General features: G+C 64.7%; 40 protein-coding genes and 1 riboswitch (2 of these 41 only partly in view). Of the genes, 12 read left to right on the forward strand and 28 right to left on the reverse strand.

The window, feature by feature from the left end:
* On the reverse strand, nucleotides 1-187 hold the 5' portion of the coding sequence (locus E4633_RS01515) for a lytic transglycosylase domain-containing protein (protein ID WP_135868510.1). 1,301 nt of this gene lie to the left of the window's left edge; 187 of the gene's 1,488 nt are visible here — the first part of the coding sequence; the start codon lies at nucleotides 185-187; its stop codon lies off the left edge, out of view.
* A gap of 418 nt (nucleotides 188-605) precedes the next feature.
* Nucleotides 606-1,742, reverse strand: a complete 1,137-nt coding sequence (locus E4633_RS01520) for a DUF362 domain-containing protein (RefSeq protein ID WP_135868511.1) — start codon at nucleotides 1,740-1,742, stop codon at nucleotides 606-608.
* A 59-nt stretch (nucleotides 1,743-1,801) separates the two neighbouring features.
* Here E4633_RS01520 and xerC point away from each other — a divergent pair, with 59 nt between their 5' ends.
* The gene (gene xerC, locus E4633_RS01525) at nucleotides 1,802-2,680 is read left to right on the forward strand and encodes a tyrosine recombinase XerC (protein WP_135868512.1); all 879 of its coding nucleotides are present in this window, start codon (nucleotides 1,802-1,804) and stop codon (nucleotides 2,678-2,680) included.
* Nucleotides 2,681-2,807: 127 nt separating this feature from the next.
* Here the strand turns inward: xerC and E4633_RS01530 are convergent, their stop codons facing one another.
* Together E4633_RS01530 and E4633_RS01535 are read right to left on the reverse strand one after the other, a co-directional pair.
* Entirely contained in the window at nucleotides 2,808-4,406 is a 1,599-nt protein-coding gene (locus tag E4633_RS01530) for an acetyl-CoA hydrolase/transferase C-terminal domain-containing protein (RefSeq protein ID WP_135868513.1), read from the reverse strand.
* Between the two features lie 642 nt (nucleotides 4,407-5,048).
* Nucleotides 5,049-7,130: a methyl-accepting chemotaxis protein gene (locus E4633_RS01535; RefSeq protein WP_135868514.1), complete on the reverse strand. Its 2,082-nt coding sequence runs from the start codon at nucleotides 7,128-7,130 to the stop codon at nucleotides 5,049-5,051.
* A 230-nt stretch (nucleotides 7,131-7,360) separates the two neighbouring features.
* Between E4633_RS01535 and E4633_RS01540 the strand changes: the two genes are divergently transcribed.
* Complete coding sequence (locus tag E4633_RS01540; RefSeq protein WP_135868515.1) at nucleotides 7,361-7,804, forward strand: PAS domain-containing protein; 444 nt, start codon at nucleotides 7,361-7,363, stop codon at nucleotides 7,802-7,804.
* Nucleotides 7,805-7,875: 71 nt separating this feature from the next.
* Here the strand turns inward: E4633_RS01540 and bfr are convergent, their stop codons facing one another.
* The 9 genes from bfr to E4633_RS01585 form a co-directional block, all read right to left on the reverse strand.
* A complete protein-coding gene (bfr, locus tag E4633_RS01545; protein ID WP_129127369.1) occupies nucleotides 7,876-8,343 on the reverse strand; it encodes a bacterioferritin in 468 nt (155 codons plus the stop codon).
* Between the two features lie 232 nt (nucleotides 8,344-8,575).
* Nucleotides 8,576-9,853, reverse strand: coding sequence for a uracil-xanthine permease family protein (locus E4633_RS01550; protein WP_135868516.1), 1,278 nt, complete (start codon nucleotides 9,851-9,853; stop codon nucleotides 8,576-8,578).
* Nucleotides 9,854-9,917: 64 nt separating this feature from the next.
* Nucleotides 9,918-10,547 (reverse strand): uracil phosphoribosyltransferase, encoded by a 630-nt coding sequence (upp, locus tag E4633_RS01555; RefSeq protein WP_135868517.1) that lies wholly within the window; start codon nucleotides 10,545-10,547, stop codon nucleotides 9,918-9,920.
* A 141-nt stretch (nucleotides 10,548-10,688) separates the two neighbouring features.
* Nucleotides 10,689-11,519, reverse strand: coding sequence for a rhomboid family intramembrane serine protease (locus E4633_RS01560; RefSeq protein ID WP_135868518.1), 831 nt, complete (start codon nucleotides 11,517-11,519; stop codon nucleotides 10,689-10,691).
* A gap of 75 nt (nucleotides 11,520-11,594) precedes the next feature.
* Nucleotides 11,595-12,815: a dihydrolipoamide acetyltransferase family protein gene (locus E4633_RS01565; RefSeq protein ID WP_135868519.1), complete on the reverse strand. Its 1,221-nt coding sequence runs from the start codon at nucleotides 12,813-12,815 to the stop codon at nucleotides 11,595-11,597.
* A gap of 141 nt (nucleotides 12,816-12,956) precedes the next feature.
* Nucleotides 12,957-13,919, reverse strand: coding sequence for an alpha-ketoacid dehydrogenase subunit beta (locus tag E4633_RS01570; RefSeq protein WP_135868520.1), 963 nt, complete (start codon nucleotides 13,917-13,919; stop codon nucleotides 12,957-12,959).
* Between the two features lies 1 nt (nucleotide 13,920).
* Nucleotides 13,921-14,976 (reverse strand): pyruvate dehydrogenase (acetyl-transferring) E1 component subunit alpha, encoded by a 1,056-nt coding sequence (gene pdhA / locus E4633_RS01575; protein WP_135868521.1) that lies wholly within the window; start codon nucleotides 14,974-14,976, stop codon nucleotides 13,921-13,923.
* Nucleotides 14,977-15,249: 273 nt separating this feature from the next.
* Complete coding sequence (locus E4633_RS01580; RefSeq protein ID WP_135868522.1) at nucleotides 15,250-15,933, reverse strand: TVP38/TMEM64 family protein; 684 nt, start codon at nucleotides 15,931-15,933, stop codon at nucleotides 15,250-15,252.
* Nucleotides 15,934-15,997: 64 nt separating this feature from the next.
* Nucleotides 15,998-17,524, reverse strand: a complete 1,527-nt coding sequence (locus E4633_RS01585; RefSeq protein WP_135868523.1) for a mercuric reductase — start codon at nucleotides 17,522-17,524, stop codon at nucleotides 15,998-16,000.
* 253 nt (nucleotides 17,525-17,777) lie between these two features.
* On the opposite strand from E4633_RS01585, the gene E4633_RS01590 reads away from it, so the two are divergent.
* Nucleotides 17,778-20,354: a sensor domain-containing protein gene (locus E4633_RS01590; RefSeq protein WP_135868524.1), complete on the forward strand. Its 2,577-nt coding sequence runs from the start codon at nucleotides 17,778-17,780 to the stop codon at nucleotides 20,352-20,354.
* A gap of 72 nt (nucleotides 20,355-20,426) precedes the next feature.
* Here the strand turns inward: E4633_RS01590 and E4633_RS01595 are convergent, their stop codons facing one another.
* The 14 genes from E4633_RS01595 to E4633_RS01660 all read right to left on the reverse strand — a co-directional run bounded on the left by E4633_RS01595 (nucleotide 20,427) and on the right by E4633_RS01660 (nucleotide 41,087).
* Nucleotides 20,427-21,251, reverse strand: coding sequence for a hypothetical protein (locus tag E4633_RS01595; protein WP_407925449.1), 825 nt, complete (start codon nucleotides 21,249-21,251; stop codon nucleotides 20,427-20,429).
* A gap of 81 nt (nucleotides 21,252-21,332) precedes the next feature.
* A complete protein-coding gene (locus E4633_RS01600) occupies nucleotides 21,333-21,482 on the reverse strand; it encodes a lmo0937 family membrane protein (protein WP_135868526.1) in 150 nt (49 codons plus the stop codon).
* Nucleotides 21,483-21,537: 55 nt separating this feature from the next.
* Nucleotides 21,538-21,729, reverse strand: a complete 192-nt coding sequence (locus E4633_RS01605; protein WP_135868527.1) for a Thivi_2564 family membrane protein — start codon at nucleotides 21,727-21,729, stop codon at nucleotides 21,538-21,540.
* 152 nt (nucleotides 21,730-21,881) lie between these two features.
* A complete protein-coding gene (locus tag E4633_RS01610) occupies nucleotides 21,882-22,061 on the reverse strand; it encodes a CsbD family protein (protein ID WP_129127382.1) in 180 nt (59 codons plus the stop codon).
* 237 nt (nucleotides 22,062-22,298) lie between these two features.
* On the reverse strand, nucleotides 22,299-22,526 hold the full coding sequence (locus tag E4633_RS01615; protein ID WP_135868528.1) for a hypothetical protein: 228 nt from the start codon (nucleotides 22,524-22,526) through the stop codon (nucleotides 22,299-22,301).
* A gap of 111 nt (nucleotides 22,527-22,637) precedes the next feature.
* A complete protein-coding gene (locus tag E4633_RS01620; protein ID WP_135868529.1) occupies nucleotides 22,638-23,288 on the reverse strand; it encodes a response regulator transcription factor in 651 nt (216 codons plus the stop codon).
* Nucleotides 23,289-23,300: 12 nt separating this feature from the next.
* The gene (locus tag E4633_RS01625; protein WP_135868530.1) at nucleotides 23,301-25,247 is read right to left on the reverse strand and encodes a sensor histidine kinase; all 1,947 of its coding nucleotides are present in this window, start codon (nucleotides 25,245-25,247) and stop codon (nucleotides 23,301-23,303) included.
* The gene (locus E4633_RS01630) at nucleotides 25,244-26,239 is read right to left on the reverse strand and encodes an ABC transporter substrate-binding protein (protein WP_135868531.1); all 996 of its coding nucleotides are present in this window, start codon (nucleotides 26,237-26,239) and stop codon (nucleotides 25,244-25,246) included. The genes E4633_RS01625 and E4633_RS01630 overlap by 4 nt, the downstream gene beginning before the upstream one ends.
* A 296-nt stretch (nucleotides 26,240-26,535) precedes the next feature.
* Entirely contained in the window at nucleotides 26,536-27,426 is an 891-nt protein-coding gene (locus tag E4633_RS01635) for a M48 family metalloprotease (protein WP_135868532.1), read from the reverse strand.
* Nucleotides 27,427-27,438: 12 nt separating this feature from the next.
* Entirely contained in the window at nucleotides 27,439-27,939 is a 501-nt protein-coding gene (locus E4633_RS01640) for an SH3 domain-containing protein (protein ID WP_135868533.1), read from the reverse strand.
* A 39-nt stretch (nucleotides 27,940-27,978) separates the two neighbouring features.
* Nucleotides 27,979-36,213, reverse strand: a complete 8,235-nt coding sequence (locus E4633_RS01645; RefSeq protein ID WP_135868534.1) for a CHAT domain-containing protein — start codon at nucleotides 36,211-36,213, stop codon at nucleotides 27,979-27,981.
* Nucleotides 36,210-36,812, reverse strand: a complete 603-nt coding sequence (locus E4633_RS01650; protein WP_246037864.1) for a DUF1318 domain-containing protein — start codon at nucleotides 36,810-36,812, stop codon at nucleotides 36,210-36,212. Before E4633_RS01650 ends, E4633_RS01645 begins: the two co-directional genes overlap by 4 nt.
* Nucleotides 36,813-36,984: 172 nt before the next feature.
* Nucleotides 36,985-40,587 (reverse strand): translocation/assembly module TamB domain-containing protein, encoded by a 3,603-nt coding sequence (locus E4633_RS01655; protein ID WP_135868535.1) that lies wholly within the window; start codon nucleotides 40,585-40,587, stop codon nucleotides 36,985-36,987.
* Between the two features lie 86 nt (nucleotides 40,588-40,673).
* Nucleotides 40,674-41,087 carry a hypothetical protein gene (locus E4633_RS01660; protein ID WP_135868536.1) on the reverse strand — a complete coding sequence of 138 codons (414 nt, stop codon included), beginning with the start codon at nucleotides 41,085-41,087 and terminating at the stop codon, nucleotides 40,674-40,676.
* A gap of 264 nt (nucleotides 41,088-41,351) precedes the next feature.
* Here E4633_RS01660 and E4633_RS01665 point away from each other — a divergent pair, with 264 nt between their 5' ends.
* The 8 genes from E4633_RS01665 to E4633_RS01700 all read left to right on the forward strand — a co-directional run bounded on the left by E4633_RS01665 (nucleotide 41,352) and on the right by E4633_RS01700 (nucleotide 54,503).
* Nucleotides 41,352-42,041, forward strand: a complete 690-nt coding sequence (locus tag E4633_RS01665; protein WP_135868537.1) for an ABC transporter ATP-binding protein — start codon at nucleotides 41,352-41,354, stop codon at nucleotides 42,039-42,041.
* Entirely contained in the window at nucleotides 42,038-44,590 is a 2,553-nt protein-coding gene (locus E4633_RS01670; RefSeq protein ID WP_135868538.1) for an ABC transporter permease, read from the forward strand. The genes E4633_RS01665 and E4633_RS01670 overlap by 4 nt, the downstream gene beginning before the upstream one ends.
* 180 nt (nucleotides 44,591-44,770) lie before the next feature.
* On the forward strand, nucleotides 44,771-45,574 hold the full coding sequence (locus E4633_RS01675; protein ID WP_135868539.1) for an outer membrane lipoprotein-sorting protein: 804 nt from the start codon (nucleotides 44,771-44,773) through the stop codon (nucleotides 45,572-45,574).
* Entirely contained in the window at nucleotides 45,571-46,806 is a 1,236-nt protein-coding gene (locus E4633_RS01680; protein ID WP_135868540.1) for a hypothetical protein, read from the forward strand. Before E4633_RS01675 ends, E4633_RS01680 begins: the two co-directional genes overlap by 4 nt.
* A gap of 368 nt (nucleotides 46,807-47,174) precedes the next feature.
* A complete protein-coding gene (locus E4633_RS01685) occupies nucleotides 47,175-49,757 on the forward strand; it encodes a sigma 54-interacting transcriptional regulator (RefSeq protein WP_135868541.1) in 2,583 nt (860 codons plus the stop codon).
* A gap of 103 nt (nucleotides 49,758-49,860) precedes the next feature.
* Nucleotides 49,861-50,030: riboswitch (M-box (ykoK) riboswitch) on the forward strand.
* 393 nt (nucleotides 50,031-50,423) lie between these two features.
* Nucleotides 50,424-53,105: a magnesium-translocating P-type ATPase gene (mgtA, locus tag E4633_RS01690; protein WP_135868542.1), complete on the forward strand. Its 2,682-nt coding sequence runs from the start codon at nucleotides 50,424-50,426 to the stop codon at nucleotides 53,103-53,105.
* 2 nt (nucleotides 53,106-53,107) lie between these two features.
* On the forward strand, nucleotides 53,108-53,899 hold the full coding sequence (locus tag E4633_RS01695) for a PTS sugar transporter subunit IIA (protein WP_135868543.1): 792 nt from the start codon (nucleotides 53,108-53,110) through the stop codon (nucleotides 53,897-53,899).
* Between the two features lie 13 nt (nucleotides 53,900-53,912).
* Nucleotides 53,913-54,503, forward strand: a complete 591-nt coding sequence (locus tag E4633_RS01700) for a DUF4337 domain-containing protein (RefSeq protein ID WP_135868544.1) — start codon at nucleotides 53,913-53,915, stop codon at nucleotides 54,501-54,503.
* Here E4633_RS01700 and E4633_RS01705 read toward each other — a convergent pair.
* Entirely contained in the window at nucleotides 54,475-55,974 is a 1,500-nt protein-coding gene (locus E4633_RS01705) for a hypothetical protein (RefSeq protein WP_135868545.1), read from the reverse strand. The genes E4633_RS01700 and E4633_RS01705 overlap by 29 nt on opposite strands.
* A gap of 201 nt (nucleotides 55,975-56,175) precedes the next feature.
* On the opposite strand from E4633_RS01705, the gene E4633_RS01710 reads away from it, so the two are divergent.
* Nucleotides 56,176-57,671, forward strand: the 5' portion of a protein-coding gene (locus E4633_RS01710) for a hybrid sensor histidine kinase/response regulator (protein ID WP_135868546.1). The gene runs 1,366 nt beyond the window's last position; the window shows 1,496 of its 2,862 coding nt (coding positions 1-1,496); the start codon lies at nucleotides 56,176-56,178; its stop codon lies beyond the right edge, outside the window.

Below are 57,671 nucleotides of genomic sequence, written 5' to 3' on the forward strand. Positions count from 1 at the left end.
TAAGATCGTCATCATCCTGAAAATCGGCGGCAGTGAGGCCGAGCCCTTTGGAAAGGGCAAGGTCGGCGGAGGCGAGTTGCTGCGTCTGAAGTTCCGCACGCCCGGAAGCCGGCGCCGGCAGCGCAGGTGCCGCAAGGGCGGTGCAAGGCAACAAAAGTGCGAGTATGAGCAGGGTGACTTTAATCATTCAATACCTTTAGCTGGGGTAGCGGGCGTACGCACAGGTGCGCAGAATAGCGGAATTCTCCACACTTGTCAATCCAAAGGGCTCCTTTGCGGCTTTGCAGAAAGGGGGCACCCCTCCCTGCCATTGCATAACGGGCCGGGAAGCACTCGTCTTGAGCGTGGCGGGATGAAGGCGCGGCAAACAAAAAGCCCCCCGTGTGAGTACCGGGGGGCTTTTCCGTGTGCGATCCGCCCGCCGCTTTTACCCGGCGGGCCAACTAGGGCAGCCTTCCTTGCAGTGGGTTACCGGACGGATCATGTAGAAATTGGTCCACATATGCGTGATCTCCTTTTCCCTGTTGGATTTGCATCCCTCGCTTTGTGCATCCCGGAGGATGGCAAAAATATAATGGCGCCCCCCTCCCCTGTCAACCCGCCCCCTAGAGGGAGCGCCCCGACTTCTTCATGAGCCGAAGGAGGAAGCCGTCTTTCAAGGTGAGCGCGGCATGGGGGCAGAGTTCTCGGCAGCAGAAACAGCGGATGCAGCGCTGGTAGTCAAAACGCAGCCGCCCCCCCTGCACCCGGATCGCGTCCGGGGGGCACGCCTTGACGCAGATGCCGCAGAGCTCGCACTTCTCCGGCGCCACCTCGGGCCGCGAGGTGAACTGGTGACGCAGCCGGTTTTTCAAAAACCGGGGCAGGCCGAACTGGACGTCGGAGAGATGGGGAAGGCGCAAGGGGCGTGCGAGCGCAGTCGCAGGGTCCGCTCCGGCGACGGCGATCTCCTCCCGCCTTGATCCAGGGAGCCCCATGTTGCGCGCAGCACTCTCCAGGTAGAGGAGCTTCTTCGGGATCCCCGCCACCTCGGCGGCGACCTGATCCACGGCCACCGCGTTGTCCCCCGCCATCAAAAGCCCCACCTGGCAGGGGTCGCCGCTACCCGGCCCGTCCCCCTCCATCGCCACCACCGCGTCGACGATGTTCAGGTCCGGCTCGCGCAGCATATATACCTCGATAAGCATGCGCGCGAAGAGCTCCTTGTCCGCCCCCGCCTTCAGGTGCCAGGCCGCCTTCCGGGTCCCGACCACGGCGCCGAAAAGGTTCTTCACGCAGCAGGTCATGGTCATCATCTCGTGCGTCTTCAGCTTCGGGAGGTTGATCAGGCGGTCTGCTTCGAGGTAGGGGCGGGCAAGTTCGAACTCGCGGAAGGTCCCCGTGCCGCCGACCGTGGCGCTTTCCTCGAAGGGGACGAACTCCGCCCCGGTCTCCTCGATGACGCGCATCATGCCGGAGCGCTCGGCGACGCGCCTGCCGCTTCCCACGCCGGGGGAATCACCGACGAGCGCGATGCCGCCTGCGTGCTGCACGGCGAGGATGACCGCGCGCAGCACCTCGGGGTGGGTGGTGACCGCCGCCTCAGGGGGCTTCGCCGAGAGGAGGTTCGGCTTGATCAGCACCCGCTCGCCCGGCTTGACGTAACGCTCCATCCCCCCTAAAGATTCGAGCAAGCGCGCGAGTCCTTCTTCCACCTCTTCCCGTTCATACCGCGCCACCCTTTGCAGCGACACCTGGAACATGCCCCCTCCCCGTCAAAAGCTGTTGTAAGTGCCACCGCACTGAGGTAGATTCCCATACCATGAAACGGGCCATCGAGCAATTCTGCAGCTACCTCGAAAACGAGCGCAACGTCTCGCAACACACCCTCGCCGCCTACCGAAGCGACCTCGACCAGTTCGCCCTTTTTCTAGATCCGCACTGCACCTTTCCCTTGGCGGAGGTGAATCACCTCGCCATCCGGCGCTACCTCGCCCATCTGCATAAGGGGCACGCGAAGAGTTCCATCGGCAGAAAGCTCTCCGCCATCAGGGCCCTCTTCCGTTACCTGATGCGCGAGGGGCAGGTTGAGAAAAATCCCGCCGAGTTGGTCAGTACGCCGAAGAAGGAAAAGCGCCTCCCCTTCCACCTGAACATCGACCAGGTCGAGGCTCTCGTCGAGGCGCCGCGCGGCGGGGACGTCCTCTCGCTCCGGGACCGTGCCATACTGGAGACGCTCTATTCCTGCGGGCTCAGGGTGAGCGAGCTCACCGGGATGAACGTCGGCGACCTGGACCTTCCCGGGGCGCTGGTACGGGTGCTGGGCAAGGGGGGAAAGGAGCGCATCGTGCCGGTCGGGTCCTGCGCCCGGGATGCGCTCGCCGCCTACCTCGAGGAGCGAGGCAACCCGCAATCTTCCGATCCGCTCATCCTGAACGCCCGCGGCGGCCGTCTCACCAGGAGGAGCGTCGCGCGCATCGTCGACGCCCACATGTTGCTGATCGCCGCCATGCGCAAGGTCTCCCCCCACACGCTGCGCCACACCTTCGCCACCCACCTCCTCGAAGGGGGCGCCGACCTGCGGGCGATCCAGGAGCTGTTAGGACACGCCTCGCTCTCCACCACCCAAAAGTACACCCACGTCAGCATTGACAAGCTGATGGAGGTCTACGACAAGGCCCACCCGAAGGCACGCTCCTAGTTTCTCGCACCCCTCCCCCCCCCCAGTCGGACCAGTCGGGCTTGGCGGCTTGGCGAACCAATAAAAAAACGCCCCGCCGGTTTCCCGGCGGGGCGCTCTTGCTGCGGTAACGATCTGCAGCGGACTCTTAGTCCTCGCAGAGGTCGATCTTTACATCCCAGTTCTTCAGCTTCATGGTGCCGTTCTTCTCGAGGTTGAGGTGCATCTTGAAGGCGCGATCCCACAGCTGCGGCTCGTGGCCGACCTTCCTCGCCAGGCAGTCCTTCTCAGCGATGTTGAGGTACTCGGTGAGCTGTGCCTTGTAATCCGGGTGGGCGCACTTCTCGATGATGCGACGTGCGCGCTCTTTCGGAGCAAGGCCGCGCAGGTCGGCGAGACCCTGCTCGGTGATGACGCAGTCGAGGTCGTGCTCGGTGTGGTCGATGTGCGAGCAGTGCGGCACGACGCAGGAGATACCGGTCGGGTCGGTCTTGCTCGGACGGGAGGACGGGGTGTGCATCATCTTCAGGAAGCCGTTCCTCAAGAAGTCGCCGGAGCCGCCCAGACCGTTGATCATGCGAGTACCGCCGACCAGGGTGGAGTTTGCGTGTGCGAAGATGTCGATCTCGACCGGGGTGTTCATGGCGATGCAACCCAGACGTCGGATCGGCTCAGGTGCGTTGGAGATCGAGAGCGGACGCAGGGTGATCTTGTCGAAGTACTTGTCCATGTTCTCGAAGAAGCGCGGGAAGCCCGGGCTGGCCGAGAGAGACAGCGAGCAGGAGGAGGCCGCGTCGAGCTTGCCGGAGTCGAACAGGTCAAGCATGGTGTCCTGGAGTACCTCGGTGTAGACGGTCAGGTTCTTGAAGGGGCCCTTGGCCAGGCCGCCGATGACGGCGTTGGCGATGGAGCCGACGCCCGACTGGATCGGGAGCAGGTTCTTCGGCAGACGGCCCGCCTTCACCTCGGTGGTGAAGAAGTCGATGATGTGGTTCGCGATCGCCTCGGAGGTGTCGTCCTGCTCGGCGAAGGCACGACCCTGGTCGCGCAGCTTGGACTCGACCACCGCGATGACCTTGCTCGGGTCGCAGGGGATCGAGGTGGAGCCGATCCTCTCGCCGGCATGGGTGATGCCAAAGATCTGGCGGTTCGGCGGGGTAAGCGGGGTCAGGAGGTCATGGATGCCTTCGAAGGAGGGCTGTCCGGTGTTCACCTCGAGGATGATCCTGTCGCAGATCATCAGGATCTCGGGGATGACGCCGCAGGAAGAGGTCGGTACGATGGAGCCGTCTTCTTTGATCGCGGAAACCTCGATGATGGCGAGGTCGAGCTTGCCGCTCTCGGAATCCTTGGTGTAGAAGCCGTAGCCCAGATCCTGTGCGAACAGGGAGAGGTGCTTGTCGCCCATGCGGATGCGGCCGGCGTTGATGCCCGCTGCGATGTTCTTGCCGGTCTGGTACGGCCAGCGGCGGTCGATCATGTCCAGAGTCGCCCAACGGTCTTCGGTTTCCGCACCGACGGAAGCGCCGATGAAGAGGTTGAACTTCAGCTTGCCCTGCAGGTTGTTCTTCTCTACGTGGTCAGCCAGGGCGATGGGCACCACTTTCGGGTAACCAGCCGGGGTGAAGCCGGACCAGCCAAGGTTCATCCCGTTCTTGAAGAACTCAATGGTCTGCTCGGGAGCCATGACCTTGTTCAAAAGTTGTTTGCATTGTACCCGGTCTTGAAGTGTGCCGTACTCGGACATATCTGCCTCCTGTTTTGTTTTGTTGTCTACAACTAAATCAGCTGAATGCTGACAGATAACAAGGTGTTGCGATCAAGCCCGCCGCGGCGCAAGCTCCTTATCCAGCGGCGCTTTTACTCTTTTTCCCCAAAAAGTAGAACCGGATTCTACTCAAGAGGGGCTGGTGAGTCAACTAAAAACCCGTATAACTCTATTTTAGATCTTCGAACGTTCGTTCGATCGATATGCGTCCACAAGACGCACTGTATACAGTATGCAATCTAATCTCAAGTTGCCGTCCACGTCAACAATAAAAAATCGTTTCGCCTCTGAAAGCACAACAAACACGGAGGATGACAGGCAGGTTGACCGCGCCACGGGGGATATTTGACAGCTGACGCGGCCTCCCCACTTGACGCTGATTTCTCTTTCTATTCTGCCCCCATAGCCGGAGTGGCCCGTTGCGGCGGCGGCTATGACGCGGGAAAAAGTAGGGGGGGGTCTCGCCGTGAAAACGGGTTGCGGGGCGGGCAAAGAGAAGAGAGGTAACGGGAGCGCGTCTTACGCCAAAATAAAACAAACGAAAGGAGGGGTGAAAAGCGGCAGGCCGCCCCGATGCATCGGTGACGGCCTGCGGATGGAATCAAGGTGTGAGATCGGATCTTATTCGGCGCGGTAACCGATACGCACGGCACCCCAATGGCGGTTGTTCAGGATGATGGGGGTCGAGATGTCGTTCATGATCTCGCCAGTGTCCCTCATGTAGGTCTGAAGCAGGAACGACTCGGTATTCTGTGCCGCCTTGAGGCCGGTCTTGTCGTCGAAGATGCGCTTGGTACGGTTGTTTACCTTGTCCACTTCCGGGTCACCGGTCAGCGGTTTGGAGTAGCGCAGGTTGTGGCTTGCCACGTAGCCGTGGTCGTCCACGCAGATGGCGAAGAAGATGGAATCCTTGCGACCTAGGATCGCCTCCTGCACCGGTGAAATGTAACGATCGAAGAAGCCGTCGAACGCGGTGGCGTACTTCTGCGGCGCGGTGTTCGGGATCGGCTTGTAGTTGCGGTCGAACAGGTCGGTCATGCTGATCCTCCCCGCGGCGACCCCCTCGCCGATGACCGCTACGAAGCCGTCCCTAAGCTCCGCTGCCATGCGCTTCATCTCATCGTGCCTGTTGCCGACGCTGAATTTCCCCACCGTCGAAAAGATCTGTTCGGCAACACGGGTGAGCTCCGTGAACGCCTTGTCGCTCTCCAGCATGTCCTCGTGCACCGCCAGCGCCGAGCCCGAAACGCCGTGGATCTTTTCGGCGATCTCGTTGGTTGTGGCGCTTTGTTCCTCGGTCGCCGAGGCGATCTGGTTAATGAGCTGCGCCGTCTCCCCGGCGAGCCCTAGGATCCGCTCCAGGCACTCCTTGGCTGCCATGGATTTCGACACCCCGTCCTCGACCCGCTCCTGTTCCTCGGCGATCGACCTTGCCGCCTCGCGGCTTTCGGACTGGATGTTGGTGATGATCTTGGCGATCTCCTTCGTCGAGGTGGCGGTCTTTTCGGAGAGCATCTTGACCTCGTCGGCGACCACCGCGAATCCCCTGCCATGTTCTCCGGCTCGCGCCGCCTCGATGGCGGCGTTCAGCGCAAGGAGCTTGGTCTGGTCCGCGATGTCCTCGATGAGGTTTATGATGTCGCCGATCTGCGCCGAGGAGGCCTCCAGCCTTCCTACGGTGCCGAGGGTCTGGGTCACGTTCTCCCTCACGAGGACGATAGAGTTGCACGCCCCGTCCACGACACCCATCCCCTGACTTGCCGCCTCGTCCACCTCGGAGGAGAAGCCCGCCGCCTGATGGGTGTTCCCGGCCACCACATTGAGGGTCGCCGCCATCTCCTCCGTGGCTACCGCCACCGACTCCGAGCGGTCCTTCTGCTCGGCCGATGACGCCACGGTGTTCCTAGCCCGGCTCGAGACGTGGCAAAGCGAGATGGAGATGTGCTCGGCCAGTTCGTAAAGGACCGTGATCGTTTCGCGCAGCTTGTTGACGAGGTGGTTTATGTGCCGGGCGAGGTCGCCGATCTCGTCGTCCGAACGGACCGGGATCTCCTTGGTGAGGTCCCCTTCCCCCTGGGCTATGTCTTTCAGCTTGTCGGAGAAGAAGAGCAGGTCGCGCATGACCGTTTTCTGGAAGAAGACGTACATGCAGAGCATCATGCAGACGAAGAAGAGGCAGCCTGCGGCAACCAGTATGGTGATCATCTTTATGGCGCTGCGGTAGCCGTCCTCAAGCGAGGAGGTGAGCTGTACCGCGCCCAGGTACTTGTCGCCTGCGTCGTGGCACTGCTTGCAGCGCTCTTCGTTGCGGAGGGGAACCGCCATCTTAAGGGTGTGGATTCCCCCGGTTGTCTCTCTGATTTCTACCGGCTTACCGTCGGCGAGGCTTCGTGCGACATCCTTGTTGACCGCCCCGGTTTCGGAATCCTTGCCATCCTTGTCGAAGATCTTGATGTCGAAGCCGAAGTTCTGTTCCTTGGCGACCTTGGCGAGGTTCCTCACCGATTTGGCGTCGTCCTTCATCATGAAGGCCGAAATCTCGTCCACAATAACGGCGGACATGGTCCGGCTGTTCTTCTCTTGCAACTTCATGCTGGAGCTGTACTGGAGCCAGATCGCCAGGCAGCCGACAATGGTGATCCCTACCAGCAGGTTGATCCCAATGATCGCCAGAATTTTGTGTATTAGTTTGTTAGTGAACATTGCTCCTCCCGGACAGAACAGCGTTCGCTGTCGGTGAGGATTGTATCGGACGATGCCCACGGTACTTTAGGGTGTCGATCCATTATTACCGATATTTAATATCCCAACAAAAGGTTCACCGATGGTTTCTTTTTATGCGGCAAAAGGTTCGTCTGTTTGATTCAAGTCAAAACGACGGTAGGCTTGGGTATGCTAGGATGGCAGAAAGTCTTACTACCACGGAGGTCGACATGACGCAGCTTGGTGATCAGGAACTGTACCGGCAGCTGGTTCAGAATTGCAACGATGCAATCATATTTTCAGACAGGGAAGGGGTGATCAGGCTCTGGAACAAGGGGGCGGAGGAGATGCTCGGCTTCAGCGCTGAGGAAGCCCTGGGACAGTCGCTCGACATCTTCATCCCTGAGAACCAGCGCGCGCGGCATTGGGAGGGATATTTCCGGGTCATGGAAACCGGTTCCACGCGCTATGCGAAGGAGCTCCTGGCCGCCCCCGCGCTGCGCAAGGACGGCACCCGCATCTCGACCGAATTCTCCATGACCATCATCAGGGACACCGAGGGGAATATCGCCGGAACCGTGGCGGTGATGCGCGACGTATCGGTGCGCTGGCAGAAGGAAAAGGCGCTCCGGGCGCGGCTCGCCGAGCTGGAAAAGGGGGCGCCCCCGGCCTGACGCTACTTCGGACGAAAAAGGGGCGCCTGGACTCTTCCAGGCGCCCCTTCCTGCTGCACCCCGCCTTGAAATCATCCCACCTGATCCACCAGGTAGTTCTGCACCCCCATCTGGGCGATCTGGTCCAGCTGCGCCTCGATGTCGTCGATATGGCTCTCCTCCTGGTCCAGGATCGACTGCAGCAGTTCCCGGGTCCCGTTGTCGCCAAGCTCCACGGCAAGCTTGATGCTCTCGTTGTACCCGCGGATCGCCGTTTCCTCCAGGGCGTGGTCGAACTGGTGCATCTTCGGAATCTCACCGCCGATGTGGATCGGATCGAGCCGGCTCACGATCGGGCGCCCCTCCAGGAAGAGGATCCTCTCGATCAGCTTCTCGGCGTGCTTCATCTCGGTGATGGCACGCTCACGGATCGCGGCGTGAAGCCGCTTATAGCCCCAGTTTTCGCACATCTCCGCATGCACCATGTACTGGTTGGTGGCGGTGAGCTCCTCGGCCAGGCGCACGTTCAACTGTTCGATCACCCTTTCGTTCCCCTTCATAGACGACCTCCTTTTTGATGAGGCCCGGCTGACGCCGGGTCCGCTTCCTTCCGGCGGAAAGGCGCGCCGGTCACCAAGTTAATGTGTCCTAATTCGGGCGACTGAGAGTATACCCGGCCTCGCAGCGTTGGCAATCTCCGGCGGATGCCCGGGAAAAGGGGAATGCGACGCAAAAAAAGCGCCGGCCCCTTATGCAGGGACCGGCGCTCGTAGTTACACATTTTCCGGAGGCCTAAACCGCGGTCTCCGGCTCCTCCTCGTCCGCGTCGCCCCCCATGGGGACGGCCTCACCTTTCGGCAGCAGCAGGTTCAGGAGGATGGCCGCGATACCGCAAAGGCTCACGCCGTGCAGGTGCTGTCCGGCCACGTTGACGGAAAGCCCGCCGATGCCGAAGACCAGCACGAGCGAGACGATGATCAGGTTGCGCGGGCGGTGCATGTCGACCTGGGCGTGGATGAGGGTGTTGAGGCCCACCGAGGCGATGGAGCCGAACAGCAGCATCATGATGCCCCCCATGACCGGCGCCGGGATCGACTGCAGGATGGCGTTGAACTTCCCGAAGAAGGCCATGACGACGGCGAAGCCTGCGGCCCAGGTCATGATGACCGGGTTGTAGCAGCGGGTGATCATGACGGCGCCGGTGACCTCGGCGTAGGTGGTGACCGGGGGGCCGCCCACGAGGGCCGCGGTGCAGACCGCGAGGCCGTCGCCCAGCATGGTGCGGTGCAGACCCGGCTTCACGGTGTAGTCCTTGCCGGTAACCGCGCCGATGGCGACGATGTCCCCCACGTGCTCGATGGCCGGTGCGAGGGCGACCGGCACCATGAAGAGGACGGCGGACCAGTTCCACTGCGGACTAACGAAGGTGGGGACCTGGATCCAGGGGGCCGCCGCGACCTTGGCGAAGTCGACGAGCCCCAGGAAGATGGAGAGGACGTACCCTACCGCTACGCCGGAGAGAACCGGCAGCAGCCGGAAGATCCCGCGGGCGCGCACGGCGACGAGGGCGGTGGTGAGAAGCGAGACGCCTGCGACCAGGAGGGCGGTGTCGTAGTCGACGAGAACGGCGCTGCCGTCGCCGGTTTTACCCATGGCCATGTTGACCGCCACGTTGGCAAGGCCGAGGCCGATTATCATGATGATCGGGCCCACCACCACGGGCGGCATGATGCGATGGATGAACTCCGCGCCGCGCAGGTAAATGGCGGCGGAGAAGGCGAGATAGAGAAAGCCGGCGGCGAAGAGCCCCCCCATGGTGGCGGGAAGCCCCCAGGTCTGCACGCTGTAGATGATCGGCGCGATGAAGGCGAAGGAAGAGCCGAGGAAGATGGGGACTTCGCGCCCGGTGCAGAGCTGGAAGATGATGGTGCCGACCCCGGCGCCCAGAAGCGCCATGCTCGGGTTCAGGCCGGTAAGGATCGGCACGAGCACCAGCGCGCCGAAGGCGACAAAAAGGATCTGCGCTCCGGAAAGCGCCTGGCGCCAGACCGGTTCTTTTACTTCGGACATGCAAAAACCTCACTTGGAATGGAAGATACGGAGGGGGCTCCCCCGCTCGATGACAGCAGAGGTGCTACTTGGTGCCGAAGATCTTGTCCCCGGCGTCGCCGAGCCCGGGGAGGATGTAGCCGTGCTCGTTCAGGCGCTCGTCGATGGCCGCCACGTAGATGTCAATCTCGGGGTACGCATCGGCGATCTTTTTCAGCCCCTCGGGTGCGGCGACGAGGCAGAGCACGCGGATCTGGAGGCAGCCGTTCTTCTTGAGCATCTCGATGGTCGCCGCCATGGAGCCGCCGGTGGCGAGCATCGGGTCGATGATGAGGGCGAGGCGCTCGTCGAGTTTAGTCACGAAGCGTTCGAAGTAGGTGTGCGCCTCCAGGGTTTCCTCGTTCCTGGCGAGTCCCACCACGCTCACCTTGGCGTTGGGGATCATGTCGAGCACGCCGTCCAGCATCCCGATGCCGGCGCGCAGGATGGGGACAACGGTGACCTTCTTCCCCTTGATCTGCTGGATCTCGAACTTGCTGCCGTCCCAGCCGGTGATGGTCCGCGTCTCCAGCTGGAAGTCTCTCGTGGCCTCGTAGGCGAGCAGGCAGGCGATCTCGGAGGTGAGTTCCCGGAACTTCTTCGTGCTGATGCCGCTCTCGCGCATCAGGCCAATCTTGTGCTTCACCAGGGGGTGGTTTACTTCGTGGACGCTCATAGCCTCTCCCGTCGAAAAATTTGGTCATACCATACCGGATTTTATCACTGCAAACAAGCAGTTACGCATTAGACCGATCCAATCGAGCCAACAGAACGGAGCGCAGATGAACGGCTGTCGCCGACGGGGTGGAAGGACGGGCTAGAGGAAGCGGTAGGCGAGGGAGAGGAAGGCGGCCCAGGCGAGAACGGCAAGGGTCGCGACAAGACAGACGATGGCGATGGCGTGGTGGGCGGCGCTTTCCCGGCTCCGCTCGCGGTACCCAAGGATCTTCGCGGCGATGATCCCCCCCATGATGCCGCCGCCGTGGCCCCAGTTGTTGATGCCCGGCATGATGAGGCCGAACACGACAAGGCTTATGAGCCAGCCGCTCACCTCGCGGGAGACCGCGGCGCCGTAGTTGCCGCCACGGCTCTTGCCGAAATAGAAGAGTGCTCCGATGAGACCGCAGACCGAGGCGGAGGCCCCGATGGTGAAGGGAATACCGGCAAAACAGGAGGCTACGTAGCCGGCGACGCCGCTTGCCGTGTAGATGACGAACATGCGGCTCGTGCCGAACTCGGCGCTCACCCAGGGGCCGATCTGTCTTAACGCCATCATGTTGAAGAGGATGTGCAAAAGACCGCCGTGGAGGTAGCTGGCGGAGATGAGGGTCCAGAAGCGCCCCATCTCGAAAACCGGAACGGTACCGGTCGCCCCCAAAAGGAACAGGCTGTTCTGGTCCGGGGAGAGAAAGCCGAAGAGCCCTCCCTCGAGGCCGGTTCTTTTACTCAGAAAAAGCGACAGGAGGTAGAAGACGACGTTCGCCGCGATGATGCCGTTGATGGCAGAACCGGGACCGGAGGCGCTCGATAGCACCCGGCGCACCGCGCCCGCCGGACGGGAGAGGGCGGCGCCGCACCAAAGGCATGAGCCGTAACGGGCGTCGGTGGGTTGCCCGCAGTTCGGGCAGGTTATGGAGGGGTGGGCCATCCGGGGGACCTCTGGATTCAGATTGCGCCGCACTGTAGCACCGATCAAGGAAAGGACAAAGTGTTTCCTTGACGGCTAGCCGCAGTCGAGAAACAAAAGAGCGGGGTCTTCCAGGTACCGGAGCACCTTGCCGAGAAAACGGGCGGCATCGGCCCCATCGGTGGCGCGGTGATCGAAGGTGAGGGACAAGGGAAGGATCTTCCTGATGGTGATCTCCCCGCGGTGCACCCAGGGGCGTTCCACGATGCGGCCGAACCCCATGATGGCGACGTCGGGCCAGTTGATGATGGGGGTCGCGAAGGTGCCGCCGAAATGCCCGTAGTTGGTGATGGTGAAGCTGCTCCCCTTCAGTTCCTCGAGCGTTATGCTCCGCTCGCGCGCCTTGCGCCCCAACTCCTGGACCGCCTGGGCGAGCTCAATGATGCTTTTTTTGTCCACGTCCCGGATCACCGGGACCATGAGTCCCTCGGGGGTATCCACCGCGAGACCGAAATGGTAGTGCCGTTTGAGGACCAGTTCCTGTGTCTCGTCGTCGATCGAGGCGTTCAGGAGGGGATGATCCTTAAGGGCGTGCTGCACCGCCTTGATGAAGAAGGGAAGGAAGGTGAGGTGCGTGCCGCGGGATTCCACCTCTCCCTGCTCCCGCGTACGCATCTCGAAGATCTCGGTGATGTCCACCTCCTCCATGCTGGTCACGAAAGCGGTGGTCCGCTGCGAGGCGGTCACGTTGCGGGCGATGGTCCGGCGCAGTCCGCGCAGCGGTACCCGCTCCTCCGCCCCCTCCCCCTTCGGCGCGGCAGCTATCGTCTCCAGGTCCTCGGGTCTTATGCAGCCGCGCGGCCCACTCCCCTTGATGGTACCGAGATCAATGCCGCGCTCCCGCGCCAGCCTGCGCACCATGGGGGTGGCCAGCACCTCGACGGAAGCCGGGGGGGCGAAAGGCGCAGCCTCTATGGCGGTCTCAACAGACTCTTCCTCGGCCTCTGGAAGCGACCCCACGATACCAACCGATGCCGGGCGCGGCGGGGACTGCGGGGGCTGCTGTTGCAGCTCGGGCTTGCCTTCAGCTATGGAGAGAAGCACCTCCCCAACCTGCACCGTCTCACCTTCCTTCCGGTGCAGGCGCTCGACGACACCTTCCCGGGGCGAAGGGACCTCGACCACCGCCTTGTCGGTCTCCACCTCCAACAGCGGCTGGTGTTCACGTACCGTGTCACCTGCCGCAATCAGCCATCGGCGCAGTTCCACCTCGGTGATCCCCTCGCCCAGATCCGGAAGTTTGAAATCGAAAGACATGCTCTCTCCTTGTCGTTGCCGTCAGTCCGGCGCCTGCATGGCTCCTCCCCCCGGAGGGGGGAGGTCGGGAGGGAGGAAATACGTTTGCAACAGCCGCCGCGCACCCCCTCCCCAGCCCTCCCCCTCCAGGGGAGGGAGCAATCAATACTGAAGCACTTCGTCTAACGCCCCCCTGATCTGCTGAGGACCGGGAAGGTAGTGATCAATCAGCTTCGCCAGAGGAACCGGGACGTCGGGCGCGGTGACCCGGAGGATGGGGCCCCGCAGGTGCAAGATCGCCTCCTCGGCCACGGTGGCCGCGATCTCGGCGCCGAAACCGCAGCTCTTCGCCGCCTCGTGCACGATAACGAGCCGCCCGGTCTTTCGCACCGAGGCGAGCACCGCCCCGATGTCGAAGGGGCTCAGGGTGAGGAGATCCAGCACCTCGGCGTCGTAGCCGTCCACCGCTTTCAGCACCCGCTCGAGCATGCTCCCCCACGCGACCACGGTGACCGCGCCACCCGCCCGCGCCACCCGCGCCTTCCCGAGCTCCACCACGTATTCCCCTTCCGGCACCTCCTCGCGGATCAGGCGGTAGAGCCTGGTCGGCTCCAGAAAGAGCACGGGATCGGGGTCGCGCAGTGCCGACAACAAGAGCCCCTTGGCCATGTAGGGGCCGGAGGGGACCACCACCTTCAGTCCCGGCACCTGGCAAAAGAGCGCCTCGGTGCTTTCCTCGTGCAGTTCGGGTGCCTTGATCCCGCCTCCGTAGGGGGTGCGCACGACGAGGGGACAGGTGAACCGGCCGCGGGAGCGGGAACGGACGCGCGCGGCGTGGGCGAAGAGCTGCTCGAAGGCGGAGTAGGTGAACCCCATGAACTGTATTTCCGTCACCGGGCGCAGACCGTAGGCTGCCATGCCGATGGCCGCCCCCATGATCCCCGACTCGCAAAGCGGCGTGTCGAGGACGCGCTCGGAGCCGAAACGCTCAATGAGCCCCTCGGTCACCCGGAAGACGCCACCGTCGCGCCCCACGTCCTCGCCTAAAAGGACCACCCGGTCGTCACGCTCCATCTCGTAGGCGAGCGCCTGGTTTATCGCCTGCACCATGTTCAGTTGCGCCATGTCAAAGTCCCTTCTTCTGCCCGGTCTGGCGCGGGGTGAGCGCGGCGAGCACGCCGTCGAAAAGCTCCGCCGGGGCCGGAGGAAGCACATTCTCCATCTCCCGGATCGCATCGTCGATGACACGCGCCGCTTTTTCCTTCGCCTCGACCCGCCGCTGCGGCGTCCACGCCCCGCGCGCCTCGAGGAACCGCTCGAGGCGCGTGATCGGGTCACGTTCGCGCCAGAGCGCCACCTCCTCGGGTGGACGGTACCGGCCAGCATCGTCCGCGGTGGTGTGGTCGGCCATGCGGTAGGTGAGGCATTCGATGAAGGTGGGGCCGCCCCCTCCCCTCGCCTTCTCGACCGCCTCCCGCGTTGCCCGGTACACGGCGAAGACGTCGTTGCCGTCCACCTGCACCCCTTCGAAACCGTAGGCGACCGCCTTCTGGGCAAGGGAGGTGGTGGCGGTCTGCGTCTTTAGCGGTACCGAGATAGCCCACTGGTTGTTCTGGCAGATGAAGACCATGGGGAGTTTGAAGACCCCTGCCATATTCATCCCTTCGTGGAAGTCACCCTTCGAGGTCGCGCCGTCGCCGAAGTAGGTCACTACCACCGCCGGGTCGCGGCGATAGCGGACGGCGAGGGCGGCGCCTACAGCATGGGGTATCTGGCTTGCCACCGCGACGCAGAAGGGAAAGATATTCAGCCCCTCGGGGGCCTTCTGGGCACGCTCGTCGCCGCCCCAGTACTGCAGGAGCTGGGCGATGGGAAAACCGAGGGTGAGGTGCACCCCCATCTCGCGGAAGGAGGGAAAGACCCAGTCGCCCGGAGAAAGGGCGAAGGCGCTTCCCACCTGGGCCGCCTCCTGCCCGAGTATGGGGGGATAGGTGCCGATGCGCCCCTCCCGCTGCAGTGCGACAGCACGCTCGTCGAAGACGCGGGCGAGCAGCATGAGCTCGTACATGCGCCGGATCTCCTCTTCCGACAATTGCGGCATGAGATCCGGGTCCGCTTCCCCGCGCTCGTTCAGCACACCAAGGCGCTTTGTCTCGAATTTTCCGATCGACTCTAACGGCATGATCCACTCTCTTATTAAAATTGGGGCCCGACGAGTATGAGAGTGTAAACGGACACTTGGGGGATGTCAAAAAGGGAGTGGGGAGAGGAAGTTCCAAAAGGGATGGGCTGCAAACGGGAAGTAGCCTTTATCAACGGCCTCACCGCCTCTCTCCCAGAATTCCCGCCCCCGGAGGGGGAGGGCAAGGGAGGGGGAAGCGCAGCAGCTAGGTCAGCCTTCCCCCCTCCCAGCCTCCCCCCTCCGGGGGGAGGTGCACTTCCTCTGTGAGGAGGGTCAGCTCTCGTGCTTTCCCCGCGTGATCCTGCCGTAAAGCACCGGCAGCAGCGCGAAGAGCCCCAAGAGGGCGAAAGAGCCGAGCACGCGGGGGGATGCAACGTCGGAGAGGGAGTTGATGGTGGCAAGGCTCGCCCCGGCGTTCACGAAGACGAAGCCGCCAGGGATGATGCCTATGAAGGTGCCGAGCACGAAGACCCGCAAGGGGAGTCTGGTGAGGCCGGCGGCCAAGTTGATCAGAAAGAAGGGAAAGAGCGGCACAAGACGCAGAAATAAAAGGTAGTTCCAGCCGCGCTCCTCAAGTTCCCGGTTTATCCCCTCCAGACGCGCCCCGAAACGTGAAAGGATCGCGTCGCGCAGCAGGTAGCGCGTGGCGATAAAAGCGAGCGTCGCCCCGATGGTGGCCGCCGCCACTGCGTACACCGTACCGGCGAGCGGGCCGAAGATGGCGCCCGCCGCAAGCGACAGCACCGCCGCGCCGGGAAGCGAGAACGCGGTCTGCAGGATGTAGATCGTCATGAAAAGTGCGACGGCGCCGACGGTATGGGAGGCGTAGTAGTCTACCAGCAACTGGCGGTTCGCCTTGAGGGCCGCGAGGGTCAGGAAGCGCTGCAGGTCGAAGTAAAAGAATAGGGCCACCGCCACGCAAGCGGTGAGAACGATGAGGATCTTTTTCGGGTTCATGAGGAATTAGGCTCCCAGTCGGCTTGGCAACATGCGATTTCTAGCATACAAACCGCGCCGGGCGTTACCATTTTCTTCGCCAGGAGAGCCAGGCACGCAGGAGCCGCTGTACCAGGGGGGTGAGCCAGCGGCGCTGGTGGAGGTCGGCGAGCTTTTTAAGCACTTCGGCCTGGGTGGGATAGGGGTGGATGGTGTTGCCGATGGCGGTAAGTCCGAGACCAGAGGAGATGGCCAGGGCGACCTCGCCGATCATCTCCCCGGCGTGCCGCGCCACGATGGTCGCGCCGAGGATGGTATCGCCCCCCTTTTTCAGGTGCACCCGTGCGAACCCTTCCTCTTCGCCGTCCAAAACCGCCCGGTCCACATCGGCAAGCGGGATAGTGAGGGTGTCCATCGCCACGCCGCGAAAAAGGGCGTCCGCCTCGGTTAACCCCACGTGCGCCACCTCCGGATCGGTATAGGTGCACCACGGGACGGTGAGGGCGGAGTTGCGGCGCCGTCCCATGAAGAGCGCGTTTGCGATGACGATGCGCGCCTGGGCGTCGGCCGTGTGGGTGAACCTGAGGCGGGAGCAGACGTCCCCGGCGGCGTAGATGCGCGGGTTGGAGGTGCGCAGCGTGTCGTCCACCTGCACCCCCTCCCGGTCGTAGCCGACCCCGGCGAGATCGAGCCCCATCCCCTCGACGTTGGGGGCGCGCCCCGCACCGACCAGGATCGCGTCCACCTCGAGCGCGAAGGGACGCCCCGCACGCTCCAGATGCAGGACCTTCCCGCTCGCCCGTGCCTCGACCGAGGTGACCCCGGTCTCAAGGTGCACCTCGATCTCCTCGCGCAGGAAAGCCCGGAGCATCAGTGAGGAGGCGTCGGCATCGTCTCTTGGGAGGAGCCGCCTGCCGTGCTCTATCAGATGCACCCGCGCGCCAAAGCGGGCAAAGCCCTGGGCGAGCTCGCAGCCTATCGGGCCGCCCCCGATTACCGCCAGCCGCCGCGGCATCTCGGTGAGCGAGAAGACGGTCTCGTTGGTGAGGTAGCCCGCCTCGGCGAGCCCCGGTATGGCCGGGGCCGCGGCCCTGGCACCGGTGCAGACGGCGGCTCTCGCGAAGAAAAGCGTCGCGCCGGCGACCTCGATGCGGTCCGCTCCGGTGAAGCGTCCTCCCCCGAAGAAGACGTCCACGCCCAGCTCGTCCCTAAAGCGCCTGGCGGCGTCATGCCCGCTGAGCCCCGCCCTTAAGGTGCGCATTCGCGCCATGGCCGCGCTGAAGTCCCCGACGGTCCCCTCTCCCCCGGTCACGCCGAAGCGCGCGCCGAAGCGGGCGTCGAAGGCGGCGCGCGCGCCTCTCAAGAACCCCTTGGAGGGGACGCAGCCGACGTTCAGGCAGTCCCCACCCATGAAACCGCGCTCGATGAGGGCGACCTTCCCCCCCAGGGCGGCCGCACCCGCGGCGCAGACAAGACCGGCGGTGCCGGCACCTATGACGACCAGGTTGTAGCGCCCGGCAGGCTCGGGGTTCACCCAGTCCGCTGGATGTACGTTGTCGGCGAGCAGACGATTTTCCTCTGTATCGGGTTTCGACCCGTGCCGCGTGCTCATACCTTTTCCCCTCGCTGGCTCAGCGCCCTCTTCTGCAGGAACTCCCGATAAAACCGAAACAATGTGCCGCTTCGCATGAAGCTTCGCTTCGATAATTCCCGGTGCAGTTTTCCCATAATTACCTTATCATTTTCCTCAGAATGACGAAGTTATACAAGGAGCCTTTTCCCACCCTGCTGCCAGCGAGTGTGCCGACGACACTGACCGGCAGCGTAAGCCAAAGCCCCCCCGGGCTGAGAGCACGGAGGAACCCATGAGCGGTGCAGTTTCAGACACCAAAAGCTCCGGGAACAGTTCCGATAGCAGAAATGAGGCAAAAAGGATGAGCTTCAAGGCGAACCACCTGCCGCGTAAGGCACTCGCCGCTGAATTGGAGCTTTACAACGACCTCTACGAGTCCACCCCCATCGCCCACTTCACCCTGGACCGCTTCGGCGTGGTCCGCGGCACGAACCAGACGGGCGCCGACCTCCTTTGCACAGAGAGGGAAACCCTTCTGGGTCGCAACTTCGAGGACTTGGTCGACGACTCCTCGCGCCCTACCATCGCTTCCCTTTTAAGCAGGCTATCCGGTGCAGACGCCCGGGCAAGCTGCGAGGTGAGCCTCCTCGTGGAGGGTGCCCAGGCGCCGCGGGTGCGCATCGAGGCTCGTTCCTGCCGCGAAGGGTGGGAGTACCGGCTGGCCCTTGTGGACATCACGGAGAGCAGGCGGGCCGCCGAGGCGCTCCAAGTTTCCGAGGCGCGCTACCGCGGGCTGTTCGAGGCCGCCAAGGACGGCATCATGATCGTTGATGCGGCCAGCGGCGAGATCACCGACGTGAACCCCTCCATGATCCGCATGCTCGTGTGCGGCAGGGAGCAGCTCGTCGGGCACAAGCTGTGGAACGTCCCCTCCCTGAGCGCCATCGCCGCCGACCAGGCCGAGTTCGCCATGCTGCACTACAACGATTTCATGCACAACATCGACCAGCGCCTGGAAACCCACGACGGGCGCAGCATCGCGGTCGAGGTGATCAGCAACAGCTACCGCGTCAACGAGACCACCGTGCTGCAGTTCAACATCCGCGACATCACCATCAGGAAGAACGCGGAGGACGCTCTGCTCAAGAGCGAAGAGCAGTGCCGCACCATCGTAAGCAACATAAATGAGTACGTCTACAGCGTCCGCTTCGAAAACGGCGACATCAAATCTGTCTACCACAGCCCCAAATGTCTGGACATCACAGGCTACACCCCCGAGGAGTACTACAAGGACCCGCTTTTGTGGTTCACCATGATCCACGAAGAGGACAGGAACCAGGTGGTGCAGTTCCTGAACAGCATCTTCGCCGGCGAGGACCAGGAACCGATCCGGCACCGCATCGTGCACAAGGACGGCTCGGTGCGCTGGATCCTTAACAACTGCGCCGTGCAGCGGGCCAGGAGAGGGGAAAAGGTCAGCATCTCCCGTCTGGACGGCTTCATCCTCGACATCACCGACATCAAAAGAGCCGAGGAGAACATCTTCTTCCTGGCGCACCACGACCCGCTCACAAAGCTACCCAACCGCAGCACTCTCTACGCCAAGATCGAGCAGGTCATCTCGGTCGCGCTGAGGAACAGGCGCAACGTAGCACTTTTGTTTCTCGACATCGACGGGTTCAAGCAGATCAACGACTCGATGGGGCACGACGTGGGGGACCGGCTGCTGCAGACCGTGGCGCGAAAACTAAGCGACTGCACCCGCTCCTGCGACGTGGTGGCGCGGCTTGGAGGGGACGAGTTCGTCGTTGTACTTTGGGACTGCGGCGTCACCGAAACCACGCTGGTCGCCGAGAAGATCATCAACGCAGGGTTCCCGCTGCAGGGGACCAACATCATGGTCACCCCGAGCATCGGCATCAGCATCTTCCCGGAGGACGGCAAGGACTACCTCGCCCTTTTGAAGCACGCCGACATCGCCATGTACCACGCCAAGAAGACGGGTGGGAACAATTTCCAGTTCTTCACCCCGCGCCTGAACCAAATGGCCCACGAGCGGTTCGCCGTGGAGGCGGAGCTGCGCCGGGCGCTCGAGCACGAGGAGTTCGTGCTGCACTACCAGCCGAAGGTAGACCTGGTCACCGGGCACTTCAGCGGCATGGAGGCGCTGATCCGCTGGCAGCACCCGGTGCGCGGCCTCATCATGCCCGAGGAGTTCATCACCATCGCCGAGGAGAGCGGCCTTTTACATCAGATCAGCAAGTGGATCATCCCGACGGTCTGCCGTCAGATCCAGCAGTGGCAGCAACAGGGGATCGGCAAGATCTCCGCGGCGGTCAACCTCTCGGCGAGCTTCTTCCAGCATCGCGATTTCGAGGAGACCGTCGAGGCGTCCCTTCTCGAGACCGGCATCCCGCCGGAATGCCTGGAACTCGAGCTCACCGAGGCGACCATCATGAGCGACCCGCAACGTGTCCTCGGGAGCATGGCGGCGATGAAGGCGCTCGGGCTGCAGCTCTCCATAGACGACTTCGGCATCGGCTACTCGAGCCTCAGCTATTTGAAGAAACTTCCTGTGGACAAGCTGAAGATCGACCAGTCCTTCATCAGGAACATCGCCCGGGACCAGGACAATGCCGCCGTCGTACGCGCGGTGATCTCGATCGGCCGCAGCATGCAGCTCAAGGTGATCGCGGAGGGGGTCGAAAACGCTTCCCAGCTAGCCTGGCTGCAGGCCGAGGGGAGCGAAGAGGCGCAGGGGTATTACTTCAGCCGCCCGCTGCCGGTACCCAAGATGACGGCGCTTCTGAAGCAGAACGCGAACTTCCTCCACAACCCGCGCGGCCGGGAACAGTTGAAGCAGCATTAAACGGCAAGAGGCCGGCAGGGTGATCCCCGCCGGCCTCTTTTTTCCCTTCCGGCACACCTGATCGGTACCGGCCTAATCCTCGTCCTCTTCGCCCCCGCTATCCTCTTCGTCATCGCTCCCCTGCATGGAAGGTGGGGCAGACGGAAGCATCCGCATCATCTCCTCGTGGTTACGCTCCATCTCCTCGGTCATCTCGGCACGTTGCTGCGCCATCCGCCTGACCGTCTCCACCACGAGGTCGAGCTTCTTGTCGGCCGGAGCCTGGTCGAGTTCCTGCAGGAGCTCCTCGAGGTCCTCGTCCTGCTCCTTCGCCCTATCCAGCATCCTTTCCATCATCATGCCGTGCATGCCGGGGGCACCGCCACGCGGCCCCATCCCCTGGGGGGAGCGGCCCGGCATCAGGCCGCAACCGGCCTGGCGATAACCGGCCATGAGCGGTTCGAGATGGCTCTTCACCTGGGCCGCATCGATACGGTCGGCGCGCACCAGATCCTCCAACGCCCTCAGGTGCATCTTTACCTCGATCAGGTGCTGTTCCATCATCTTCTGCCGCTGCGGCGGAAACTGCATGCCGGCGCGGTATTTTTCCATCTCTTCCACGCTGCGCCGCATCTCCGCGACGGCAACCCGCGCGAGCTGCGGTGCCACGGGCGCCCCCGCATCGGCGGTGGCATAGAGCATCTGGGCGAAGTTGGCCACGTTCCTGTGGTAGGCCATCATCAGCAGGTGCTCTGGAGTACGCGTCATCTCCCGCCGCATCGAGCCTTTCATGATGTAGCCCGGCGACCCGGGCACCGCATCTTTCATCTGGGGCATATCCGCGTAGGCCGGGGCGGGTTTGTCGGCGGCAAAGGCCGGCAGGGTTGCAAGGAGAAGAACTGCTACAGCTGCTGACATGCGTTTCACGGTTGGTCCTCCTTTCAAGAAAAAGCCGGGATGACCCGGCTCAATGGACATCGATGACGGTGGTTAAAACTGTCACAGTGGCCGTTTCTTCTGGATCAGGTTCAGTATAACAAGTATCCCGGCAATCCCAAGCAGCAGATGGAGGTATCCGCCGAAGGTATAGTGGGTCACCAGTCCGATCAGCCACACAACGAGCAATACCACGATGATTGCCTTGAGCATGTCCACCTCCGCCGGAAAGCTTCCGGCACGCCCTTTCAAGGGGCGCCAGCCGCTGTTACTTCCCTACCCTCAGCCTGGTGAGATTTTCCATCAGGCCGAAGACGTTCAAAAGCCAAAGGACGACGACGATGACGACGACGGCGTTGAGAATGGACTTGATCGACGCAGCCATGGGGATGTAGGTATTGACGAGCCAAAGCAGAACGCCGACCACGATGAGAACGAGCAGCACGTGCACCAAGGGCATGACGAACACCTCCTCTTTCGGTCCGGCTGACCTTCTCCCTTTGCAGGGCATCCCAGATCGCCAGCAGAGCGACCGCAGCCACCGCCGCCCCGGGGAGAGCGGCGGCCAGCGCCCCGGCACTGTTTCCACCCGGTGGCAGGCCAGGTGTGGCGCTATTTCTCCAGATCCTTCTCCGCCTTACCGACATCTTTCTGAATCTTGCCGGTTATCTTCTCCCCCCTGCCTTGATGCTCCATGGAGACATTACGGGTGGTCTTTCCGACCGTTTCCTTTGCTTGACCCTTCAGTTCCTGCAGTTTTCCTTTGCTCTGGTCTTTCGTGCTCGCTTTCATGGTGTACCTCCTGAGCGATACCTCTTGGCCGGAAGATGCTGGCTAGTCAGTGACTGCGGTCGCTCTGCTGGCGATCGACGCGCCGGCGGCTGTGGAATCGCGCCAAGGCAACATTAAACAACGCCAATCAAACCCGACAAAGTGTATAGTGCCGACTTTTGCTGTCAAGCGGGAGCAAGGGGTGAAAAGCGGAGCAGCCGGCAGTGCCGGCTCATTCCTGAAAGGAAGACGGGGAGGTTACTTCTTCTTTTTTTGGGAAACGGCAAATTTGGCGTGGTGCGGGTGACGGCACAGGAACTGATGTCCGAAGGCGAGCGCATGCTCACAGAAACGGTTCTTCACAAGGCAGATAGAGAAGCCGTCAACGAGCGCATTGGTGCGGCAAGTTGTGCGACACTCCTCCAAGGCTTCGTCATCGGCAGCCTGGCTTGTGTCCTTTTCCTTTTCCTGTTCCTGATCGGGCATGCTTCACTCCTGGCACAGTGACGGCTAAGCCATGACAAAACCAGTATTAAGTGAAGCGCCCGTACAAATAAATAGGTCAATAAGCAGTGAAGGATGCCAGTACTCACATCATCACTTCAACGAGGTCAACCCCTGCCTTACCGCGTACTTGGTGAGTTCCGCTATGCTGAAGAGGTCGAGCTTCTTCATGATGCTGTGCCGCTGGTTCTCCACCGTCTTTACGCTTACGCCGAAGGCGAAGGCGATCTCCTTCGCGTTGCTGCCGTTGGCGATCAGTTGCAGGATCTCCCTTTCGCGCGCGGAGAGGTTCTCATAGGTAGCGGGCACCTCGTCCGGAATGCGCTGCAGGTACTCCTTGATGAGGAGGGTGGTCACCCTCGGGGGGAGGTAGGTCTCCCCGGCAGCGACAGCCCTTATCGCGCTCGCCAGTTCGGCGAAAGCCGCATCCTTGAGGACATAGCCGTTTGCACCCGCCTTCAGAACCTCCACCACAAAACGGCGGTCGGACTCCATGGAGAGCGCCAGCACCTTCACCTCGGGGCACTCGGCCATGATGCTGCGCGTGGCGTCGATGCCGTTCACGTCGGGCATGGATATGTCCATCACGATAACGTCGGGGCGCTCCTTGCGCGTCAGGCTGATAGCCTCGGCGCCGGTCCCGGCTTCCGCGCTCACCATCATATCCTCTTCCTTGTCGATCAATGCGCGCAGCCCCTGCCGGACGATTACATGGTCATCAGCGATCAAAATCTTCATCTTCATTTCTCTCCTCCTCTAAAAACCGTCAAGCGGCACCGTAACCGTGGCCAGTGTCCCGCCGGCAGCTTTGCCCACGATGGAAAAGGCCCCTCCCAGGTGTTCTATTTTCTGCCTTACGTTCAAAAGCCCAAAGCCGCCTTCTCTGGTTGCGCCCTTCGTGGCCGCGTCCCCATTCAGCCCGACGCCATCGTCGTCCACCTGGACCACTAGGAAACCGTTGGAACGCAGGAGCGCAACGCGACACTGCATGGTACCGGCATGCTTCGCGACGTTGAGCATGAGTTCCCTGACCGCCTGGAACACCGTCGAGCGGATCTCGTAGCGCAGGGTTTTCTCCTTGCCGTCGTCGCTGAATTCGACCTGCAGCCCGAAGTCGGCATAGAGCTCTTCGCCCAGCCAGCGTAGCGCCGCTTCGAGCCCCGCGCTCGCCAGAAGCGGGGGTCTCAGCTGGAAGGTGAGCGACCTGATGTCCTGCAGGGTCTGCTCGATGAGCCCACCGATCCCCTCAGCCTCGGACTCGCATTCCCCGGTTGGCACGTTGCTCGCGAGGGCGTCGAGCTTGATCTTCGCCAGAATGAGCCGCTGCCCCACCTGATCGTGCAGCTCGCTTGCGATGCGGTCGCGCTCCCGCTCCTCGGCCATGGCGAGATCGAGCGCCATATCCTGAAGTTTTTGTTGCTGGGTGAGGAGCTCGACCTCAATCTTCTTCCTGATCTTTATCTCTTGCAGCAGGTGCTTGTTGGTGAGCTGCAGTTTCGCGGTGCGCTGATGCACCTCTTCCTCGAGCTGCTGGCGCGCCCCGGCCATGACCTCCTCGGCCGCCTTGCGTTCCGTGATGTCCAGCACCACCCCCATGAGACCGGTCACCTCCCCTCCCGTGGAGAGGATCGGCTGGTAGTTCGCCAGCCAGTGGCGCGGCTGTTTTTGGGAGGCGTCTGCCCTTCCATGCAACTCGACGTTCCGGATGCACTCGCCCCGCTCGAAGACCGGCCGCCAGATTTCCTTGAGCTGGGTGGTGATCTCCGGCGAGAGCACCTCGTCGATGGTGCGCCCCACGTGTTCGCAGATGCTCTTGCAGTTCATCTCGGCCAGGCGCTCGTTAAGGCGCAGGAACCTGAGGTCCCGGTCCACCACGAAGAGACCGACCGGGGTGTGCGTGTAGACGTTGGCCAGTTCCTGCAACTGCATCCGGTAGCGCTGCTCGCTGTCGTGCAGCGCCTTCGTGTAATCCTGCACTTGCTGCGTCACACTATTGAAGACCCGGCTCATCTCAGCCAGTTCGTCCGTCCCCTCCGCGACAATGCGGTGGTCCAGGTTCCCCGCGGCGACTTGGTCGGCGGCCTCCTTGACCGCCATCATGCGACGGTGCAGCACGGCGTTCAGGTAAACAGAGTTCACGATGGTCCCGAGCGCCATGAGGAACACCAGCACCAGAGTCAGGGTGATCATCCGCTGCGTGGCCTGTTCGAACCTCTCGCGGGCCGACTTCTGCAGATTCACCGCTTCCTGCTGCAGCGCTGAGTCCTTGAGCATGATCTGGCTGTACAGACGGCCCGCGAACTCGTCGTGGTGCACGAAGGCGGGATCGACGCCGGGAACCCCCCGCATCCGCTCAGCCAGGCGCCGCGATATGATCTGCGATTCAGCGAGGTCGCGCGTCAACCGCTTCATCGCCTCACGCGACTCGTTGTCGCCGAACTCCCGATGCCCCACATCTACCAGGTGCGCGGTCTTCTCCGTGAGCGAGAACCACTGTAGCCTCGCCCGCTCGACGCCGTACAGGAAGTACTCATCGCGCATCGTGGCACGCTGGAACACCACCGATTGAATACGGTCGGCCAGGGCGTGTTTCTCGCCGGCCATGTTCAGCTCCCTGCTCGTCCACGCGAGCAGCGAGGCCACGACCAGCAACAGCGTGAGGGACAGGAACGCGCTTACTTTGAGCCTGCGGGCAAAGGTCACGGTCTGAGCACCTGCGGGTCCACGGCTTCCGGTTTTACCGACAGCAGCGGGCGCGGATCAATGACTTCCAGGAAGTTCGGCATCTGGACGTTGCGCGCCAGGCGGTGCTTCGCCGCCCAGCGGGTTTCCTCCTCGAGCGCCAGGAGCAGGGCGTGATCCAGGGTCACGGTGCATGAGCCTTCCTCCCACAACTCGGCAACCAGTGCCGGTGGGAGCTTAAAGTCCGCAAAGACGATCGCCTGAGCCTCCTGCGGGTGACGCGCCGCGAACTCTTCGGCCCGCAGCAGGGCACGCAGCATACGCCGCATCGCCTCCTGGTTGCCGTTCACATACGAGGCGTGCCCTGCAATAACGAAGGTTTCCGTATAGATGTGAGGGTCGCTCAGCTCCACCCCTTCAGCCCCCATCCTCTCGGCGATGATCTTGCCAGTGGGGTTCCAGGTGGAGATCGCATCCACCTTCCCCGAAAGAAGGGCCTCCTGCATCTGTTCCGGGGCCAGGTCAACCGGCGTCACATCATCCATCGTCAGGTGATTGGCGGTCAGGAAAGAGGAGAGGAATATGTGAGTGGTAGTTCCCTGAGTGAAACCGATGCGCTTGTTCCTTAGGTCTCCGGGGGCGGAAATGCCGCTTTTTCTGCGTGCGACGATGCCGTTTTTCTTGTTCGAGGTATAGATGCTGCCGATTACGGAGAGCTTCTGTCCACCGAGGATGGCAAACAGGAGCGGAGTTTCGGCGGTGGTGGCGAGGTCCGCCTTCCCATCCAGCACCGCCTGCAGCGCCGCCTTGCCGTAGCCGCAGGGCTGCACCTGGACGTCAAGCCCCGCCTCTTTGAAGAACCCCTTGGCGACGGCAACCTGCACCAGCGAGCAGTCGTGCAAACTTACATAGGCCAGGCGCAAGGGAATGGGCGGACCTGCCTCGAGCGGGCGCTGACCATTGCAGCCTAAAACAAGCAGACACAGTGTCAGAATCAGCGCTACTCTCAGTATCCACTCCTAATGATCGGCGTATGCTTACACGACGGCAGGGAAGCCCCGCATTCTTTCACAGGACTCGGCCGCAATGGGTCCGCACGGCCACAAACACGCCAAAGCCCCGCAAACTACGGGTGAATAATATGACGAGTAGCTAACAAAGTGCAATTAATTTTAGCACTTCCCGCACCAAATACTGCAAATTGCATAAAATAGCGTAGCTGAACAAGAAAGGGGCAGGCCAAAGCCCGCCCCTTCCGTGCGTACTGACAGTATCAAAGGATGTTTTCATAAGCTGTGACAGTCCAACGTCACTTTCCGGTTTTGGAAGCCTTCCCCCCCTTGACGTACTTCGCGAAGCGTGCCTGCAACTTGGCAAGCGACGCCCGGTCCGGGTACTTCTTAAGACCTGCGGCAACCCGCGCCATGCGCTCGTCCAGCGGCGGATGGGTCGAGAACCAGGAACCGTTCTTCGTCGCCGTCGCCTCCTGGCGCTTGAGCTTTTCCAGTACGGTCGTCATGGCTGAAGGGTCGTAGCCGGTCCGGTAGGTGGTCTCCAGGGCGGCCTGGTCCGCCTCGAACTCCATCCCCTGGTCGAGCCCCTTGTCGAAGAGGGTCGATTGCATGTCGCCGATCATCGATTCGAACTGCTGCCCCTTGCTCCCCTTCATGGTCGCGGCGGTGATGCTCGCCGCCCCTTGCAGGAACTGGGCGCGCCGGATGCTTTTCAGGGCGTGCTTCTCGGCCACGTGCCCCACCTCGTGGGCGAGGACAGCGGCAAGTTCCGCCTCGTTGTCCAGGAGGCTCAAAAGCCCCCTGCTGATGAAGACGATGCCGCCGGGGGCGGCGAAGGCGTTTTGCACCGGGCTGTCCAGCACCACGAAGCGGTACGGGATGGTGGAGCGGCGGCTGTTGCGCGCCACGGCGTTACCCACCAGGTTCACGTACTTCTGCAACGCCTCGTTGTTCACCGGCTTGCCGAAGCGCTGCATGCTGTCAAGCGCGAGGCTCTCGCCGACGGTGCACTCGGTCTGGTAGGTCATCTCCTGCGACGAGGAGAGCACCTGGGTCGCACCGGAGAGGATTTTCCCCTCCTTGGACTCCGGGTTCATCAGGTTGTTCAGCTTGTCCTGCCATCCGGCGTGGGCCGGTAGCGCGGCGAGGCAGGAGAGAGCCGCAAGGGAAACGATCAGTCTTTTCATGGGCATCCTCCTTTAGCGGGCGTACTCGCCGATTTTTCCTTCCTTGAGGAAGGTCTTCACTTCTTTGTCGGAAACCTTGCGGGCGAGGATCCGGTCCAGCTCCTTCTTGAGCGCTTCCGGCGTACCGTGCTGTTTCGCGTACGCGGCGGTTTCCGGGGAAAGGCCGCGGATGCTGCGGGCGCTGTCCGCCTTCGCCGTGTTGATCTGGCTTTGCTGCATGGTGCCACCTAAAAGGCCGTCGCCTCCCCCCACCTCGGCGACCGGTGCCGCATCGGCGACCCGCCCTGCGTAAACCCACCCTTCCTTGCCGTCGGCGGTTTGCACCTTGAGCCAGCGTCCCCCGTCCTCGACCAGGGTGAGCTCAGCCCCCACCGGCAGGTCCGCCAGGTTCGCAGCGCTTACCGACTGCTCGCTCTTCAACGTGGTCCCTTCGCTTACCACCCAGCGCTTCTCGGCGCCGAACGCCGTGGCCGCCGCCAGCATCAAGAGGGCGGCGAAAACCGTTTTCTTCATGGTCACCTCCGTTATGGCCGGAATGGCTCCGGCGCTTCGTTACTTGTAATCACCCGTTAGTACGAATGCCCCCCAGTAGCCGGGGTGCGGGTAGCGCTTTCTCACGTGCTGCATGGCGAGACCGAGCGCCTGCGCCTTGTCGGTGCCGGCGTAGTCCCGGTAGAACTGCTTCATCAGGATGGCGCTCGAGACGTCGGAAACGCGCCACAGGCTCGAGACCAGGGCGTGGGTCCCGGCGAAGATGAAGGCGCGGTTCATGCCGATCACGTCGTCACCGCTCTTCACGTCGCCAAGACCGGTCTGGCAGGCGGAGAGGACCACAAGGTCCGCCTTGATATCGAGCCCGAACACCTCCTCGGCCTGCAGCCTGCCGTCGTTTCCGGCGTCCTTTGCGAGCCTGATCGAGGAGAAGAGCGGGTTCACCGGGTCGAACTCCCCGTGCGAGGCGAGATGAATGATACCGAACCGTGAGATATTCTCACGCACCCAGCTCTCTGTGGCGCGCTCGCGGGTCAGCATGGTCACATCCGCGTAGTTCCAGCGCAGCGTCCCCGCCTCCTTCTCGGCGAACGGCAGGTCAAGCGAGGCGTTGCCGAGGTCGGGGTTGCCGATGGCTAAGATGCGCAGGTTCTTCGCCGCCTGGCGCCGGGCCAGGGTGTTGCGGTACACCGAGGCGGCCGGGAGGTGGAACAGGTTATGCCGGTCCACCAGGTAATCGCGCCCGTCGTAGAGGGTCGCGAAGGAGAGGTAGTGGAGGCTGCCGTGCGGCACGATCCCCACCGTGTTCCCCTGCGCCACGCCGGACAGGGGGGCGGCGAGGAGCATCCGGTAGAGCTCCCGGGAGTTCTCCTCCAAGGGCTCCAGGTTCTGCAGCATGCGCCGATAGGTGGCGATCTTACCGGAGAGCTCGGCGGCCGGGACCGGGAGGACGAAGAGGCGGCTAGCCTCGCGCTCCAGGCGCCAACACAGGAGCCGGTCCGGGAGCTGGTAGTAGGAGAGCAGGGTCACCCCCGGCTCCAAGAGCGAGCGCACCTCCGGCACGGTGACCGGCGCCACCTTGATGAGCGACAACAGTTCAGGGCGGCGACGCTCTATGTCGACCAGAAGGTCCTGGTAGGAGCCGCGCAGCCGCTCGAGTGCCGCCTGGTACATGGCGCGCTCCGACGGGTTCGCCGCCTGCTGCGCCAACTGCTCCTGCTCGACGATCTGCTCACGCAACCGGTTCTGACGCTCGTAGAGATCGCGGTCGGCGCCGCCGGCAAGCGAGAGGCGCTGCCGCCCCAGGATGTCGATCAGATTCCTGGCGCGGGAGCGCTCGGCGACGGCGAAGGCCTCGTCGTCACGCCCAAGTTCAACCAAAAGCCCGACCAGCCCCTGGTAAACGTCCATCTTGTCGGCGAGGAAGCCGTCCTTCAGCTGGTCCAGTTTGATCTCGGCACGCAGCTCCTCGATGGTAGCGAGCGCGTCGCGGTAGGAGGAGACGGCACCTTCCCGGTCCCCGGCACCCTCTTTCAGACGGGCGAGCCCCAGGAGGGCGCGCCAGCGCACCTCGCGCAGCAGCATGAGGTCGGCGAGCTCGAGCGCCTTCTTGTAGCTCTCCTGCGCCTCGCCTTTCATGCCGCTTTTGGCCCGGGCGTCCCCGAGGGAGAGGTGGATCTTCGCCTGGTTCACCCGGTCGCCGGTGCCGTCGGCAAGCGTCGCCGCTTCGGCAAGGAGCTTCAGCGCCCCGGCGGGGTCTCCCATCTTGAGGCGGGTTTGTCCCAGGTTTCTCAGGTCATAGGCGATGGCCCAGCGCGAGCCCAGGGCGCGGTCGATGGCAAGCGCCTCCCCAAGAGACTGAAGCGCCCCCTGGTAATCTCCCGACTCGCGCCGCACAAGCCCTATGTTGTTCAGCGTGGTCGCCCTCTCGTCCCGGCGCGCCTCCAACTTGCCGGAAAGTTCCAGCGCCTGTTTCAGCTCGGTCAGCGCCCGCCTTGAGTCCCCCAGGGTCCACCAGATGAGGCCGCCGGTGTTTTTCGCCATCACCTCTTCCAGGGGCCAGTTTTCCCTCTGCGCGGCCCGCTCCACCTGTTCGCGCATATCGAAGGCGTCCTGGTAGCGCCCCTGGAACCAGGCGTTGTTCCCCTGTTCAAGGACGATCCGCATCCGGGTCTTGAGCGCGGCGTCCCCCACCTTCCCGAGCGCCTCGCGGTAAAGGAGGTCCGCATCCGCGAAGTTCCCGAGCAGGCGCCGGCAGCGCCCCCGCTCCAGGATGGTCTCGGCCTCCAGCGCCCGGTTGCCGTTTTTCGCGTAGAGCTCCTGTGCCTTCGCATAGTAGCGCTCGGCGGCGGCGAACTGGTTCAGGCGCAGGTCGAGGATGCGCCCGAGGTTCCGGTACTGGTCGGCCAGGTTCAGTTCGTCCTTCAACTGGGCATTCAGCCCCGCCGCCTCCTCGAAGAGGGAGCGGGCCGCCGGGTAGTCCACCGCGTTCTCCATCACCGCGCCGAAATCGGAGAGCGCCGCGGCCTGCTCCTTCGCAAGCCCCAGGTCGGCGAAGATGGAGACCCCCTCCTTGAGCGATGCGGCCGCCTCGGAGAAATGCTCCAGGCGTCCCTGCAGAAGACCGAGCCTGAAGAGCGCATCGGCGTGCTCGGCCGAGTACGGCTTTTCCTTCGCAAGACGTTTCACGAGGAGGTCCGCATGGAGGACGGCACGCTCGGTGAGCCCGGCGCCGAAGGCGCTCTCCCGCGCATGGCGGTGCAGGGGAGCGCGCTGTTTGGCAAGCTCCGGCGTCGCGTCCGCCACGACGAGCGCATTGTCGAATAGCGCCAGGGCCTGCGCGTAGCGCCCCTCGTTGTGCGCCGTCACCGCGCGTTTCACCACATCGTTGAACTGCTTCTTGGCGAGAAGCGCGCTCTCGGCGGCGTTGCCACCCCAGTCGCCGATCAGGAGCCAGCCTGGAGGGAGATCGCGCCGCGCCGTGGCGAGGGAGGCGTCCGCGTAGCTTTTCACGAAGGGGGAGAGATCGGTGCCGCTCCCCTCGGAAAGAAGCAGGCTCGGCACCCCGGCGAGCGAAGCGAGCTGCCCGAGATAATAGGCTTCATCCTTCCCCCCGCGCGGAGCGACTATCAGCGAGACCGACTCGCCCCGTGCCAGCGAGAGAAGATCGCGACGCGCCCCGGTGCCGTCCTCGAAGAGGGCATCGCCCCCCCCTCCCCCGCCGGGACGGGCGGGTACCGTCGGGAGGAGCCCGGCGGCGCCGGGGAGGGTCAGGGTGTGGGCGTCGGGCAGCCGCTCCGGCAACCCGTCGGGGGGGAGCTTTGCGAAGGGGGGAAGCGACGGCCATACGCCGGCCGGGTCGAGGACCTGCGTCCTGAGCGGTCTGCGCTGCTCTATGCTCTGCAAGAGCTGGCTCGCACTCACCCCCCAGGTGAGGACGCGGGCGTCGGCGAAGGCACCAGGCTCCTCGTAGATGGCGACGAGCGCGGGATCGTTCAGGCGCGAGACGACTGCGGCGCGCGTCACGGTTTCGGCGCGGACACCCTCCTTGCCACCCAAGGTGAAGAGGAGGAAGCGGTCGCCGGGAAGCGCCACCATGCGGAGCACGCTTCGTCCAGGGAGCCGTTCCAAAACGTCGATCGCCTCGGCGGGCTGCGGTGTGAGCGCCCGGCAAAGACGCGGCGCCTTACCGGAGACGCATCCCTTGCGGAAGGAGGCAAGACGGGCCCGGAAGCCCTCTTCCTTCTCGCCCCCCGGAAGGGCCGACGCCGACGCGGCGAGACGCAGGGCTGCAGGACCGGCCGCGGCGTAGTAAGGGGGAAGGAGCCCCAGGTCCTTGCCGAGCATGGCGTCGAGAACCGCCTGTTCCTGCTCGGCGCGCAGCTTCAGATAGGCGGGGTCCGCAGGCGCCGGGCCGGCAAGCTCGGCGCGAACCCGGTCCAGTTCGAAGAGGTGCGGTGCCGCCTTTTGCAGGAGGGCGAGCACGGCGGGGTCGTCCATGCCGAGAAGGCTTTTCCCGAGGATCTGGACCCGCTCCAGTTCGGAGAGGCGCTCCACGAGTGCGAAGCCCTGTTCCGGGTCCTTCACGGTCAGCGCCTCGATGCGGGGAGCGAAGCGCTCGGTGAGCTCGCCTAGGTGCAGGTCGTATTGCGTGTGGGGGAGCCGGTCGAGGAGTTTCAGCGCCTCGTCGAAGTCGCCTAGGCCAGCGAGCGCACGCCAAGCCATGGCACCGTTACCGGCGGCGCGCGCCTCGGCGAGAGCATCTCGGTAACCGGCAGCCGCCGCGTCAGCGAGGCCGAGCGAGGAGAGCGCCGCCGCACGGTTCAGACGGGCAGCGAGAAGCAAGCCCCCTCCCCTTGCGGGAGGGGGGGACGTAGAGGAAGGTTGCCGCAGCACGCGGTCCCACATCCCGATAGCACGGTAGACGAGGGCTTGACGGCTGCCGTCGTCGGGACGGCCGGAGGCGAGACGGGCCAGGATGGCGCCGGAGTCGTTGCCGTAGCGCGCCAAAGCATCGGCGGGAAGGGCGCCGCGGTAGGAGTCGGCAAGGGCGGAGACGCGGCCCTGCGCCGCCAGGAACTCGGCCACCGCCTCCGGCGCGGCGTCGGCCGGGATGAGCATCCCCCAGTTCACCAGGTTCAACATGGCGCCGACGGCGTTGCTGCTTCGAAGCGCGATCTCGGTCCCTTTCCGGAACCCTTCCGCAGCCCCGGCGCGGTCGCCGCGCGCGTAGTCGAGCTGTGCGGCACGGTGGCTCAGGAGCCCGACGCCAAAGAGGTCGCCCTCGGCGAGCTGATCGACCCGAGCGGGGTAGCGGCCGAGAAGCTCCTTGAAGAGCCGCGCCGCAGCCTGGTTATCGCCAAGCTCGGAGGCGATGCGGGCGAGATAGCTCTGCGCGAGGCGCCGCTCCTGCTCGGTAGAGAAACCGAAGGCGGCCTCGGTGGCGTCCCCCTTGTTCAGGGCGACGTCGGCGCCCACCTTGATCAACCCGCCGCCTCGCTTCGGCGCCGCTTTCTTCGCGGAGGGGTAGCGGTCCAGTAGCGTCAGCACCTCGTTGAAGCCGTCCCGGGAGAGTTCGAGGAACCTCAGTCTGTCGCCACCCGAGGCGCTCTCGGCCTGGCGGTAGAGGGCGATGCTCGCGGAACGGCGGTTCGCGGCCAGGTTCGCCGTCCTGCCCAGGTCGCGGTTCAGGCGGTAGGCCACGTCGAAACGCTCCGCCGCCTCCTTGAAACGCTCGGCATCGAAGAGGGCAAGCCCGAGCCGATCGCTCAGTTTCGCCTGCGTCTCCACCAGGCGCGGCACGGCGGCGAGCTCACGCTCCACGGCGGCCGCCATGGCGGTCAGTTCCAGAACGTACTTCTCCCCCTGCGGGATTCCGGCGCCGGCTGCGGCGACCAACTCCTTTTCACGGGAGAGAAGCTTTTTCAGCGCCGCCTCGAAGCGCTCCCATGCGGGGGAAGGGGGTGGCTCCACGCGCTCCGCGCCGAGAACTTCCAGCTCCGCGTTGATCTCGCGCTGCCGGGCAAGCAGGCGCTCCCGCTCCGGAGAGAGCTTTTCCCCGGCGAAGAGACGCTCGTTCGCCCGGCGCGTCAGGCGGCCGAACTGCTCGAGCGCCCGCGCCGGATCGAGCCGGGACTGGGCAAGGGAAAGCGCACGGCCATAACCTTCGATGGCAGCGTCCTTCTCCCCCACCTGAAACGCGGCCGCGGCGTAGCGCTCGTGGAAGAGAAGCTCGGTCTCCGGGTTGTCGAAGGGGACCTTGGAGGCGAGACGCTGGCGGTAGAAGCTCCACGCCGTCGCGTTCCTCCCTAGCAGAAAAGCGACGTTGCCGATGTTCAAGGAGAGGTTGGCGGCGTTCTCCGGGTTCACCTCGGGACGGTTCAAAAGCTTCGCCCTGCGGTAGAGGTTCAGGGCGCGCTCGAGCCCTCCCGCCTCGCCATGCACCGTCTCGAGCACCTCGGCGATGTAGCCGCGGGTCTGGAAGGGGTACTCGGAGCCGGGAATGCGCTCGGCGGAGCGCGCGATGAGACGGTCTCCCTCCTTGAGCGCATCCTTGCCGGGGAGGTAGGTGAGGCAGAGCCCGGCAGCGTAGAGGAGCACCGGGTCGTCCGGGTACTTCTTCAGCATCTCGCGGTAGAGCGCCAGAAGCTCCGGGGCCTGTCCCTGGGCGGCGACCGACTTCACGTAACCCCGATGCGCCTCGAGGCTGCGCCCATCGTAGCGGATCAGGTCCAGGAAGGCGGCGCGGGCCGCGGCGATCTCGCCCAGGCGGTACAGGCTCTCCCCGGCGGCGAGGCTCTTCCTGATGTAGGCGGCACGGGCCAACTGGTAGAGCGGCGCGTCCTCGGGGTGCAGCGCCATTTCCTTCTCGTACAGGGCGGTCGCCTCGCCGAAGCGCTCCTCGCGGTATAGGATCTCGGCGAGCGCGAAACGGGCCGCCGCCGTCGGTGTCGCAAGCGGCGGGAACTGCTCCAGCACGGTGCGGTAGGCGTCCTTCGCGCGCACCCAGTCGCCGCCGCGGTAGGCAAGATCGCCGCTTCGGTTCCAGGCGCCCATGGCGAGGCGCGGCAGGGTGGTGCGGTACTGCTCGGCCAAGGCCGCCAGGCGCTCGCGCGGCTCGGTCGAACCCGCGGTCAGCTGGTCCAGGATGCCGGCAATGGCCGCCTCGGCCCAGCGCTCCTGCCGGTCGTAACGCTTGGCCACCTCGACCAGTGCGCTAACGGAACCCTCGCCCCCCTCGATTGCCGAGAGGAGACGGGCGCGGCGGTAGGCGGCTTCCCCCCGGAGCGCCTCGTCCACGGCGGGATCGGCGGCGGCCTTTTCGAGGAGTGCGATGGCGGCCAACTGGTCTCCCGCGCCGGAGCCGTACTCGGCCTGCAGGCGCGCGGAATCGATGAGCGCCCGCGCCGCAGCGTCGCGCCCCTTGTTCCCGGCCGCGGCGACCATTTCCCGCTGCGCTTCGGCGATCACTTCGCTGCGCCTCCCGGCCACGACGACCTCCTCGCAGCGCAGGGCGGCCCGCAGCCGCACCCCTGCAACCTGCGCGAGAGCGGCCTCGGCCGGGAACGCGGCGTAGCGCTTAGCCGCCTCCTGGTAGCGCTCCAGGGCGCCGGGATAATCCTTCGCCTCTTCCATGAGCCCGGCAAGTGCCAGCGAGGCAAGCGCCCCCTCGCGGCTCGCGGCTTCCTCCCGCGCCAGGACGCGCAGGAGGGCGAGCCTTGCCGTCGCCGGATCGGCGGGCTGGCGCTCAAGGATCAGGCGTGCCAGGTCCCACTGGGAGGCGAGGTCGGACCGGTCCGGGATTTCACCGGAAAGGGGAAGCGAGACCACCTGTCCCCCGGCCGCTCCGCCGGCGACGAAGAGCACCCCGTCGGGGGCGGGAACCGGCGCAACGGTGGAGAGAAGGCCCGAGGTGAGTGGGAACGCGGCGGGGAGGCCCCCCTCGCCTGCACGTTTCAGTTGCAGCCGGAAGACGGCGCCCCCTTCCGGCCCGGTGGCGGAGTCCCCGGCGGGAGGGGCGAAGCGGGTGAAGAGGATGGTGTCGTCGTCCTGCCAGGCGGGATAGAGGTCGCGCTCCGCCCCCGCGGTGAGCGGGCTCAGGCGCCTGGCGCGGAGGTCCCAGAGCCAGAGGTCGCCGCCGGGGTCCTTTTCCCGCGAGACGAAGGCTATGCGGCCGCCGTCCGGCGAGGGGACCGCGAAGGCAGCGTCGATGCCGATGGGGATGGTCTCCCCCCTGCCGGAGGCGAGGTCGAAGCGGACAATTTCGCGGCGCCCGGAACCGGGGAGCTCACGCTGGTAGAAGAGAACGTTCCCGTCCCTAGCGAAGGAGGGGGCGTCCTCGCCGGCGTCGTTGCCGGTCAGGCGCACCGGTTCCGCGTCCGGCCTGACGAGATCCAGAAGCCAGATGTCCCCCTTCAGGTCGTCGCGCTCATCGGTGAAGGCGAGCCGGGTCGCGCCGGCGTCGAAGGCGGGGGCGGCTATGCGCACCGGGCTCTTGCGCAAAAGGCGCGGCAGCCTATCCGTGGCGCCGGTCGGGTGCAGCCAGAGTTCGTACCCCGCATCCCCCTTTTCCACCGTCGCCATCCATTTGCCGTCGAGGGAGCGCGCCGCGTAGAGCACCGACTGCGGCGTGTAGAGCGCGGCGGCAGGCGCCGTCTCCGGGCGCGAACGCGGAGCCGGGCGTGGTGCCGCGGGGGCTAAGAGTTCCTCACCGAGCGGCACCGCTTCCGCGACGCCCGCGGCAAGGAGCGAGGCGAGAGCCAGGAAGAGGGCTGTTTTTCTTGCCGACGCCTTCATCGGGCGCCCCACGCCCCGTCGTCCTGCTGCACCCTGGTCCCCGGTGCGCTGTTCTGACGGTTGATCCGGGCGAAGACCTTGCGGATCGCCGGGAGGTCGCCCGCGGTGAAGTTCTCGTTGGTGCGCACCACCCGGTTCATCAGAACCTCGCGGGAGCGGTTCACCTCGCCGACCACCTGGCGGAACTCACCCTCGCTGTAGCGCGCCGCAAAGGCCTTCAGGTCGGCGGGGGCCTTTTCCGGGACCTCGCGTGCGAAGGGGGTCAACGTCCCATCCAGGTTCTCCCCGACCCAGCCGAGCCGCTTCAGGGTGTCCACGTCGTCGGCGTGGAAGGCGATGGTTTCCAGGGCCTGCGCCGCCTCCTGCTGTTCCGGGGAGTGTTTCGGCGGCGTTTCCACCTTCCCGGTCGGCGAGACACCGCGCACAGAGGCGACGAGCAGCACGTCCTCGGAGAGGGCGTTGTAGGTGCCGAGCACCTGGTTCTCCAGGGAGGTCCGTTCGCTCACCACGTTCACGTCGACCTTGGCGAGGGTGCAGCCGGATGCAAGAAGAAGGGCGAGGGCAAGGGCGATGGACATTTGACGATTGACGATTGACAACGGGAAGCCGCCCCTCCCCCTGGAGGGGGGAGGCTGGGAGGGGGGAAGGCCGGTCGAGCTGCTGCGCTCCCCCTCCCTGACCCTCCCCCTTTGGGGGCGGGGATGCCGCAACTTGCTCGAAAGCAGCAAGGGTTTAAACGTAGAACGTAGAACGCAGAACGTAGAACGTGTTTCATTCCACATGTTTTCTCCTTTTCAGGGACAGCTTCCCCTTTTCGTCGACGACAAGGGTGTCGGAGCGGACCAGGTCGAGGAGCAGTTGGGAGCTCCTTATCGCCTGGATCAGGCTTTTCAGCTCGTTGTCTATCGGCAGCTCGGAAAGACGCAGACGGTCGATCCTCGGGATGGCGACGTCAACCCTCTTCACGGCAAGCTCCCCTTCGCAGTCGAGCGCACCGTCCACGGCGCTCACCCGGAGCCCCTTCAGATCGGCCATCTTGAGCGCCTTTCGCTGCGCCACGATCTTCTCGTTTCTCTGGTACGGGTCGACGGCGAAAAGGGCACGGTCCAGGACCCGCGAACTGAAGTGGCGCAGGTTCAAGTTCATACGCATCCCTTCCAGAAGCGCCCTCTTCTCGGTGGCAAGCGGCGCGGAAAGGCTCAGCTCGCCGGTCAGCTCTCCCTCGCCTCCGGGACGGAGAGAACCTGCGGCCGGAAAGAGCAGCACCGGATCGAGGCGCGAGAAGTTGCAGTAGGTAGAAAGGACCGGGGTCGGCCCGGTGAGGTCGATCATGCCGCGGGCGCGCACCGTCCCCCCGGCGAACTCGGCCTGGAAGAAGGAGAGACCAAGCGATTCGGGCTCCAGGAGGAGGTCGGCCTCGAGGGCGCTCGCGGCAAGCGGCAGGGCGCCGGACCTGAAGGAGGCGCTGCGGACACCGATCTTACGTGGACCGCTGCTTTCGCCGCGCAGGTCCTGGTAGATCCGGTTCGCGAGATCGGAGTTCGCCACGGTGAACGGGGCAACCGGAGCGGGACGCACGAGTGCTGTGGAGAGGGGCTCCCACGTCTCCCCCTTTCCTTGCGCCAGCGCATAGGTCCGGTCGAGCACGAGGTCGGCGCGCATGCCGTCCGCCCCCACCCCCTTGCCGTCGGCAGCGCCCAAGTCGCGGCACTTGCCGTAGCCGCGCACCTTCAATTCCCTGGCCGCGGTCAGATCGACACGCGCGCCTACGGCGACGTTGCCGGCGAGGCGCCATCCCGCGATGACCTGCTTCGCCTCTGGGGGGAAGTTCCCCTCCAGGTGGGCGAACATGGTGGCGTCGAGACGCTTCAACATGGTCGCCGTGTCGAGCTTCAGCTCGCGCTCATCCATGAGCGCGTCGAGGCGCCCAACGGTGAGCTCGGCCACCTGGGAAAGGCCCAGCGACGCCACGGTCAGTTCCTCGGTCAGGCGAAGCTCCTTCCAACCGGAGAGTTCACCCTGCAGCTTGAGTGCGCCCGATTGCAAAGGGAGCGTCGCCGCCGTTCCGGTAAGCCCCTCGAGTGCCGCGAAGCGCACACCGCCATCGATGGCGAGGGGAAGATCGGCGCGCGGCACGGAAAAGCGCAGCTGCGGCGCCGTGCTTAACCCCTTGATCCGGTACCCTCCCTGCGCGGCAGGAAGCTTCAGGTCCATGTCGTTCAGCTTGACGGTCAGCTCGCCGCGCTCCAGCAGGGCGACACCCCCCTTCGCCTTGCGCAGCGGGTTCGTCTCCGCGGGAGCCTGCGCGAACGGCAGCGGCAGGGCCAGGTCCCACGCGGCGGAGGCGAGCCCGGCCGCGTCGAAGCCGGCGGGGAGGAAGGGGGCGGCAACCGGCATGAGGCGGCGCAGGTCGATGTGCGCCTCCCCCTTGGTCGCAGCGAGTTGCCTCCCCTCTCCGGTGAGCGCTACTTGGGCGGTGAGGGTAAGCGCGTCAGACGCGGCCAGGGCGAAGTGCGCCTGCGCCACCGTCGGGCTCCCCTTACCCTTGGCCGGCAGATGCACCCCTTCCGCGGCGAGATGCGCGGCGAAGGGGCGCAGCGTCACAACCCGCGCCCCCTGGCGCGCCCGCAGCGACGCGGCCTCGAGATTTAAAAGCGGAAGCGACGCGTCCACGGCGCCGCCGGAAAGCACGCGTCCCTTGAGCGAGACCTCCTCGCGCAGCTTCTCGAACGCCAGGTCCTCCCCAACGGCCAGCCGCTCGATACCCAGGCTCTGGACGGCGTCGGCGACGGCGCGCTTTCCCTTCAGGTCGATGCCGGAGAGGTTCAGGGCCACCCGCCCCCGCATCCCCTGCGCGCGCAGGGGCTTCTTCCCCCCCACCTCGAGCGTTGCGACGGAAAGGGATAGTCCTGCAGTCGCCCGCACCGGCGTCATCTTTTTAAGCGGCAGGACGGCCCGGTCGAGGGTAAGCACGATTCCCTCCCCCTGCACCGCACCGGCGGGGCGCTTCAGGGAAAGCCGCGGCAGGGAGAGAGCCAGCCCGGACACCGCCACCTCGCCGTCGTTTTCCGGCCCCTTGAGACGCGCGGTTAGCCTCGCAAGGGTCGCGCTCCCGGTCAGGTCCTTGAGCGGCAGTCCCTTGGCGAGGAAGGGGGCGGCGAGCGCGGCCGCGCGGGAAAGTTCCAGGCGCACCCCGGAAAGCTCGGCGGAGACGGCGCGAGACTTTTCGGTGGGACGGTCGACTACGGCACTCCAGGACGCGGTGAGAAGTCCCGGGCTCGCGAGGCTCCCCTCGCTGAAGGTCACCTGCTGGCGCTTGTAATCACTCTTCAGTTTCTGGCGCAGGCGAAGGTCGAGGGGCGCCACCGTCCCCCTTTTCCCCGGGAGCTTGCTTACGGACAGGCGCTCGCCGTCGAGCGCAAGTGCCAGGCGCAGGTCACCCGCCTGATCGGTCTCCCCATCGAGGGCCACCTGGAGAGCGCCTCCAAGCTCCGGCAGAGGCTTCTTCGCCAAAGGCGTCGCCAGTTTCATCACCTCGGCAAGGGAAAGGTGCAGCCTAGCCTTCAGCCCCTCCGGGCGGGACACGCCTCCTTTCACGTCGAAATCGACGCCGGGAAGACCGGCCTGCACCGCGAAAAGCGCCGCAGACGGCTTGATGCGATGTCCCGCGGTGATGAGGTCGGCGACCCGCACCTTGAGGCGAACCGGCTGGGCTTTGCCGCCGTCGACGGCCACCTCTCCGGTGAGCGACGCCGTGGCCGGCAGCGTGGAAAGCGACGGGACCGCGAGCCCGAAGGCGAAGTTATCCATGAGGAGCTCGCGCTTGGAAGCCGGGTCGGCGTAACGCAGCGTCATCGGGGCCGCGTCGACCATCGCCCGCACCTCGACCGGAAGCGGCCATTCCATGGTGTGAAACTTCTGCACCCCTTCCGCGATCCGCGTGAGCGGGTCCGCCAGCTTCTCCTGGGGCTTTTGCGGCCCCGGGGCGAGATCCGCATCCAGCCTCGCGAGTTTCACGTCGAGGCTCACGCGCCAGCGCCCGGAGCTCTCCTCGCGGGAAAGGCCGGGAACGATCTTCAGCTCCTTGAGGGCGGCACGCAGCAGCGGGGGCGGCCCTTCACCCAGGTTAAGGCCGGAGACGGCGATGCCGCGGGACCAGGAGGCGGTGAGATCATCCCAGGAGATGGGACGTTTGAGGGCCTTGGAGATACCGAGTCTCAGCAGGGATTGCACCGGCGAGGTGGAGATGAGTGTCGGCAGGGACACCACGAGCAGCACCAGAAGGAGGAGTCCGGCCAGCGCCACCGCGCTCCCGACCAGGAGAACGCGTCTGAGGCGGATTGTGCTGATGTAGGCGAGGAGACGAGGGCGCATCGGTCAGGGTCCCGGGAGGTCCAGCGGAAGTTGCGAGGCAATTTCTCTTATCATCTCCCACTTTTAAAGTCAAACGGCGCGGTCCCTCAGCGCAGGAGCCGGTGGCAGATGCCGCAGAGCTGGTCGCCCGCCCGTATCAGGTGTGGCGCGGGTTGCGTGAGATCATGGCAGGAGAGGCAGGTGATCTTGCCGTCCTCGAGAATGCACCCCGCGGCAAGAACCTCGGCCGCCGACGCGTACTCCATCTCTTTGCCAAGCGGGGGGTAGCGGTGCATGAGGGAATGGTCGTTGGTGTAGAGACAGTGGTCGTCAAGACATATGGCCACCGGATGTGTCGAGCCTTCAGAGTGACAGGCGATGCACTCCTGCATGGTGAGGATGCCGCTGGCGCTGGTCAGGTGGTCGAGGTTCGCCTCCCCCATGCGCAAGAAGAGTAAGGCACCCAAAGCAACAGCGAGCGTCGCTGCCAGCCATATATGAATCTTTCCTGATTCAGGCATAAGGCCTCCAGTTCATGGAAGTCTTCAACTCTATCAGCGGCACTGATTCCCGGTATGCCGCTTTGCTACTTTGGGGTGATAAAAAGTCTAGCACGGCAACTATGACAGACAACGGGACCTCGATTATATTCACTTCATTGACCAGTGGCAGCGGCCCCTAAACTTGAGAGTGCGCTCATAATTTCTTTGACCGTCGCCGCACTTCTGATAAAGTGGGCGTTCCGTAAACAGAACGGGCAAGCCTCATCCAAGGAGGAACCTTTCGTGTTGCAGCTTCGCGACGTGGTGAAGTCTTACGAGGGCAAATCAACGGTGACGGCGCTGGGGGGGGTCTCCTTCTCCATCGCCGCGGGGGAGATGGTTGCCATCATGGGGCCGTCGGGGTCGGGAAAATCGACCCTTTTGAACCTGATGGGGGGGCTCGACGTGCCGACCTCCGGACAGGTGCTGGTGGCGGGGAGCGACCTCGCCCTGGAAAGCGAAAAGGGGCGCTCGCTCTTTCGGCGCACGCATGTTTCGTACATCTTCCAGGCCTACCACCTGATGCCGACGCTCAGGGTGCGGCAAAACGTGGCGCTCCCCCTGAGACTGGCCGGCATGGGGGCGAAGGAGGCGGAACTCCGGGTCGAGCGCGCCCTGGCCGAGGTCGGCCTGGAAAAGCGGGGCGACCACCTCCCGGACGAACTCTCCGGCGGTGAGCGTCAGCGCGTCGCCATCGCCCGCGCCCTGGTCACCGAGGCTCCGCTGCTGCTGGCCGATGAGCCGACCGGCAACCTGGACAGCGCCCGCGGCAGGGAGATCCTTGCCCTGCTCCGCTCCATCCACGCCCGGCGCGGCACCACCATCGTCATGGTGACCCACGACCGCGACGCCGCCTCCGCCTGCGACCGCCTCATCCTGCTGCGGGACGGGCGCGTCGAGGAGGACGGCGCGGTCCCGGGAGTCACCCGATGAGATACCTGCTGCGCCACCTCTCCCTTTCCTATGCCCGCCGCCACCTCGCGAAGACCGTCCTCACCCTTTTGGGCGTGGTGGTCGGCGTCACCACCTTCAGCTCGATCAGGACCGCACAGGACGCCCTCGTCGCCGGGATCGGTTCCACCGTGGACCGGGTCGCCGGGAAGGCGCACCTGCAGGTCACCATGGAGGGGGGCGTCCCCGAGGGGGTGCAGGAGCAGCTCAGAAACCTCCCCGGTGTCCGCGCCACCTCCCCGGTGATCGAACAGATCGTGGTCCCGGAGAAGGGAGAGCTCGGGAGTCTCATGGTGATCGGCGTCGACCTCCTGGGGGACCGGGAGATGCGCGACTACGGTTTCGAGGGTGACGACGCCGACCTCGACGACCCGCTCCTGTTCCTTGCCCAGCCCGACTCCGCCCTTTTCACCCGCGAATTCGCCAAGCGTGCCGGTCTCACCACCGGGGGGACGCTGGCGGTCAGGGTCCCGACCGGCATCAGGAAGGTGACCGCGCGCGGCCTCATGAGCCCCAAGGGGTTCGCACAGGCCTTCGGCGGCAACCTCATGGTGGTGGACGTCTACGCCGCGCAGGAGCTCTTCGGCCGGGGACGCCGCTTCGACCGCATCGACGTCCGGCTGGCCGAGGGGGTGACCGTGGCGCAAGGGACCGAGCTGCTCAAAAAGGCGCTCGGCCCGGCGTACCGGGTGGAAACCCCGGCCCGGCGCGGCGAGCAGATGGAGCGCCTCGTGGCGAACTTCACCGCCGGGTTCAACGTCTCCAGCGCCTTCGCCCTCTCCATCGGCATCTTCCTCATCTTCAACGCCTTCAACGTCGCGGTGAACCGCAGGCGGCGCGACATCGGCACCCTGCGCGCCCTGGGCGCCACGCCGCGCCAGGTCCAGCTCCTGTTCCTGGTCGAAGCCCTCATCATCGGCCTTGCCGGCGGGGCGATCGGCTGCGTCGCCGGGACCGCGTTCTCGCAGGCGCTCCTCGTGAGCATGGGGCAGAGCACCGAGATGGTGTACGGCATCAGCGGCTCCGGCATCGTGCACCTAACCCCCGCGGTCGTGGTCCACTCCATGCTGCTCGGGCTCATCGCCTCGCTCGCCGGGGCCTGGGGGCCGGCCCTCGCCGCCTCGCGCATCTCCCCCACGGAGGCCTTCGCCAAGGGGAGTTTCCAGGCGAAGGTCCAGCGCAGGGCGACCCCGAGGATAGTTCTCGGTGCGCTTCTCGTCGCGGCCGCAGCGGGACTCGCCCTGAGCCGTGTCGTGAAGGGAGACGGGCTCGTGCTCCCGGTACTCCTTCTGGGCGGCGTGGGGCTCGTGCTCCTGATCGGCCCGGTCTCGAGGGGGATCCTCCTCGCCCTCGCCCCGGCGCTTGGACGCCTTTTTCCCTCCGCCGGGCCGCTCTCCTGCGACGCCCTTTTGGGGAATCCGCGCCGCAGTGCGGGCACCATCATGGCCATGGCCCTCTCGCTCACCTTCGTACTTGGCCTTGGGGGCTACATGGGGTCGACGCGGCTCACCATCGAGCGCTGGATGGACGACATCCTCACCTGCGATCTCTTCGTGCGCGCCTCGGCGAACTTCTCGCGCCCCGACTTCCTCTACCCCGGAAAACTGAAGGACGAGATCCTCTCCCTCCCCGGGGTGCGCACCGTGGAAAGCTACCGGGCGATAAGACCGCAGTTTCGCGGCAGGCAGATCCTCGTTGGGTCGGTGGAGATGGATACCCTCACCAAGAGGGTGCGCTACGAGTTCGCCCAGGGAGACCTAGCCGGGCTGCGCGACGGCCTCATCAACCGGGGGATGTGCGCGGTCACCGAGAATTTCTATGATCGCTTCGGCCTGGGCAAGGGTGACACCGTCGAACTCACCACCCCGGGTGGCGTGGTGCGTTTCCCCATCGCCGCGGTGATCCGGGACTACAGCTCCGACCAGGGGGCGGTCTTCCTCGACCGCAAGGTGTTTCTGAAGCACTGGCAGGACGACCGCGTCGACATCTACGACGTCTCGGTCACCCCCGGCACCGATCCCGGCAAGGTGCGCGACACGATCCGCGCCCGGCTCTCCGGGCGGTACCCGGCGCTCATCTCGACCCAGCGCGAGTTCAAGGAGGAGATCGGCAAGGCGATCGACGCCTTCTACGCCGTCATGCGCATCACCGTCTTCCTCGCCCTCGGGGTCGCCTTCTTAGGCATCGTCACCTCGCTTCTCATCTCGGTGGCGGAGCGAACGCGCGAGATAGGCATCCTGAAGGCGCTGGGCGCGCTCCCCGGCCAGATCGCCCGCAGCGTGGTGCTGGAGGCGCTGGTGCTCGCCCTGGTCGGGCTCGTCGTCGCCCTCCCCGCCGGAAACCTTTTCGCCTCCTTCATGGAGGGACCGGTGGCGCGCGCCTTCACCGGCTGGGCCATGCCGCACCACTACCCGTGGGAGGTGCTCGGGCAGCTCCTTGTCCTTTTGCCGCTGGTGTCCTTCCTCGCCGCCGGGATCCCCGCACGACAGGCCGCAGCGGTCAAGGTGACCGAGGCGGTCGGGTACGAGTAGGTTCTCCTCCCTCTCCCCCTGGGAGAGGGCCGGGGTGAGGGCGCTGCGTTAGGCGAGACCCCACCTCGTGGCAACGCCCTCACCCGGCCTTCGGCCACCCTCTCCCGGAGGGAGAGGGGATGGACAGGGCTGGGCGAATGATTATTCGCCCCTACACATTCAGTTACGGAGGTATGCCCCATGATCCGAAGACTAAAGAAACCGCTGCTGGTTCTTTTCGCACTCCTGCTCCTGCCACTCTATTCTGCCGCAGCCCTCGCCGCCCCGGACGCGCGCGCCCTTTTGAAGGAATCGGAAAGCCGGCACCGCACGAAGACCCAGCAGTACTCTGGCGACCTCACCGTGGTGAACAAGGAGGGGAAGGTCCGGAAGAAGGGGTGGAACAGCTACCGGCAGGGGTATGCCGGGGACTCGAAGAACCTGATCCGCTTTACCGATCCCCCCGAGGTGAAGGGGGTCGGCTTTCTCTCCCTGCCGCGCGCAGGCTCGGACAACCCGGACCAGTGGCTCTACCTCCCCTCCATGAAGCGCGAGCGCAGGATCGCCCCCCAGGACCGCGACGCCTCCTTCGTCGGGACCGACTTCAACTACGAGGACATGGAGGAGTTCGACCACGAGAAGTACAAGGTGTCGCTCGAGGGTGAGGAAACCGTGGAGGGGCACCCCTGCTGGGTGATCAGGGCGACCCCGCTCGAGAAGGGGAGCAAGTCCATCTACCAGAAGCTCACCCTCTACCTTAGAAAGGACATCCTCTACCTGGTGCGCGAGGACCTCTACCGCAAGGGGGAGAACCAGACGGCGAAACGCCTGATCCTCTCCGACATCAAGAACGTCGAGGGGCACTGGATCGCGGCGCGCATGGAGATGACCGACCTGAAAAAGGGAAGCCGCACCACGGTGACCCTCAAGCAGATCTCCTTCAACCGACCGCAGCCCGCGAGCCGCTTCACGCTGCAGAACCTGACCCGCGAGGGTGGCGATTGAGGGTCGTCGCACTCCTTCTTTTCTTCCTGCTCCTTCTCCCCGGCGCGGCACTCGCGGAAGGGTTTTCCGGCTACGCCGAGTTGAAGGGGATCGGCTACAGCGAGCGCTCGCCGGGTGATCCCTACGCGGCCGGCTGGGGCACCCTGTTCGGCAAGTGGGAAGAGCGCCTTGCCGAGAGCCAGCTCACCGCGTCCTTGCGCGCGGAGTGGCTCACCTCACCGCAGACGAGCCCGCTTGTCTTCGACCCGGCGGACCGGAAGTTGAGGCGCCCCCCCTTGAGCATCCCCGAACTCTGGCTGCGCGTCCCGCTCGCCTCCTCGCACGACCTCGAGCTCGGGCGCTTCCAGCTCGGCTGGGGCAAGACCGACGGCTACTCCCCGGCCGACGCCTTTCTCCCCCGCGACCTGACCGACCCTTTCGCCGACGAGAAGCTCCCACTCTGGGGGGTGCGCGCAAGCGGCCAGGAGGAGAACCTCCGCTACCAGGCCGTGCTGGTGCCGGTGACGACGCCGTGGCGCATCCCGCCGCTTGGAAGCCGTAACGCCCCCATCGCCTCCGGCGCGCTCCCGCAGGGGACCGTCCTGCGCGAGGCGGACGACGCGCCTCCCCTCCCCGGCTTTGCCGCACTGCGCCTCCTCGCCACGCACGGCGACTGGGACCTGGGCGTCTGGGCAAGGACCGGCGTGCGTCCGGCACCGATCCTTCGCTTCACCATAAACCCTGCCCTGCAGGACGGGCCGGTCCCGGTGGTGACGGTCACCCGGCGCTACCCGCGCGAGCACGCGGCCGGGGTCGAGGTCTCCAGGGTCGCCGGTTCCTACGTCCTGCGGGGGGAGTTGGCCGCCCTTTTCTCCGGCGACGCCGAGCTGGGCGACGCCGTTATCGCCACCTTGAGCCTAGAGCGGGGCTTCGGCGACGGAACGCTTCTGGTCACCCTGGCCGGCAACGCCATCGACCCGCCCGTCGACCCTACCCTGCTCTTCGACCGGGGCGCCCTCCCCGCCCTCATCGTCGCCTGGAACCGGACCGAGGAGTGGGGCGCGTGGAAGGCGGTCTGGGACTGCGGCCTCGAGCGCGGCGACGGCATCCTGAAAGGTGAAGTCGCCTACAACGTCACCGACACCTGGAAGGTAACCGTCGGAGGCGATCTCCCGTACGGCTCGCGCCAAGGTGCGCTCGGCGCCCTGCACGACGCGCGTCGCCTCGTCGCCGCCGTCCGCCGCAGCTGGTGACCCGCACGCCCCCGTGCATTCCGCGCCCCCACCCTTCACCCCCAGCGTTGTCCGTCCCCTCCCCTTGCGGGTAGGTTCCTCCGGGAAACGCAAAGTGCAGTTTCCTACGAAGCGCTGCATGAGCCCCTACGTCCCCCCCTTCGCAAAGGGGGGAGCTATAAGGCCACCGTTCTCAGCAAGAGAGGACACGGGTTAACTGAAAGGCTTCTTCCTCCGGACGTATACGCGCATGCAACACCGCGGGCGGTATACGTTTTAGACAGCTCCCCACCTTTTACGCTACCATCGAACCCTCTCCGGCAGCTCACCGCGCCGCGGCGCATACTTTCGCGCCGTCCGCGACATCCTTCTGCCGGAGCAGGAGAGCGATGGGCACCATCAGTTGCGAAACCATTTCCGGGATCCGTCTCTTCAACGGCCTCGCCACGGACGACCTCCGGCAGGTGGCCGGGCGCCTCGAGCTGCGCCAGTTCGCCGCCGACGAGATCATCCTCTCGAGGAACGAGCCGGCGATGGAGCTCTACGTGATCCTCTCGGGGCGCATCCGGGTGGAGCTTTTGGACCGCTCCGGCCAGATCCTGAACCTCACCGAACTGGGGATCGGCAACGTGATCGGCGAACGCGCCATCCTGACCGACGAGAAGCGCTCCGCCGACGTGCGCGCCATCACCGAGGTGCAGGCGGCACGGCTCACCCGGGAGGACTTCGAGGAGCTCCTCGAGCGCATGCCGCTTCTCTACGCCAACATGAGCCGCATCCTCGCGGCGCAGCTCGGGAGCTGGGCGCACCGCCACCAGCGCGAGGAGAGCGAGCACCGCGAGGTGATCACCAACATCATCGGCTGGCAGCTCCTCCCGGAGTTCGGGGAGTTCCCCGGCATCTCCCCCTGGGTCCGCCTGCTCAACAAGCGCCTCGAGCACCTGGCCGGCACCAGGAGCCACGTCCTCATCTTGGGCGAGCCCGGCACCTGGAAGGACCTGGCCGCCCGCCTGATCCACTTCCACAGCGACGACAACCGCCCCGTCCTCTTCCTCGACTGCGCCGCGCCGCCGCCGGTTTTGGGCGAGGAGTGCGCGGCGAGCGAATCGGCGGCGCAGAGCTCGCTCCTGCTCGGTCTCGCCCAGGAAGCGGCGCTCTTCGGCCACGCCCCTGAGGGGGCTGTGTACGCTCGCCGGGTGCGGCGCGGCATGATCGAGCTTGCCGCCGGCGGCGACATGATCCTCAGAAACATCGACTGCCTCACCCCCGCGGTGCAGGAGGAACTGGTCGAGTTCATGGAGTCCGGCCACTTCACGCGCCGCGGCGAGACGAAGCTTAGAAGCGGAGAGGTGCGCATCATAGCGACGAGCGGCAAGCCGCTCGCCCCCATGGTCGAAAACGGCAAGTTCAACGCGGTCCTCTTCAAGAAGCTCTCGGGCGAAACGGTGGAGTTGGCACCGCTGAGGGAACGCAAGAAGGACATCCCGGTCATCGCGAGAAGCCTTCTGAAGTCCCTGAATGCGAAGCACCACAAAAACGTGCGCCGCCTCTCCCAGGACGCCCTGAACCGCCTGGTGGACCACGACTGGCCCCTGAACGCGAGCGAGCTGTACCAGGTCGTCTCGCGCGCCGTGGTCGTTTGCAACGACGACGAGATCCACCCCGAACACATATCCCTGCAGGGACACCCCTTCGGCGACGGGCACTTCGACCTCCTCACCCTCCCGGCGGTGGAGCGCCTCGCGCGCAACCCGCGCTTCCCGCGCCTTTTGCGCTACGTCACCGTGCCGCTCTTTCTGGCGGTGACGCTATACACCCTCTTCGGGCCTCCTCTTAACAACGCGGCGAACCTCGCCGCCTGGACCATAGGGTGGCCGGCGCTCCTCGTCACCGCCTTTCTCTTTGCCCGCGGCTGGTGCAGCTTCTGCCCCATGGAGGCGATCGGCGAGTATATCGGGGTGTCGAGCCGGGTTGTGCGCGACCCCGCCCCCTGGCTGCGCCGCTGGGGCCCCACCCTCTCCTTCGTGGCACTCGTCCTGATCCTTCTGGCCGAGCAGGCGACCGGGATGTTCACCTACGCCGGGGCGACCGGACTTCTCCTTTTCGGCATCCTCTGCGCCACGGTGAGCGCCGATCTCGTCATCGGGCGCCGCGGCTGGTGCAAGTTCCTCTGTCCCTTGGGGCGCATCGTGAGCCTCGTCTCGCGCATCTCTCCCCTTGAGATGCACAGTAACCACAACGTCTGCCTGAGCCGCTGCCGGGTCGACGACTGCATCAAGGAAAAGGGTTGCCCCATGGGGCTGCACCCTTCCGGGGTCGACAGCTCGGACCATTGCGTCCTCTGCCTGAACTGCGTGCGAAGCTGTCCGCACCACTCCATGCAGCTCGACCTCAGAAACCCGACCTGGGGCGGGTTCAACCGCGCCCGGCGCGGCCTGCGCGAGGCGTTCTTCAGCACCACCCTGGTCGGCGTGGTCATCGCCGCGAAGGGGACACCGCTCGCCGCCGGCCGCCACATCGAGATCTTCTCGCGCACCCTCTGGAGCGTCACCGATTACCTGGTCGCCCTCGCCATCGTGGCCGGCTTCACCCTCCTCACCATGCTCGCCTCGGCGACGGTGCGCGGAACCGGGTGGCGCCAGGTCTTCACCACGAGCGGGCTCGCCTACCTGCCGCTTGCCGCGGCCGGGCTCTTCCTCATCTTCTTCCGCGCCCTGGTCGAGGGGGGCGCTGCGCTCGTGCCGCTCATGATCGACGCCCTGGGCCTCGACGGCCGGCTCGACGCGGCGCGGCTCACCCCCGAGTTCGGCACGCTGCGCCTGCTCATCTACCCGCTCATATTGCTCGCTGCGCTCTTCTCGCTCAAGATCCTCGGCAAGCTGCAGCGCCAGGACGGTCTCCCCGGCGGCGCGCTTGCCGGTCACCGCGTCCTGATCGTCGCCGCGGCGACGGTTTTCGTGGCGATCCTGTAACGGATCTCGCGCGCGGCAGCGGCCAATCGGGGTGAAACGCCGTAACCGTCGCCATCCCCGACGATAACGGGTTGACAATTTTCCCGACAGGGTATAAACAGACAGAGTTCCTCGTTAAGATGAGGCGTTTGCACAAACACAGGCTACTGCCCGGAAACGTCGAAAGACGCCAATGGGTAGACCAGGTATTGCCGGATTAAGGCTCTACTTAAGGTAGCTGGTCCCTTGCGACCTACGTTGTGCACTGCCGAAAACCGACGAGTGGGGAACCGTGAGGCACATCCAGGCCCGGGTTCTCCCGTGGCCTTTTTTCGTTTCCGCACATCGCACAGAAAGGTGGTGGTTTTTCACATTGGACAGTCATAGTAGCGAATATCCGTTACCCATCCCGTTCCCGCGGCGATAACCCCCTTCAAAGCCTTCCTCCTTCCCTGCCCGCTTTGATCCGGTTCCGCCCACAGGAACGGGACTCGATAAGCAGCGGGGAGTCTTCCACACGAACTCCCTCTTGATGCAAGCACCGACCGGCTTACGCAGGGCGCTCTACGCCCGTGGCGCATCCGGCGTCGTATTGCGGTCGCACGCGCCGTCGCAGCACCGGTCCGTCCGGCTGCGGATGTGGTACGCTTTGGCCGCACGCAAGGTTGCCGTACAGGAGAAGGCAGGATGTTCATCGTTTCCAATATACCGGGAGGGCGTTCGGCAAAGCAGACGCCCGCCCAGCGCCAGCAGGCGCACAAAACGGCGTCGCAGGGGGAGAGCGAGCGCCGCCTGGTGGAGCTTTGCTCCATCTCGGTGCGCGACGCGCTGAAAGAGCTCGACACGAAGGCGAAAGAGGGGCTCTCCGCCGAGGAGGCCGAGAAGCGCCTCGACGAGTACGGCGCCAACGAGCTCGCCCACGCAAGACGCCTCACCGTGTTCGCCGACCTCCTCGAGCGCTGCAAGAGCCCGCTCGTAATCCAGCTCCTCGTCATCGCCATCATCTCCGGCATCGTCGGCGAGACCAAGTCGGCCCTCATCGTAAGCGCCATGATCATCCTGAGCGTCGGCCTCTCCTTCATCCTGGACCGCCGCTCCGGCCAGGCGGTCGAGGCGCTCGGCAAGAGGGTCCAGTCGCGCACCCTCGTGCTGCGTGACGGCGAGGAGACCGAGATCCGCATCAGCGACGTGGTCCCGGGCGACATCGTGCTCCTCATGGCGGGCTCCATCATCCCCGCCGACGTGAGGCTCCTCTCCGCCAAGGACTTCTTCGTGAGCCAGTCCGCGCTCACCGGCGAGTCGATGCCGGTGGAAAAGAGCGCCATGGTCGACAAGGAGCACGACACCGGGCTCTCCGCCTGGGAACTCCCGAACGCCTGCTACTTAGGCTCCAGCGTGAACAGCGGCTCGGCGCGCGCCGTCGTCGTTAACACCGGCGTCAGGACCCTCTTCGGCTCCATCTCCGCCTCGCTTGCCGAGAAGCCGGAGGATACGAGCTTCGACAAGGGGACCCGCTCCTTCACCTGGCTCATGATCCGCTTCATGCTGGTGATGACCGCCGCGGTCTTCATGATCGTCGGCATGACCAAGGGGAACTGGGTCGATGCCCTCCTCTTCGGCCTCTCCATCGCCGTCGGCCTCACCCCCGAGATGCTCCCAATGATCGTCACGGTGAACCTCGCCAAGGGCGCGCTCACCATGGCGGCCAAGAAAGTGATCATCAAGCGGCTCCCCTCGATCCAGAATTTCGGCGCCATCGACATCCTCTGCACCGACAAGACCGGCACGCTGACCCAGGACCAGGTCGTCCTCGAGAAGTACGTCGACCTGACCGGCCGCACCAGCGAAGACGTCCTCACCTACGCCTACCTGAACAGCCACTACCAGACGGGCTTAAGAAACCTGATCGACCGCGCCATCCTCGACCACACCGAGATGAACGTCCAGCTCTGCCGCCTGGTGGACGAGCTCCCCTTTGACTTCCAGCGCCGCCGCATGTCGGTCGTCGTCGACTTCGAGGGTGACCACGTGCTCATCTGCAAGGGGGCGGTGGAGGAGATCTACGAGTGCTGCAGCCACTACCAGATCGGCGAGGAGGTCTTCCCCCTCTTCGACATGATCCGGGACAACCTCTTCGAGGAGGTGGAACGGCACAACCGCGACGGCTTCCGCGTGCTCGCCATCGCCTACCGCGAGTTCCCGCGCGAGAAGACCCAGTTCGAGGTGAAGGACGAGTCGCGCATGATCCTCTTGGGGTTCATCGCCTTCTTCGATCCACCGAAGGCGCAGGCGAGCGAGGCGCTCGCCCTCTTGCAGGAGGCGGGTGTGCGCGTGAAGGTGCTCACCGGCGACAACGGGCTCGTGACGAAGAAGGTCTGCAGCAACGTGGGACTGAAGGCGGACGGGATGCTGACCGGTGCGGAGCTTGCGCGCCTGGACGACGAGGAGTTCACGCGGGTGGTCCGCGAGGTGGACGTCTTCGTGAAGCTCTCCCCGGCCCAGAAGGAGCAGATCGTGCGCAGCCTGCGCGACAGCGGCCACGTGGTCGGCTTTTTGGGGGACGGCATCAACGACGCCCCGGCGCTTAAGGCCGCCGACGTCGGCATCTCGGTCGACTCCGGGGTCGACGTCGCCAAGGAGACCGCCGACATCGTGCTCCTGGAGAAGAGCCTTCTCGTCCTCGAAGAGGGGATCATGGAGGGGCGCCGCGTCTTCGCGAACATCATCAAGTACATCCGGATGGGGTCCTCCTCCAACTTCGGCAACATGTTCTCGGTGATCGGGGCGAGCTACCTGCTTCCCTTCCTCCCGATGCTGCCGGTGCAGATCCTCGCCAACAACCTCCTCTACGACTTCTCCCAGACCGGGATACCGACCGACCGGGTCGACGAGGAACTGGTGGCGAAGCCGCTTAAGTGGAACATCGGCAACATCAAGCGCTTCATGTTCTGCATAGGCCCCATAAGCTCGCTCTTCGACTACGCGACCTTCGCGCTCATGTGGTATGTCTTTGGCTGCGCCGCCTACAACGCCCCCGGCGTCACCGCGCTGCAGCAGGACGGGCTTGCGCGGCTCTTCCAGACCGGCTGGTTCGTGGAGTCGCTGCTCACCCAGACCCTGATCGTGCACATCATAAGGACCCGGCGCATACCGTTCTTCGGCAGCTCGGCCTCGCTTCCGATGACCCTCACCACGCTGGCGATCATGGGGATCGGCGCCTGGCTCCCCTACTCCCCCTTCGCGGGGGCGCTGAGCCTCGTGCCGCTGCCGCCGGTGTACTGGGTCTATATCGTCGCGTTCCTTCTGACCTATTCCATCCTTACCCACTTCGTGAAGACCTGGTTCTTCAAACGCTTTGGAGGTGACTGATCATGGACAGCCTGCTCGACGCACTACAGGAAGGGCGTCTCCTCGAGATCCCGGACGATTACGACAAGGAGGACGCGCTCCGCTTCCTCGCCCACATCCTGGAGGCGGTCCCGTCGCTTCCCGCCGACACCGACGTGGCCGGACTCATCCTCGCCAAGGAAGCGGCCTCGAAGACCGCCCTCGGCAAGGGGTGGGCCTGCCCCGACGCCCGCGTCCCCTTCGACGAGGACCTGATCTGCGTCGTCGGCTGGAGTCCCAAGGGGATCGACTACGGCACCCCGGACGGGAAACCGGTGAAGGTGATCGCCATGTACCTCGTCCCGGAGAACCAGCGCAGCAACTACCTGCGCGAGATCTCCCTCCTGGCGAAGGCTCTCGAGATCTACCCGGAGATCGAGCGGCTGAACGCGGCCGACAGCCTGAACGACATCCGCGACCACCTGCTCGACCTGATCAGCACCACGAGGGGGACGGTCGGCCCCGACTCCCGCGCCAGGATGATCCGCCTGCAGGGGAAAGCGGCCGCCGTGGAGCCGGTCCCCCAGGACCTCGCGAACCTGCTCGTCGAGCCCGTCACCATCATCGTGGGCACCGGGCTCTCCCCGGTGGTGCTCGGACACGACCAGGCGCTCGTTGAGCTCCTCGAGGGGATGCCCGGGCTCGCCGAGGAGGCGACGGCGCACAGCTCCTTCAACGTCGGCGGATGGCGCATCGTGAAGCGCAAAGACGCCTCCTTCACCGGCGAACGCCTGCTCATCGACTGCCTGGCATTGAGGACTTCGGGAGGGAAGTAAGGGGAGGATTGCCATGACGGAAGCAAACGATCTGCAGCAGCGCCTCGATTCGTCCGAGGAGAGAAACGCGCTCAACAACAAGGTCGCCGTGGCGGTCGCCATCATCTCGGTCTTCATGGCGGTGTCCAAGGTGAAGGACGACAACATCGTCCAGGCGATGCTGCAGGCTAAGTCGGACCAGGTGGACACCTGGAACGAATACCAGGCGAAAAAGCTCAAACAGCACCTTGCCGAACTCGGGCTGAACCAGGTGGTGGCGATCGGTGCGCTGGCGCCGCGGGAGAGCTCTCCCGCGCTAGAGCGGCAGAAGAAGGAGTACGGCGACAACATCGCGCGCTACAAGGTGGAAGAGGAGAAGCTCGCCGCCCAAGCGAACGGGCTCGGCAAGCAGTACGACGACTTGAACTACCGTGACGACCAGTTCGACCTCTCCGACGCGACGCTCGCGGTATCGCTCGCCATGCTCGCCATCGCCTCGCTCACCCAGAAAAAAAAGCTCCTGTACCTGGCGCTCGCCGTCGCGGGGTTCGGGATCGTCATGGGTGTCGCAGGCTTGGCCGGCCTGCCGCTGCACCCTACCGCGCTGGTGCGCGCCCTCTCCTAGCGCCGTCCCCCTCGATCGCGGCGAAGAGCTCCGACACTACCTTGGAGAGGTGGCACCCCGACAGGAGTGCTGCGTAGGACGCGTCGTCGGTGATGATCCGCTTCCTGAGCGGGCGATGCTCGCTCTCCGAAAGCAACTCCTCGAGCGTCGCCTTGATGCTTTTGCCCCGCGGGGGGACCTCGATGCCGCGCCCGCAGCCGGAGTCGTCCAGGGCGGTCACGTACCAAAGTCTTAGCGGCGCGAGGCTCGGGTCCGCCTCGATGTGGCCGCTCGCCCGCACGTATTCGAGCACCTTTTGCGCAAGCTGCAGCTTCGCCATCTCGTAGCATGACTCATCGACGATGTTGCCGTGCTCGAAGAAGGGGATCACGTGCAGCCACGGCTCGCTGCGCACCTGCTCCGTCCCCGGTTTCTGCTCCCGCCCCACCACGAAGAGCGCCCATACGTAAGCGGTGTAGAAGAGCCGCGAACTAGCCGGGTTCCCCACCACGCTGTGCCCCTCGTACTCCAGGATGAAAGCCTCGCGGTCCGGGTTCAAAAGCTCCTGCTGCGCGCCGCAGATCTCCCCCTGGAAAAAGCTGCTCGGGGGCCAGAGCTTGCCGGTCACGCTCGCGTGCAAGGCCGGGTGCGCCGCGCCTGTTTGCGCCGCCGCCGCTTTTCTCAGGTCGGAGAGGAGCTGTTCCTTTCTCTCGTCTCTCACCCTCACGCGCACCGAATTGTTCTCGTCGCCGAAGCCGTACTGCAGCGTGATGGGCCCCTGCCACTGTTCGCAACTGCAGATCGGGACGCTTGGTCCCCACAAAAGCCAGAGGTTGAAGATGGTCATCTGCTGCGCCGAAAAGCCGCGGTGCGACATCCGGTCGTACGAGGAGATGATGGGGTCCCAGTCGTCGGAGAAGCGCGACATGAGCCCGGCCAGGAGGTTCAAGGGCAGAAGGAAGCCGTGCTCGATCTTCACGCTGCAGAGAAAGGAGGCCTCCTCGTCGAGCGATAGGCGCAGTTGCGACACGGCGAGCAGGTACTGCTTGATCCCGTTCTTGGTGCTTTCATCGTTCAACCTGAAGACATCCACCACCTCGATCACCGGCTCGCGCTCCTTGATCTTCAAGGCGCCGAACTTGGCCCGGTTCGCCCGCCGCCACTCGGCGAGCTCGCGTCGGTAAGCCTTGTCGTCGAACTGCAGCTGGTACCTCTTGGTTTTGGCGTCGAGATACCAGGCGGGCTCCTTGCGCGGCTTCGGGTGCAAAAGCCTGAGCTCAAGCCAAAGGCGCATCTGCCTTCTGAACATCGCCGGCTTGAAGGGCCAGGCGGAGTCCCAGCACGCCTTCAGCGTGTTCATCACGGGGAGGTTTTCCTCGGAGGAGAGGCAGCGCCAGACCAGGCGGACGGGGGGGAGGAAGAACCACAGCAGGTAGAAAAAGGCGGTGGCAACCGCGACGACAAAGGCGGCGATCTCCTGGTAGCTTTTCATAGGCGCCTCCTCCTAATTGATTAAAAAACGTCAACGAATTGTATCGGCGGCACTCGCTTTTGCAATGGCACCGCGTTCAACCAGTGCCGCCCCCCCTCCGGTTCGTTTTTTCCCTCACAGTTTCCCGTGCAACGGTCGATAAGAGTGATGTAGCGGTGCACCGCAAAATACCCCGCCCATAAAGCGGCCATGGTCTTCACTATGATGCAGAGGTACATACAGAAAAGGGCGCTCGCCCTGCTGGTCGTCGTCGCCACAATCGTGTGCGGGCTCATCTTCACCCTCTCCTATGACAAGGCGAAGGATGCGGCCATCTCCAGGCTGCATGACGAGCAGATGATCCATGCAAGGCAGGCGGCCCAGGGTATCGAGGAATATTTCGCCACCTGGACCGGTATCCTCAGTTCCCTGGCACGGATGAAGGAGATCGCCATCCTAGACGCTCCCGGGCGGCAGCAGATGGAATTCTTCTACGATGCCCACAAGGAGCAGATCCGATCCTTCACCCGTGTGGACGAAAACGGGGTCATTCTCTTCACCGTTCCGCAGCGGGAAGCGGAGGGGGAAAATATCGCGGACCAGAAGCACATCCGCGAACTTATGCGAACGCACCAGCCGGTGGTGAGCGACGTATTCCGGGCGGTGCAGGGATACGACGCGGTAGCCCTCCATGTCCCGGTTTTCGACGGGGCACGCTTCAAGGGGAGCATCGCCATCGTCATCAACTTCCAGAACCTCGCGCACCGCTACTTCGACGTGATCAAGATCGGCAAGACCGGGTACGCCTGGGTGGTCAGCCGCGACGGCACCGAGCTGTACTGCCCCGTGGCCGGGCACAGCGGCAGAAACGTCTTCGAGAACGCCAGGGAGTTCCCGAGCCGCAGAGCCGTCGCGCGGGAGATGCTGAAGGGGGGCGCAGGCACGGGGAGCTACAGCGCCCGAGTGGACGCGCGGGACAGCAAGCCGACAAAACAGCTCGCGGTCTACTACCCGGTGGCGCTCGGCAACACCTTCTGGTCCATCGCGGTCACCTCCTCCGAAAAGGAGATCCTCGCCTCCCTCACCTCGTACCGAAACCGCCTGATCGCGCTGCTCGCCTTCCTTTTGGCGACGGGCATCGCTGTCTCCGGCCTTATCGTCCGCGCTATGCTGATATTCAAGGAGGAGGCGGCCCGAAAGGAGGCCGAGGCCGACCTGCGAGCGAGCGAGCAGAGATACCGCGACCTCTTCGAGCACAACCCGGCGCCCATGCTGATCTACGAGCGCGGGAGCATGGAGATGGTCGCGGTGAACGAGGCGTTCGCCCTCGCCTACGGCTACGCGCGCGAAGAGGCGCTGGCACTCCACCTGACCGACCTCTACCCGGATTACGAGAAGCGCAGGATCACCGATGTCGCTGCGAAGCTCACCGGGCATACCTACGTGGGGGAGTGGCACCACCGCAAAAAGGACGGCTCGGTCTTCCCCATCGTGGTCACCTCGCACGACATCGTCTACAAGGGGCGCACCTGCCGCATCGCCGTCATCACCGACATCACGGAGCGCAAGCAGATGGAGCGGGCCATCGAGGAAGAGTCGAATCTGAACCGGCTCCTCCTCGAGCAGTCCCCCGACGGCATCGTCATCATCGACCCGGAGACGGCGCGTTTTCTCAACTTCAACGACGCGGTATGCAGACAGTTGGGCTACAGCCGGGA

Source organism: Geomonas terrae (genome assembly GCF_004791675.1).
GTDB classification, from domain to species: Bacteria; Desulfobacterota; Desulfuromonadia; order Geobacterales; family Geobacteraceae; genus Geomonas; species Geomonas edaphica.

Coding starts and splice junctions, on each gene's coding strand:
- E4633_RS01570 (WP_135868520.1), bottom strand. CDS start 13,919: ATGGCGCAACTGAACATGGTGCAGGCGATAAACCAGGCGCTCGCCTAC.
- pdhA (WP_135868521.1), bottom strand. CDS start 14,976: ATGCCGTTAGAGTCGATCGGAAAATTCGAGACAAAGCGCCTTGGTGTG.
- E4633_RS01615 (WP_135868528.1), bottom strand. CDS start 22,526: ATGCCCGATCAGGAACAGGAAAAGGAAAAGGACACAAGCCAGGCTGCC.
- E4633_RS01645 (WP_135868534.1), bottom strand. CDS start 36,213: ATGAAGGCGTCGGCAAGAAAAACAGCCCTCTTCCTGGCTCTCGCCTCG.
- E4633_RS01695 (WP_135868543.1), top strand. CDS start 53,108: ATGGACAGCCTGCTCGACGCACTACAGGAAGGGCGTCTCCTCGAGATC.
- bfr (WP_129127369.1), bottom strand. CDS start 8,343: ATGAAGGGGAACGAAAGGGTGATCGAACAGTTGAACGTGCGCCTGGCC.
- E4633_RS01685 (WP_135868541.1), top strand. CDS start 47,175: ATGGGCACCATCAGTTGCGAAACCATTTCCGGGATCCGTCTCTTCAAC.
- E4633_RS01535 (WP_135868514.1), bottom strand. CDS start 7,130: ATGTTCACTAACAAACTAATACACAAAATTCTGGCGATCATTGGGATC.
- mgtA (WP_135868542.1), top strand. CDS start 50,424: ATGTTCATCGTTTCCAATATACCGGGAGGGCGTTCGGCAAAGCAGACG.
- E4633_RS01705 (WP_135868545.1), bottom strand. CDS start 55,974: ATGAAAAGCTACCAGGAGATCGCCGCCTTTGTCGTCGCGGTTGCCACC.
- xerC (WP_135868512.1), top strand. CDS start 1,802: ATGAAACGGGCCATCGAGCAATTCTGCAGCTACCTCGAAAACGAGCGC.
- E4633_RS01610 (WP_129127382.1), bottom strand. CDS start 22,061: ATGAAAGCGAGCACGAAAGACCAGAGCAAAGGAAAACTGCAGGAACTG.
- E4633_RS01590 (WP_135868524.1), top strand. CDS start 17,778: ATGAGCGGTGCAGTTTCAGACACCAAAAGCTCCGGGAACAGTTCCGAT.
- upp (WP_135868517.1), bottom strand. CDS start 10,547: ATGAGCGTCCACGAAGTAAACCACCCCCTGGTGAAGCACAAGATTGGC.
- E4633_RS01635 (WP_135868532.1), bottom strand. CDS start 27,426: ATGAAAAGACTGATCGTTTCCCTTGCGGCTCTCTCCTGCCTCGCCGCG.
- E4633_RS01605 (WP_135868527.1), bottom strand. CDS start 21,729: ATGCCCTTGGTGCACGTGCTGCTCGTTCTCATCGTGGTCGGCGTTCTG.
- E4633_RS01670 (WP_135868538.1), top strand. CDS start 42,038: ATGAGATACCTGCTGCGCCACCTCTCCCTTTCCTATGCCCGCCGCCAC.
- E4633_RS01520 (WP_135868511.1), bottom strand. CDS start 1,742: ATGTTCCAGGTGTCGCTGCAAAGGGTGGCGCGGTATGAACGGGAAGAG.
- E4633_RS01655 (WP_135868535.1), bottom strand. CDS start 40,587: ATGCGCCCTCGTCTCCTCGCCTACATCAGCACAATCCGCCTCAGACGC.
- E4633_RS01700 (WP_135868544.1), top strand. CDS start 53,913: ATGACGGAAGCAAACGATCTGCAGCAGCGCCTCGATTCGTCCGAGGAG.
- E4633_RS01600 (WP_135868526.1), bottom strand. CDS start 21,482: ATGCTCAAGGCAATCATCGTGGTATTGCTCGTTGTGTGGCTGATCGGA.
- E4633_RS01540 (WP_135868515.1), top strand. CDS start 7,361: ATGACGCAGCTTGGTGATCAGGAACTGTACCGGCAGCTGGTTCAGAAT.
- E4633_RS01660 (WP_135868536.1), bottom strand. CDS start 41,087: ATGCCTGAATCAGGAAAGATTCATATATGGCTGGCAGCGACGCTCGCT.
- E4633_RS01530 (WP_135868513.1), bottom strand. CDS start 4,406: ATGTCCGAGTACGGCACACTTCAAGACCGGGTACAATGCAAACAACTT.
- E4633_RS01565 (WP_135868519.1), bottom strand. CDS start 12,815: ATGTCTTTCGATTTCAAACTTCCGGATCTGGGCGAGGGGATCACCGAG.
- E4633_RS01640 (WP_135868533.1), bottom strand. CDS start 27,939: ATGAAGAAAACGGTTTTCGCCGCCCTCTTGATGCTGGCGGCGGCCACG.
- E4633_RS01550 (WP_135868516.1), bottom strand. CDS start 9,853: ATGTCCGAAGTAAAAGAACCGGTCTGGCGCCAGGCGCTTTCCGGAGCG.
- E4633_RS01585 (WP_135868523.1), bottom strand. CDS start 17,524: ATGAGCACGCGGCACGGGTCGAAACCCGATACAGAGGAAAATCGTCTG.
- E4633_RS01675 (WP_135868539.1), top strand. CDS start 44,771: ATGATCCGAAGACTAAAGAAACCGCTGCTGGTTCTTTTCGCACTCCTG.
- E4633_RS01595 (WP_407925449.1), bottom strand. CDS start 21,251: ATGTCAGCAGCTGTAGCAGTTCTTCTCCTTGCAACCCTGCCGGCCTTT.
- E4633_RS01560 (WP_135868518.1), bottom strand. CDS start 11,519: ATGGCCCACCCCTCCATAACCTGCCCGAACTGCGGGCAACCCACCGAC.
- E4633_RS01620 (WP_135868529.1), bottom strand. CDS start 23,288: ATGAAGATGAAGATTTTGATCGCTGATGACCATGTAATCGTCCGGCAG.
- E4633_RS01580 (WP_135868522.1), bottom strand. CDS start 15,933: ATGAACCCGAAAAAGATCCTCATCGTTCTCACCGCTTGCGTGGCGGTG.